Source organism: Rhizobium sp. SG2393, from assembly GCF_042610495.1.
In the GTDB taxonomy this organism is placed as follows: domain Bacteria; phylum Pseudomonadota; class Alphaproteobacteria; order Rhizobiales; family Rhizobiaceae; genus RU20A.
The window spans coordinates 1-55,527 of the sequence record NZ_JBHGAP010000006.1 but is presented as its reverse complement, the minus strand read 5'-3'; the positions used below and the strand labels follow the sequence as shown (position 1 = coordinate 55,527).

Genomic DNA, 55,527 nt, shown 5'->3' with positions numbered 1-55,527 from the left:
CGAAATGAAGCCGGCCCACATCCAGATGGGCTTGCCGAGCCAGTCGGCGAACAGGAAGGCAAAATCCATTGTCCCCAATTCCTTCGCCGGCGATGCTGTCGACAAAGGTCCGACATCGCAAGAGCGCCGGCGGCTCATGCCAGAGGGGCCCGGACCACGGGTTGGTCGAGAGATGGGGCAGGGACTTTCGCCGTTCAATGAGGGGACGCTAAAAATGCGTGTGCTTGCGGATCACAAGATCGCGAGATCGCGTGATCAGCGGCTGGGGCCGCAAGGCGTCGAAATTCTGACAAAAGTGCAGCGCAACAAGAACGGATGAGAGTGCAAGCGCTGATCATCGCCGTTCTTCTGAGCCTGATCGCCTGGGTCGGGGCGTTCGATGTCGCGCGCCTCGGCTACAGGGACGCCGAGCGCGACCATCTCATCCCCAACCTGCATGTGCGCGAACGGTTGTCCCTTCTCTGACACCGCTTCCGGCGCCGGTCGCCGATAGCAGGGCTTGCCGCTGTCTTAGAGGTCGCCGCCAAGCGCGCGGCCGGTTGCAAGCCTGCTGTGGCCGCTGGCGATATCCTCGATCAGTCCGGCAAAACGCTGCGCCGCGATCTCGATGGCGCCGGAATTGTCGATCAGCGTGAAGCCCGGTCCCATCGCCTGTTGCTCGCGTGGTCGGCGGGCGAGCCGGGCGGCGATCTCCTCCTCGCTTTCGCGGCCGCGGGCCGCCAGCCGGCGGGCCAGGATCTCCGGCGCGGCAGTGATGAGCACGCCATGGATCATGCCAAACGCGCTGCGGAAATCGTCGATCGCATGGCGGCTGCCATTGACGATGACGGTGCGGCCCGCCGCGACATCGTCCAGCGCCGCGCGCGGCACGCCGTAGTCCAGCCCGTGCGCATGCCAGGCGACGGCAAAGGTGCCGGCCGCCTGCATCTGCCGGAAGGTTGCGGTATCGACAGCGTGGTGGGCCTCGCCGCCGGCATCGGCGGGGCGGGTGATGCAGCGTCGGAGGAAGACCACGTCGTCGCGCTCGCCGAGGAGGGCGCGGGCCGCACCCATCACGCTGTCCTTGCCCGCACCGCTCGGGCCGACGACGACCACGAGCCCGCCCTTTCTGGTCGCGCCCGAAATCATCAGGCGACCCGCCGGCCTTCGCGCCAGACGGAGCGCACGACGGGCACGCCGGACGGACGGCGCACGCGCACCAGGTCTGCCCTCAGCCCCTCGGCAATGCGGCCGCGATCATCAAGACCGACGGCACGCGCCGGCGTGGCGCTGACCATCGCAAGCGCCTGCGGCAGGCTGATCGCCTCGATCTCGTCGGCAAGCAGGAAGGGCGCGTGGATGAGGCTGAAGGGCACGTAGTCGGAGGAGAGCACGTCGAGCACGCCGGCCGCGGCCAGATCCTTGGCGGCGATGTTGCCGGAGTGGGACTTGCCGCGCACGATGTTCGGCGCACCCATCAGCACGCTCAGCCCCGCCTCGTGCGAGGCACGCGCCGCCTCCAGCGAGGTCGGGAATTCGGCGAGCCGCACGCCATGCGCCAGCGATTCCTCGACATGCGCCAGCGTCGCATCGTCATGGCTGGCAATGGCGATGCCGCGTTCGAGGCAGGCCTTCGACAGGGCTTCGCGGTGCGGCAGCGAATACTGCGCCGACAGCGCCAGCTGGCGATCCACATAGATCGCGAAGGCCTCGTCGGAGAGGCCGCGCTTGGTCTTGTAGTAGAAGACGTACTGATCCATCGTCTGGAACTGCCGCTGTCCCGGCGCATGGTCCATCAGCGAAACGAGGCGCACCTGCGGATCGTTGCGGAAATCCTCGAAATGCTCCAGCACATTGGTCGTCGAGACCTCGCAGCGCAGGTGGATGAGGTGGTCGGCGCGCAGCCGGTCCTCTTTCCTGGCTTCCAGCAGCGCATCCGCCATGGCGCGCATCTCGCCCTTCTCGAAGCCGTCATCGGCATCCGAGCCGAGCCGCAGGCAATCGAAGACCGTGGTGATGCCGGATGTCACGATCTGCGCATCATGGGCCTGGATCGCCGCCGTCTTCAGCCAGCGCACGCCGGGGCGCGGCGAATAGTGGGATTCGAGATGGTCGGTGTGCAGCTCCACGAGACCGGCGATGACGTAGTCGCCTTCCATGTCCTCGCCGGTTGCGCTGGCGCCCGGATCGATCGCCGCGATCCGGCCGTCACGGATGACGAGCGAGCCATCGACGATCTCGTCCTCCAGCACGATGCGGGCATTCTTCAGCACGAGTTCGTTGGGCAGGTCAGGGGTCATGTCAGGCGGTCTTTCTTTCAGCGGCAAGCGTTTCATGGGCGTGGACGCGGAACGGCGCACCGCGCTCGGGTTCGGCAAAGAGGGTGATGGTCTCGACCGGGATCGGCCGGTCGAGATGCGGCGCGAAGAGCGCGTGAAGGTGCGCCTCCACCGCGTCCCGCTCGCCTTCCGCCACCTTGCCAGTCAGCGTCATGTGGAAGCGGAAGTCGGAAAAGACATAAGGATAGCCCCATCCCGTCAGATGGTCGCGCTGGCTCTCCGTCAGCGTCTCCGGCCTGCGCCGGGCCATGTCGGCCGCCGACAGCGGCGCACGGAAGGCTTCGAAACGGCGCACGCAGGCCGCCGCGAAGGCTTCGAGTTCCGGGGCCGGCCCCTCCGGCACGAGCGCGAAGAAGGGGCCGAGACGGCCGACCGTGAGGCGCGGAATGGTGAAGGCCGGGGTCTCGCTGGCGAAATCCCGGAGCGCGGTGAGCAGTCCTGCCTCGTCCGTGCCCGCCGCCAGCGAAAACGGCGCCTTCAGCGTGCCGTGAAAGCCGTAGCGGACCGGATCGGCCACGAGGGCGGCATGGTCGGCCGCGCCGTAACCCGCCGGCAGCGGCCCTGCGGGCACAACCATCTCGCCGGAAAAGGCATCCCGGCCGAGCCAGCGCGCGGCGGTCCGGGTCAGCGGATCGGCGGCGGATGGCGTGAAATAAAGGGCAAAACGCACGGTTCACGATTCCTGGAGAAGCGGCGCATCAGGACGGCGCCGGGCCGGACTAGGCCTGCTTCGTGACAGTAGCGTGAATTGCGCATGACCGTGGCGTGAAAATGACGTGCGCCAGTACGGCCTCGCAAAAGGCCGGGGATATCAGTGTCCGCGGCTGCCGATCAGGCGGGAGCGCAGGGCGTTGGAGACGGTGTCGAAGAGGAAGACGACGCCGAGGATCAGCACCACCATATAGGCGACATTCTCCCAGTCGGAATTGGTGCGCATGGCTTCCCAAAGCTTGAGCCCGATGCCGCCGGCGCCGACCGCGCCGATGATGGTGGCCGAGCGCGTGTTGGATTCCCAGAAGTAGAGCGCCTGGCTTGCGAAGACCGGCAGCACCTGCGGCAGGATGCCGAAGCGCTTGACGGTGATCTCCGGTGCGCCGACCGATTTGACCCCCTCGCGCTGCTTGTCGTCGATGTTCTCCAGCGCTTCGGAATAGAGCTTGCCGAGCGTACCGGTGTCGGTGAAGAAGATCGCCGACATGCCGGCAAGCGGCCCGGGGCCGAAGGCGCGGGTGAAGAACAGCGCCCAGATCAGCATGTCCACCGAGCGCAGGAAGTCGAAGAAACGCTTGGTCGCCTGATTGGCGATGCGGCTGCCGGTGATGTTGCGGGCTGCCACGAAGCAGAGCGGGAAGGCGACGAGCGAGGCAAACAGCGTGCCGATGAAGGCCATGACGATGGTCTGCAGCAGCTTGGTCCAGACGTCGAGGTGCTGCCATTCAGAATTGTAGAGGATGTTGTTCCAGGCAAGCGACAGGTTCGATTGCGCGGGATCGATGCGCGGGGCACTGGTGATCAGCGCAAAGACCTCCGAAGCCGACTTGTCGAAGAAGGGCGACTGGGTGTCGAAGAGGAAGTTCGCCCAGCCGAAGAAGCGGTTGCGGATCGACACGTCATTGCCCGCGACCTCCGCCCAGCCGGTGGGGCCGAAGGCGAGCGTGATCTTCTCGCCCGGCCGCTTCTGCGTCGCCCATTCCGGCAGGGCGCCTTCGGCTTCGACGGCGCCCGTTTCGTGGTTGAGGCGCATGGTCAGCGTCTCGCCGGCATGGTCGGCGGTGACGATGTCGGGCGTGATCTCGATGCGCGTGCTGCCGTTGTAGCGCACCTCGGCGCGGGTCACGACCTCGTCCATCACCGTCTTTGGCGCGGCCCCGGCAGCGGCCGCCTTTTCGCCCAGCGAGGCGCCGGCACCCATGAAGCCCATCGACGGCTTGGCGGTGGTGGAGGCGCCGCCGCCGGACACCGGCGCAGCGACCGTGCGCGTCATCGTCGTCTTCTCCACCGTCAGCCAGTCCGGGTTCGGATGGTCGCCGAGCGGCGAGAAGCGCGGATAGGCGAGCGTCATGGCGCCGTCCCTGGCGATGTCGAATTCCGGGCGTACCTCGTAGGAGACCCAGTCGGCGAGATAGGTGCCGGCAATGCCCCAGTTGGCCCGGCGCAGCGTGTCGCCGACATTGAACATCCACCAGGAGAAGAGGCAGTAGGCGACGACGGTCAGCGCGATGATCAGCGGCCGCCAGGAGCGTTGCGAGGCATGTTCGAGCAGGATTGCGTGGCGCAGCGCCACGGCATCGCGTTCGGCGGCGTTCATCGTCGGGCGGCTGCGGCGGGTCGTCGGCATCGGAGTCGGCATGGGGCGGAACCTCAGGCGGTCAGTTCGAAGGCGCGGTCGCCCACCAGACGGCGGCGCAGCCAGGCGGAAAACTGATCGACGGCGATGATGGTGACGAGCAGCAGGAAGACGATGGCGATCGTCTTGGCCGGATGGTTCTGGCCGATGGACAGCCGCAGCAGCTCCCCGATCCCACCGCCGCCGACCGCACCGATGATGGTGGAGGCGCGGACATTGATCTCGAGGCGCAGCAGGACATAGCTCAGGAAATTCGGCATGACCTGCGGCACGGTGCCGAACCAGACGCGCTCGATCCAGTTGCCGCCGACGGCCGTCAGGCCCTCGTCCGGCTTCATGTCGGCATTCTCCACCACCTCGAAGAACAGCTTGCCGAGCGCGCCGACCGTGTGGATCGACACCGCGATGATGGCCGGAATGGCGCCGATCGACAGGATCGCCAGGAAGAAACCGGCGATCACGACTTCCGGAAAGGCGCGCAGGATCTCCATGACGCGGCGCACGGGAACCCGGATCCAGCTGTTGGGCGTCAGGTTGCGCGCGGCCAGAAAGCAGAGCGGAAAGCCGAAGGCAAAACCGAAGAGCGTGGAGAGGATCGCGATATTGATCGTCTCCAGCATCTTGTGGAAATATTCCGGGATATAGATCGCATCCGTCAGGTAGAGCCGACCTTCCGGATAATTGTACTTGAAGCTGCCGTCATCGTAAGGCGAGGGCAGGTCGAAGAGGGCGCGCACCGGCTCCATCGCGTCACGGGGCGCCATGTCGCCGAGGAAATCGAAGAAATAGGGCAGGCGGTCGAAGAACTTGCCGGCATTGGTCTCGTTGGCGAACCACAGCGAGCCGAAGGTGGCCATCAGCAGGATGGCGACACTGAGCAGCGTATAGGAGCGGCGCTTCGCGGCCAGCTCGTTCCAGTGGCGCTCGACAAGCGTGCCGCTGTCGCTGAGCCGGAGATGCGGGCTGTGGGCGGGCATGGTTGCCATCGGTTCCATCCGGTCTGGCCGGCCTTCTCTTCACGTCACGCGGATCACAGGAAACCGCCCCCGCGCGGCCGGCGCATCGGGGGCGGGACTGGTCTCGGGCCTGAAATCAGCCGCCGATGGTGGCCTTGCGGGCTTCGATGATCGGCTTGTAGAAATCGACGTTGACTTCCGTGAAGGCCTTGAAATCGCCGCCCATGGTGGCCTTGAAGCAGGCTTCGTCGGTCTTCGGCAGGTCGAGCATCATTTGCTTGAACTTGGCCTTGGCGTCGGCCGGCAGGTCGTTGCGCACGACGATCGGGCCGTTCGGGATCAGCGGCGACTGCCACAGCTCGACGATGTCGTTCATGTCGAGCAGGCCCTTCTGCACCATCTTGTGCAGGTTGCCGGAGGTGTAGCCGTCCTTCCACTCGCCAACGCCCGAACCGAAGGTCGTGCCGGCATCGAAGGTGCCCTTCAGCACTTCGAGAACGAGGTTCTCATGGCCGCCGCCGAAGCCGGTCGAGCCGACGAATTCCTTGACCGGCATGCCGAAGGCTTCCGGCAGGGTGACGAGCGGAACGAGGTAGCCCGAGGTGGAGTCCGGATCGGCGAAGCCGAGCTTCTTGCCCTTGAGGTCTTCGAGCTTGGTGATGCCGGAATCCTTGCGGGCGATCATGATCGAGTGGTAGCCGGTCGAGCCGTCCTGCTGGACGGTGGTGAGGATCGGCTCGACGGCATCGGCCTTGGCGAGATAGATCTTGGCGAAGCCGGAAGCGCCGAGTTCGGCGTAGTCGAGCGTGCCGCCGAGCAGGCCCTGGATGACGCCGTCATAGTCGGCAGCCGGGAAGAAGGAGACCTTCTCGACGCCGAGCGTTTCCTTCAGGTGGCCTTCCATGCAGGCATAGTTGCGCAGGCGGTCAGCTTCGTTCTCGCCGCCGATGATGCCGACGCGGAATTCCTTCAGGTCTGCGGCCTGAACATGGGCAACGGTTGCCAGAAGCGCCACGGCGCCCAGCAGGATCTTCTTCATCATGGTCTTGGTCTCCCCGTTATCCGGCCCCTGCCGGATGATTGCGGTTGAAGACGGCGCGCGCACGCGGCGCGGTCCGTGCGGCGGGATCAGATCCCCGCCAGTACCAGCGGCTTGAGGCCGACGGATTCGGTGGTCTCGGTGGTCGTGGCTGCGGCGAGCGTGCCGTCGAGGCTGGTGGACGTCAGGCTCTCTTCCAGATCGCCCTCGGTGCCGTAGATGGTGCGCACGGCAGCCGCCGTCAGGTCGCGCGGATTGCCGTCGAAGACGACGCGGCCCTGCGCCATGCCGATGATGCGTTCGCAATAGGCGCGTGCCGTATCGAGCGTATGCAGGTTGGTGATGACGGTGATGCCGTCGCGCTCGTTGATGTCGCGCAGCGCGTCCATGACGATCTTCGCGTTCAGCGGATCGAGCGAGGCGATCGGCTCGTCGGCAAGCAGCATGCGCGGCCGCTGCATCAGGGCGCGGGCAATGGCGACACGCTGCTGCTGGCCGCCCGAAAGCGTGCCGGCCGGCTGCAGCGCCGTCTGTTCGATGCCGAGGCGTTCCAGCGCCGCGATGGCCTCGATGCGCTCCTCGCGGGTGAACATGTTGAGGATCGATGCGATGGTGGAGCGGTGGTTGAGACGGCCGAGCAGGACGTTGGTGAGCACGTCGAGGCGCGGCACGAGGTTGAACTGCTGGAAGATCATCGCGCAGTCGCGGCGCCAGGCGCGAAGCTCCGAGCCCTTCAGCTTCGACACGTCCATATCGCCGAAACGGATCGAGCCGGAGGAGGGATCGACTAGGCGGTTGATCATGCGCAGCAGCGTGGACTTGCCGGCGCCGGAGCGGCCGATGATGCCGACCATCTGCCCTTCCGGAATCTCGAACGTCACATTGTCCACGGCAGCCTTGGTGCCAAATCGGCGCGTGACGTTCTGCAGCTTGAACATAGCCCGGCCCCGTTCTTCTTCTTTAACGCTTCGTTATCGAAGGGCTCTAGCGCCGGTTCATGAAGTGTGAATGTCGGTTTGATGTCGGTTCTGTTACAATGTGACAGTCGCGACGAACCAACGAACCTTACCCGCCATGGCGGGCAAGGAAGGCCTCCGCGTCGAGGGTGCGGAAGTCCGGCAGCGCGTCGCGCAGGCGCTCGTGGCTCCAGTCCCACCAGGCGAGAGCGTCGAAGCGTTCGGCGATCTCGCGGGGGAAACGCTCGCGGATCAGCTTCGCCGCCACGCCCCCGACGATCGTGTAGGGCGCGACATCCTTGCTGACGACGGCGCCGGCCCCGATCACCGCGCCATTGCCGACGGTGACGCCCGGCAGGATGGTGGCGCCGTGGCCGATCCAGACATCGTGGCCGATCACCACGCGATTGTCGCGCCGCCAGGCGAAGAAGTCCGTGTCCGGCTCGGCATCCGGCCAGTAGTCGTTGGCGCGATAGGTGAAGTGGTGCAGCGTCGGGCGCCAGACCGGATGGTTGGTGGCGTTGATGCGCACGGCGGCCGCGATATTGGCGAACTTGCCGATCGTCGCGCACCAGACCGCGCCGTCCTGCATGATGTAGGAGTAGTCGCCCATCTCCGCCTCGCTGATGCGGCAGCGCTCGGCGACCTCCGTGTAGCGGCCGAGCACGGACTGCTCGACGCTGGCGCTCGGGTGGATCAGCGGCTGTTCGGAAAGCTTCGTCATGCGGCGAGTCCTCGTGGCGAGAAGGCTGAAACGTCGAGCACACGGTCGGCGACGATGTCGCGGACCTCCTGGTCATGGAAAATGCCGATCATGGCCGTTCCCGACGCCTTCTTCTCGGCGATCATGTCGGTGACGACGCGGCGGTTGACGGCATCGAGCGACGCCGTCGGCTCGTCGAGCAACAGGATCGGATGGTCGGTGATGAAGCCGCGGGCGATGTTGACGCGCTGCTGCTCGCCACCGGAGAAGGTAGCGGGCGGCAGGTCCCACAGCTGGTGCGGCAGGTTCAGACGCTCCAGCATCTCCATGGCCCGGCCGCGGGCCTCATCGCTTCGGGTGCCGCGCGCCGTCAGCGGCTCGGCGACGACATCGACCGCGGAAACACGGGGCACGACGCGCAGGAACTGGCTGACGTAACCCAGCGTATCGCGGCGCACTTCCAGCACGGCGCGCGGCTCGGCCGTTGCGATATCCACCAGCCGGCCGTGGTGCGAGACAACGATCTGGCCGCTGTCCACCCCATAATTGCCGTAGAGCATCTTGAGGATGGAGCTCTTGCCGACGCCCGAGGGGCCGCCGAGCACGAGGCATTCCCCGGCACGGGCCGAGAAGGTGACACCGCTGACCACCGGCAGCGTCAGGCCGCCGCGCAGGTGCATGGTGAAGGTCTTGGCGACGTCGGAAACGACGAGGGGGGTAACCATGGGGGGTCCTTTCCGGCTCACACCTGGAGGATCGAGGAGACGAGGAGCTGGGTGTAGGGCTCGCGCGGATCGTCGAGCACCCGGTCCGTCAGCCCCTGTTCGATGACGCGGCCATCCTTCATCACCATCATGCGGTGCGAGAGGAGGCGGGCGACCGCAAGGTCGTGGGTGACGATGATGGCCGACAGGCCGAGATCGTTGACGAGGCCGCGCACGAGATCGAGAAGGCGCGCCTGCACGGAGACATCGAGCCCGCCGGTCGGCTCGTCCATGAAGACGAGGCGGGGCGAGGTGACGAGGTTGCGGGCGATCTGCAGGCGCTGGCGCATGCCGCCGGAGAAGGCGCGCGGCTGGTCGTCGATGCGGCTGCGGTCGATTTCCACCCGCTCCAGCCAGCCGGTGGCGGCCTCGCGGATATTGCCGTAGTGGCGGTCGCCGATGGCCATCAGCCGCTCGCCGACATTGGCGCCGGCCGAGACCGCCATGCGCAGGCCGTCGGCCGGGTTCTGGTGCACGAAGCCCCAGTCGGTGCGCATCAGGAAGCGCCGCTCCGCCTCGCCCATCCGTGCGAGATCGCGCAGCTCTCCGTCGCGCATCCGGTATTCGACGACGCCGGTGGTGGGCATCAGTCGCGTGGAGATGCAGGAGAGAAGGGTGGTCTTGCCGGAGCCGGATTCCCCGACGATCGCCAGCACTTCGCCGGGATAGAGGTCGAAGGAAACGTCGCGGCAGCCGATCCGCGCGCCGTAGCATTTGGAGAGGTCGCGGACCTTCAGAAGGGGTGCGTCGCTCATTCAGCGGCCTCCAGGTTGGCCACGCCCAGCTCGCCCACATGGCCGGCCGCTCGGCGGTCTTCGCAGTAATCGGTGTCGGAGCAGACGAACATGCGCCCGCCCCGGTCATCGAGCACCACCTCATCGAGATAGACGTGGTTCGCGCCGCACAGTGCGCAGGGCTTGTCGAATGTCTGGATCTCGAAGGGGTGATCCTCGAAATCGAGGCTGACCACCTCGGTGTGCGGCGGCAGCGCGTAGATGCGCTTCTCGCGGCCGGCGCCGAAGAGCTGCAGGGCTTGCGAACGGTGCATCTTCGGATTGTCGAATTTCGGGATCGGCGAGGGGTCCATGACGTAGCGGCCCTCGATCTTCACCGGATAGGCGTAGGTCGTGGCGATATGGCCGTTCCTCGCAATGTCCTCGTAGAGCTTCACATGCATGAGGCCGTATTCTTCCAGCGCATGCATCTTGCGGGTCTCGGTCTCGCGCGGTTCGAGGAAGCGCAAGGGTTCGGGGATCGGCACCTGGTAGACCAGCGTCTGGCCCTCCGTCAGCGTCTCCTCGGGGATGCGGTGACGGGTCTGGATGACGGTTGCGTCCTTCGTCTTGGTGGTGACGGCGACATTCGCGACCTTCTGGAAGAAGGCGCGGATGGAGACGGCATTGGTCGTGTCGTCCGCACCCTGGTCGATGACCTTCAGCACGTCATCCGGCCCGAGGATCGCGGCCGTCACCTGCACGCCGCCGGTGCCCCAGCCATAGGGCATGGGCATTTCGCGCGAGGCGAATGGCACCTGATAGCCGGGAATGGCAATGGCCTTCAGGATGGCGCGGCGGATCATCCGCTTGGTCTGTTCGTCCAGATAGGCGAAGTTGTAGGTTGCGAGATCACTCATAGAACCATACCTCTGAAAGGCCGGGGAGCGGCGGGCATGAGGGGTGTGTCATGGAATGGATTTTCATCGGCGTTTTCGCAGGCGTCGCGCTGCTGGTCGCGATCTTTCGCAAATCCGGCAGTCCCGGCGATGGTGGCGGCATCTTCGGCAGCGATGGCCATGATGGCGACGGCGGGCACGGCGATGGAGACGGCGGCGGCCACTGAAGGCTGGCAACGGCTCATTCGGCGGCCTCCTTCATGTCGTCGGCGGGGCGGCTCTGCGCCTCGTATTCGCGGCGCATGCGGCGCACGAGGTCGAGTTCGGCCTGGAAGTCCACGTAATGCGGCAGCTTCAGGTGCTCGACAAAGCCGGTCGCCTGCACGTTGTCGCAGTGGGAAATGACGAATTCCTCGTCCTGCGCGGGCGCGGTGCGGTCCTCGCCGAATTCGTCGGCGCGCAGCGCACGATCGACCAGCGCCATGGCCATGGCCTTGCGCTCGCTCTGGCCGAAGACGAGGCCGTAGCCGCGGGTGAACTGCGGCGGGGCGGACGCCGAACCCTTGAACTGGTTGATCATCTGGCATTCCGTCAGCTTGAGGCGGCCGAGCGGTGCGGCAAAGCCGAGTTCAGGCGTGTCGATCTCCACCTCCACGCTGCCGATGCGGATTTCACCGGCGAAGGGATGGGTGCGGGCATAGCCGCGCTGGGTGGAGTAGGCGAGTGCCAGCAGGAAACCCTCGTCGCCGCGGGCGAGTGCCTGCAGCCGCACGTCCCGGCCCATGGGAAACTCCATCGGCGTGCGGGTCAGGTCGCCGGGACCGTCTTCGCCGCCCGCCTCGCCATCGCCCTCGATCAGGCCTTCGCCGGAAAGAATGTCGCTGACGCGCATGGCTGGCTCGTCGCCGGCCGGCCGGCGCGCGCCTTCGGCCACGTCGGCGTCTTCGAGCAGAGCGGGATCGAGCAGGCGGTGGGTGTAGTCGAAGGTGGGGCCAAGCAGCTGGCCGCCCGGCAGATCCTTGTAGGTGGCGGAGATCCGCCGCTCGATCGCCATCTCCCCGGTCTCGACCGGGCGGCTGGCCCCGAAGCGCGGCAGGGTGGTGCGGTAGGCGCGCAGGATGAAGATCGCTTCGATCATGTCGCCGCGCGCCTGCCGGATGGCGAGCGCGGCCAGCGCGGGATCATAGAGCGAGGCTTCCGCCATGACGCGATCGACGGCGAGTGCGAGCTGTTCCACCACCTGGTCATTGGTGATGGCCGGCAGGTCACGGTCGCCGCGCCGGCGGTCGGCAAGCAGGCGGTGGGCATTGGCAATGGCGGCTTCCCCGCCCTTCACGGCCACATACATGGCTATTCCTCCGCGCTCTGAAGGCTGGTGCTGCGGGGCAGGCAGAGAAGGTCGCTGCCGGCGGTCAGGATGAGATCGACGCCGCGCGGGAAAAGCGCGCGGTTGTCGCGCCACAGCGTGGTGAAGATCGGGGGCAGGCCGAACGGCGCGATCGTCTCCGTCGTCTCGATGCCGGGGCCGCGGGCGACGAGTGGCTGGCCGCCCGCCAGCGATGGCAGCTCGACAACGAGCGTGGCGGAGCGGTCGGGATAGTCCTGCGTGCCGAGCGCGAAGCTCGACAGCGGCGGCAGGTTCTGGCCGGCCTCGACGAAGGCGAACTGCGCAGCCGCCTTGTCTTCGACGCTGGATGCGCCCGTGTGGAAGGAGATCCAGGAGGAGACGACCGAGGCGCGGGCGGCCGGTGTCAGCCAGACGGCGGTGTCGGCATCGAGCAGCGTCAGCGCGACCGCGCCCATCGCTTTGCCGAAGGGGGCCGGCGGGTCGACACTGTCGTCCAGCGAGTGGATGCGGCCGGGCCGCGCCATGCCGTCCATCAGCGCGCGGAACACGGCCTGCGACTGGAAGACGGGATCGGAAAAGCCGCCGGCATAGGCGCGCTGGGCGCTTTTTCCGGAAAGGCTTGTGTTCTGGCTCATGGGCATCAGTCGTCTCCCCGGACCATGGTGAAGAAATCGACACGGGTGGCAGCTGTTTCCTCGGCCTGCCGGCGGTCCGCCTCGGCGAGATCCCGTTCCCCCTCGGCGATGAAGGCTTCGATTGCCGCCTGATGGTCACCGCGCTGGAAGAGCGCATCGAGGATGGCGGCGAGGCGCGCGTGCTGGCGATCGGTGCCGAGCAACTGGCCGTGGCCGATCTCGCCGGTGGAGAGGCGAACCGTCGCGCGGCTGACGGTCGCTTCGCCGAGATTGAAGGGCGAGCCGCCGCCACCGATGCGCCCGCGCACCATGACGAGGCCTGTTTCGGGCCCGCGCACCGCGTGAATTTCCACCTCCGGCGCAAGCTGTGCCAGAATGGTTTCCAGTCGCCGGCGCGGCAGGCGGGCGGCGACTGCCATCAGGCGACGCCTTGCGGCAGGCTCCAGAGCGTCCGGGACCGAGCCGGCCTGCGCCGCCCGGTCCGCGAGGTTTTGTTTTGAGGTCATTGCCTTTGCTCCACATGTCTATTAATATAGACAACTGAACATATGGCTAAATGCAAATCGTGACATGCATGTGACGCGATACCGATCCGAGGATGAAATGGCAGGCAGGCGGGCAGGACCACGCGTTGAGGAAAACCGCGCAGACGGCGCCGCGCAGGATGCCGGCGGCGCAGGCGGCGAACATCCCGTCGAGCGGCAGCTCGGCGTTGCCCTCTGGCGACAGATCGCCGACCGTATCCGCGCCGCGATCGCCGATGGCGCCTATGACGGGACTGGCCGTTTGCCGCCCGAATCGGCGCTGGCAAGCGAGTTCGGGGTCAATCGACATACCGTCCGAAGTGCGATTGCCTCCCTGACGGAGGAGGGCATCGTTCGCCCCATGCAGGGGCTGGGCACCCTCATCGAGCGGCAGGAACGCCTGCAATTCCCGATCTCGCGCCGCACCCGCTTCTCCGCCGGCCTTGCCGACCAGACGCGGGATATCGCCACGCGCCTGCTGGCGTCCGACAGGATCGCGGCCGGTGCCGAGATTGCACGCGCGCTGAAGCTCGATGCTGGCGCGGAGGTCATTCGCCTTGACATCGTCTCGGCCGCAGCCGCCCGGCCGGTCTCCACCTCGACGGCCTATTTCCCGGCCGCCCGCTTTCCGGAAATGGCCGCGTGCTTCCGGCGCACAGGCTCGGTGACGCGCGCCTTTGCCGAGCAGGGACTGTCGGACTATGTGCGCCAGTCGACCGACATCATCGCCCGCCACGCCGATGCCGGGGAGCGCAGCCTGTTGTCTCTGTCGCCGGGATCGATCGTGCTGCAAGCGACCGCCATCAATGCCGATCTCGAGGGCCGGCCGGTGCAGTATGCCCGCACCCGCTTTGCCGCCGACCGCGTGCAGCTACACATCGAAACGTAGGACATCCGGTTCTGTCAGGTCCCGCAAAAGGTGCGCATCACGCGCTCATCGGGCTGCGGGGCCAGCGCCAGGTCGGCCTGTTCCGGCTGATCCTCGTAGGGGCGGGAAAGCACCGCGACCAGCCGCTCAAAGAGTCCAAAATCGCGCCGTTCCACGGCGGCGACGATCGCTTCCTCGATGCGGTGATTGCGCGGAATGAAGGCCGGGTTGACGGCCCGCATGGCGGCAAGCCGTTCACCTGCCCCGCGCCGGTCGTCGGCAAGCCGCTGCCGCCAGGGCGCGGCCCAGCCGTCATAGGCGGCGGGATCGGAAAATTCCGCACGAACGGCGGCGTCGGCGGCCGGGTCGATCGCTGCGGCGCAGAGCGCGCGGAAGGTGCGGGTAAAATCGGCCTCGCCCGCTTCCATCGCCGTCAGCAGCGCCTGAACGAGATCGAGGTCGCCGTCGACGCTCGCATCGAAGAGGCCGATCTTCGCCCGCATGCCGGCGAGCCAGGCCGTCTGGAACTGCCCCGCAAAGCCGACGACGATGGCATTGGCCGCCTCGATCGCCTTGTCCGTATCGGCGTCGATCAGCGGCAGCATGGCTTCTGCAAGGCGCGCGAGGTTCCACTGCGCAAGGCCCGGCTGGTTGCGATAGGCGTAGCGTCCCTGCTGGTCGATCGAGGAAAAAACCTTGGTGGCGGAATAGGCGTCGAGGAAGGCGCAGGGGCCGAAATCGATCGTCTCGCCCGATACCGTCATATTGTCCGTGTTCATCACGCCATGGATGAAGCCGACCTGCATCCAGCGGGCGATCAGCCGCGCCTGCCGCTCCACGATGGCTTCGAGCAGGGCGGTGTAAGGAGAAGGCGCGTCCGCGAGATCGGGATAATGGCGGGCAATGACGTGGTCGGCGAGGATGCGCAGTCCCTCCTCGTCGCCGCGCGCCGCCATATACTGAAAGGTGCCGACACGGATGTGGCTCGCTGCCACGCGCGTCACCACCGCACCCGGCAGGACCGTCTCGCGATAGACGACGTCGCCCGTCAGCGCTGCCGCGAGCGCCCGTGTGGCGGGGATGCCGAGCGCATGCATGGCCTCGCTGACGATATATTCGCGCAGCACCGGTCCAAGTGCTGCCCGCCCGTCGCCGCGGCGCGAATAGGGCGTGGGGCCGGAGCCCTTCAACTGGATGTCGCGCAGCTGTCCGGCCCGGTCGCGCACCTCCCCGATCAGCAGCGCCCGCCCGTCGCCGAGCGAGGGAACGAAGTTGCCGAACTGATGGCCGGCATAGGCAATGGCAACGGGGCGCGCATCATGCGGCACCGCGGCACCTGAAAAGAGCGCCGTCAGTTCCACAGGCTCGATATGGGAAAGGTCGAAGCCGAGCTCCGCAGCCAGGGCTTCGTTGACCTTTATCAGCAGGGGCGCTTCGGGCGGGGAGGGCAGGGCCTCGGCGCGGAACCGCTCCGGCAGCCCGGCATAGATCCGCTCGAAGGCGGGAAGGCCTTCGCTATCGAGGACGCCGGAAATCGTGCCGCGTGCCGTGATCATCGCCCTGCTCCTTCACCGCTCGTGCCGGCCGTCATGGTCGTTAGGTCGGATGGCTCCTAGGTAGGCCAGCCGGCAGGCCATTGCCAGCAACAAAGTCGGAACAGGCGCCGGGATCCATTCAACATTCTCGAAACGTTGAAAATTTGCTGTCCCGGTGCAATTGCCGGAATGCAAAGCTCCCTTATGTAGAGATCTGCGCGATTTCGACGTTCCCCTGGATTTCAGGACCATGTGAGCCGGTCGCGCCGTTCCGGCGGCAAAGCCGGCACGGTCGGGCGTGGCCATTTCTGTGTGCGTTGTAGGTTCGGGGTTCGGGAATGATTGAGAAAATGACGCCGAGGCAGGATGCCCGCAACGCAGGCGACCGGCTGATTGCCGGCCACGCCTCCGAGGATCCCTTCGCCGCCGCCTTCAAGGCGACGCGCATGCCCATGCTGATCACCGATCCGCACCAGCCGGACAATCCGATCATCTTCTGCAACCGCGCCTTCTGCGACCTGACCGGCTATTCTCATGACGAACTTGTGGGGCGCAACTGTCGCCTGCTGCAGGGTGAGGGCACGGACATGGGTGCCGTCTCGCGCCTGCGTGACGCCATCGCCGACGGGCGCGACATCTCGATCGACATCCTGAACTACCGCAAGGACGGGTCGGCTTTCTGGAACGCGCTCTTCGTCAGCCCGGTGCGCGATATCGACGGCAAGATCGTCTATTTCTTCGCCTCCCAGCTCGATTTCACCAATATCAAGAGCAAGGAAGCCGAGCTTGCCCGCGCCCGCCACATTGCCGAGGAGGAAGTGGCCGAGCGCACCGCCGATCTGACCGAGGCGCTGCGCGCCAAGACCGCGCTGGTGCATGAAGTCGATCACCGCGTGAAGAACAACCTGCTGACGATCGCGTCGATCCTGAAGCTTCAGGCCCGCATGACGAAGGACGAGATTGTCGAACGGACCCTGATGTCGGTTCTCAACCGCGTGGAAGCGCTGAGCACCGTGCAGCGCAAGCTGCTGAACGACGAGGATGTCGGCCATTTCGACGTCGCCGATTTCGCCAAGACGCTGGTTGTCGATATCGTCAGTGCGCTGCGACGCTCCGACATCATGCTGACGACCGATGTGCATGAGGTCGTCGTCCCCGCCACAAAGGCCTCGCCGCTGGCGCTCATCATCAACGAGCTGGTGGGGGATGCCGTACGCCGCGGTCTCGCCGATGGCGGCGGCGGGATCCATCTCGAAGTGCGCCGCCTCAACGGGCATTTCCTCATCCGCGTCGTCGATACGGTCGAGCCGGTGCCGGTGGACGAGGAAGAGGCCGCCTACAGCCGCACCATGCTCGAAGCCTGCTCGCGCCAGCTTCGCGCCACCATGGAACGCACGGTCATCGGACATCGCACCGAGGTTGCCGTGACGCTGCCGGTCAAAGACTGAAAGGAAGACTGCGTGAAGGTGTTGATCGTCGAGGACGAGGTTCTGCTGGCCATGGAACTGGAAAGCGAGATCGAGGCGGCCGGCCACGAGATCGTGGGCATGGCTGCCGACAGCAAGGAGGCCCTGTCGCTGATCGACGGCGCGGATCCGGAGTTCGCCTTCGTGGACATCCATCTGCTGGACGGTCCGACCGGCATCACGGTGGGCCAGTCGCTCTCACTGCGCGGCATCCCCTACGTCTTCGTATCCGGCAATGTGAAACGCATTCCCGAAGATTTCGCCGGGGCGCTGGGCGCCATCGAAAAACCCTATACGATGAACGGGCTGCAGAACGCGCTCTCCTTCATCGAAGGCTATGTCGGCGGCCGGAAGGCGGAGCTTACGCCGCCGCCAAGTCTGCTTCTCTCGCCGGCCCTGATGTCGGACCCTTCCTTCAGCGGCAAAATAGCTCACACCTCGATGGACCGACCTTGAAACAGACCCTTGAGCGCATCCAGGCCGTCAAGAGTTCCGGGCTCCTCGATGCAAGAGGCCAGGCGGAATTCCAGGATATCGTCGAACTGGTGAAAGCAAGCATCGGCTGCCCGGTGGCGGTCGTGTCTATCCTGGATGCGGACAGGCAGGTCTTCATCGCCCATCTCGGCCTGCCGGGCCAATGGGCGGAGCGGGGCGAAACGCCGCTCACCCACTCCTTCTGCCAGCATGTCGTCAACGATGCAAAGCCGCTGGTCGTCGGCGATGCGACCATCCATGACCTCGTGCGCAACAACCTCGCCATCCCCGATCTCGGCGTGATTTCCTATCTCGGTGTTCCCGTTTCCCTCCCGGATGGCACGGTGATCGGTGCGCTGGCCGCCATCGACGGCCGGCCGCGCGCCTGGACGGAGGCGGAGCTCGAAATCCTGAGCCGGATCGGCCGCGTCGTCTGCAACCAGATCGAGACCTTCGTGTCCGAACGTCGCTGGAGCACGCTGTTCGGCCAGCTCGAAGAGGGCATCATGGTGGGTACGCTGATCCGCGACGCGGACGGGCGTGCGCAGGACTGGTATATCGAGGCGGTCAACGCCTCCTGGGGGCGGCTCGTCGGCAGGCCCGCGGAAGACGCGCCGGGCAAGACCCTCCTGACGCTCTTTCCCAAAACCGAGCCGGAATGGATCTCCGACGTCGCGCTCGCCGTCGATACCGGCGAGGTCCGCCGCTTCACCCGCCGCTTCGCGACGCTCGGCCAGTGGTATGAGGGCTATATCCAGCCGACTGGCAAGGACAGCTTCCTGATTGCCTCCATCGAGGTCACGGAGCGTATGAAGGCGATCGAGGCGCTTGCGGAGAACGAAGCCAAGCTGCGTCTCATCGTCGAGGGCGCCAAGGACTACATCATCGTCACGCTCGACGAGACCGGTCACATCACCAACTGGTTCGGCGGTGCCACCGACACCTTCGGCTGGACGGAAGCCGAGATGCTGGGCAAGACCTTCTGCTCGATCTTCACACCTGAAGATCGCGAGAACGGCGTGCCGGATCGCGAACTGGAAAAGGCCGCCCGCGATGGCGTGGCAAGCGACAGGCGATGGCACCTGGCCTCCGACGGCTCCAAGATCTTCCTCGACGGGACGTTGCGACCGCTGCCGACACTTGGCACGCAGACGATGCCGGGTTTCATCAAGGTGGCGCGCAATGCCACCGCCCAGAAGCTCGCGGAAGACCGGCAGACAGCACTCCTGAACCTCGGCGACAAGATCCGGGAACTCGATACCGTGACGGAGGTCGCCTTCGCGGCAGCCGAAATCCTGGCGCGCAGCCTGTACGGCGCGACGCGTGCTGGCTACGGCATCGTCGACCAGATTGCCGAGACCGTCGAGCTGCTGCCGGAATGGCGGGCTGAGGGCATGTTCACCGTCTCCGGCCTGCATCATTTCCGCACCTACGGTTCCTACATCGAGGATCTGAAGCGCGGCGAGATCGTCATCATCCCTGACGTGGCAAATGACCCGCGCACCTCCGGATCTGCGGAGGTCTTCCACTCGCTCGGCATCTCCGTGCTGGTCAACGTACCGATCATGGAGCATGGCGCCTTCGTCGGCGTCATGTTCGTGCATTACGACAAGCCACATGATTTCACGCTGGAGGAGCGCGACTTCGTGCGCACCGTGGCGGACCGCACCCGTGAGGCAATCTCGCGCATCCGGGCGGAGGAGGAGCAGCAGGTCCTCAATCAGGAAATCAGCCACCGCCTGAAGAACACGCTGGCGATGGTACAGGCGATTGCCACCCAGACGCTGCGCCCGGTGACCGATCGCGCACCGGTCGAAGCTTTCACCAACCGGCTGCATGCGCTGTCGCAGGCCCATCAGGTGCTGCTCAGCCAGGACTGGTCGTCGGCGCGCATCGTCGCCGTTGTTGGTTCAGTCCTTGATCAGATCGCACCGCCGGACCGGCACCGGATCGTCGGTCCCGATATCGAGATCGGCCCGCGCACGGCCTTGTCGCTGGCACTGGTGCTGCACGAACTGGCGACCAATGCGCTGAAGTACGGGGCCTGGTCGAATGCCGGCGGCACGGTCCGGGTCGAGTGGACGACGGAGATCGCCAACGACGACCAGGCACTGATCCTCACATGGCGCGAGGAAGGCGGCCCCCCGGTCGCCGCGCCGACCGCCAAGGGGTTCGGCTCGCGCCTGATCCGCATGGGCCTGACCGGCTCCGGCGGCGTCGCGGTGGATTATCGTCCGGAGGGGCTGGTTGTGGAGATGCGCGGCCTGCTCTCGCAACTGCGGCAGTCCTGATCGTGCGGGATTGCGTCCCCCGCTAAGCGATTGCCTTCGGCAGCGTGACAGTCTGGACAAGGCCACCGCTTGGGGCCGGCGAGAGCGTGATCGCTCCGCCGTAGAGCTGTACGAGTTCGTTCGCGATGCTGAGCCCGAAGCCGTCGCCGGGCACGCTCTCGTCCATTCGGGTTCCCGGCCGAAACACCTCTGCCATCCGGTCCGGCGCAATGCCCGGCCCGTCGTCCGCAATGGTCAGAACAAGCCTGTTCCCTTCCGGCCGGGCGGTAACCGCAACGCGCGAGCGGGTCCACTTGAAGGCATTGTCGATCAGGTTGCCGAGAATTTCCTCGAGATCTTCGGGGGCGCAGGCCACCGCGTCGGGTTCGTCGATGGCCAGATCGACGGCGATCCCGCGCTCGGCATGGATCCGCGACAGAACGAGCACCACATCCTCCACGCGCGGCCGCAGACGCGTGGCGATGCCGCTGCCGGCGGCGGTCTTTCGGGCCCGGGCGAGATGGTGGCGGATGCGCTGGTCGATGCGGCCGACCAGCGTGCGCAGCGTTCCATCCGGGTCGTTGGTGGCCTCAAGGGCGAGCGCGAGGCTCGTCACCGGCGTCTTCAGCCCATGGGCGAGATTGGCAAAATGCAGCCGCGTTTCCGTCAGGCGCTCGGCATTCTGGTCCACCAGCCGGTTGATCTCGCCGGACACGGGACGCAGTTCCTCGACCGGATTTTCCGGCAGCCGCGCGAGCGTGCCGGCTCCGATTGCGGCAATATCGGCCGTCAGTTGCCTGAGCGGACGAAGCCCGTAGCGAACCTGGAGGAGAATGCCGGCAATCAACACCGCGCCGAGCGCCGTCATCGCCGGCACCAGCCAGAAGAGGGCGCGCCGGGCCGGCTCGCGGAGCGCTGCTTCCGGCGCCGAGACGAGGATGGTGAGCGAACGGCCTCCCACGCTCGCCATGGCAGTGCGGATGTGCAGGCTTTCGTTGCGGAAGCTGCCGCGCTCTCCGCGCTGCGGCCCGCCGTCAAACATCTGCCGCCAGTCGAGCGGCGCGGGCGGGCTGTCGATCGTGGCGTTGGCAAGGGATCGCGATGTCAGATGCGTGTTAGCTCCCGACACCTGCCAGTACCAGCCGGATCCGCGCCGGTCGAAAGGCGGACCGTCGAGCACGGCGGACAGGATGACCGAACCGTCAGCATTGGTCGTCAGCGCGCCGCGCAGACCTTCGATCTGGGTATCGAGACGCTGGTCGATCTGGTCGCGTGCCACGCCGGCGACGATCTGGTAGAGAATCAGCGAGGCGACGATGACGCTCGCGGAGACGAAGAGCACCGCGAAACCGGCGAGACGGCGGGCGATCGACAGGCGGCGGAGTGCGGCAAACCGGCTCATGGCGCGGCCGTCAGCATGTAGCCGCGTCCGCGCACGGTCTCGATCAGCTCTGCGCCGATCTTGCGGCGCAGCCGCGCAATGATGACCTCGATCGAATTGGAATCCACCTCCGCATCGCCCTCATAGACCCGCTCGATCAGCTCGCGGCGCTCCACCACGACCTCCTTGCGCAGGATGAGACAGGACAGAACCCGCCATTCCAGCGCCGTCAGCTTGAGCGCCAGGCCATTGAACTCGAAGGTCCCGAGCTGCGCGTCGAAGACCAGCGGCCCGCAGGTGACCTTTGACGCGGCGTGGCCCGTGGCGCGCCGCACCAGTGCCCGCAGCCGCAGCACCAGTTCCTCCACCTTGAAGGGCTTGGTCAGGAAATCATCCGCCCCGGCCTTGAAGCTTTCCACCTTGTCCGGCCAGCCGTCGCGCGCTGTCAGGATCAGCACCGGCAGGCTGCGCCCGGCGGCCCGCCAGGATTTCAGCACGGTCACACCGTCGATCTTCGGAAGGCCGAGGTCGAGCACGGCGACATCATAGAGCTCGGTCAGGCCGGCATGTTCCGCATCCTCGCCATTTGCGGCAATATCCACCACGAAGCTTTCGGCCCTGAGGCTCGCGGCGATCCGTTTGGAAAGATCGGAGTCGTCTTCGACCAGAAGCACGCGCATGTCTTGGTCCAATCCTGCAAGGAAACAAGCCTTTAACTAGGGCGCTCCGGCTTAACTCAAGCTGAACCGCGAGGTTCAGGCTGCTAAGGGCAGGGCAGGCGTACAACAGGATCATCCCAACCAAAGGAGATGACCATGTCACTGTCTGACAACACTGCTTCGAACGAAACCCCGGCCGTTGGCCCCGAGCACGAACACCACAAGCCGCACCCGCACCATCCGCCCCACAAGCGCCGCGGGCGTGCCGCTGCTCTGGGTCTCGCCAGCGTCGCCGTCCTCGTCGTCGGTGCGGCCGCCGGTGCCGGCGCCATGAAGATGTCGGGCCCGCAGATCGAGATGGCGCCGATGACCCCGGTGGCGGTCTCGACCCTCAAGGATACCAACCTCGTGACGGTGAAGGGCAAGGTCGCCGAGATCTTCGGCAACAAGTTCATCCTTCAGGACGAAAGCGGCCGCGCGCTGGTGGAAACCGGCCGGGCCGGCGAGGGCGGCAAGCTCGTCGCGGCCGATGAGCCGGTGAGTGTCCAAGGCCGCTTCGAGAACGGTTTCCTGCACGCCTCGTTCATCGTGCGACAGGACGGCAAGGTCGAGGCGATCGGCCCGGCCGGCGGTCCGCCGCGCCATGGTCCCGGGCATGGACCGGACCGCGGCCCGGATGCCGGTCCCGATGGTGGACCCGAGCGTGGTCCCGGCCATGGCCCCATGGACGACATGCTGCAGCGCCTGAAGCCCTGACCCCGATCGAAACCCGTTGATGCGGTGTCAATCCTCCCGCCCGCCGGACGAACCCGGCGGGCGGTGGTGCGCGTGGTGTTTATCCAGCGACATCTCGCCGCCGGCCGGCATGGGCTGCCTTTTCACGGCTTGCGAAGTGCGTAAAGACGGGGCAGGGTCGCGCCCGGCGGTTGAACCTTCGGGTTCCTCCTGCCAGCCACAAAAGCATGCGGAGGACCCTGTCGATTGCGGGTCCCCAAGGGAGTGACACCATGAGAAAGTTTCTGATCCTCGGCACGGCGCTTGGCCTGCTGATGGGAACGGCGGCGCGCGCCGACGACCTGACCATTGCCGTTGCCGGCCCTCTGACGGGCCCGCTCGCCACGATCGGCGACCAGTTCAAGCAGGGCGCCCAGGCCGCGGCCGACGCCATCAACGCCAAGGGCGGCGTGATGGGCCGCAAGATCGCGCTGCAGTTCGAGGACGACCAGTGCGACCCGAAGCAGGCCGTTTCGATCGCCAACCGTATTGCTGCGGCTGGCATCCAGTTCGTCGACGGGCATGCCTGCTCTGGCTCGAGCATTCCGGCCTCCGCCGTCTACGCCGAAAACGGCACGCTGATGATGACGCCGGCCTCCTCCAATCCGGTGCTGACCGATGCCGCCGCCGCCAATGGCTGGACGAACATCATGCGCCTCTACACCCGCGACGACGCGCAGGGCGCCTTCATCGGCCCGTGGATCGCCAAGGAATATGCCGGCAAGAATGTTGCCGTGCTGCATGACAAGTCTGCCTATGGCCAGGGCATTGCCGACGCCGTGCGCGCCACGATGAATGCCAACGGCCTCAAGGAAATCATGGCCGAAGGCATCAATGCCGGCGAAAAGGACTACAACGCGCTTGTCACCAAGCTGAAGGACGCCAAAGTCGATGTCGTCTATTTCGGCGGCTACCATCCCGAAGCCGGCCTCATCCTGCGCCAGGCAGCCGAACAGGGCTACAAATTCCAGCTGATCATGCCCGATTCCATTGCCTCGCCGGAATTCTGGCAGGTTGCCGGCCCGGCCGGCGAAGGCACGCTCTTCGTCTTCCCGTCCGACCCGCAGGCCAAGCCCGAAGCCAAGGAAGCGGTGGAAAAGATCACCGCTGGCGGCTTCAAGCCGGATGGCTTCACACTGTTCTCCTACGCCGTCGTCCAGGCGATCGCCCAGGGCGTCGAGCGCGCCGGCTCGGACGACCCGACCGCCGTCGCCGCCGCCCTGAAGAACGGCCAGCCCGTCGACACCGTCGTCGGCACGGTCGCCTTCGACGAGAAGGGCGACCTGAAGAACGCCAGCTACGACATCAACCGCTGGAGTAACGGCGCCTACGCCCCGATCGCCAAATAAGCGCCCGGCCGACAACAAGCCCTTGCAAGGAGGAAGGCCCGGTCCTGCGCCAGGCCTTCCCCACCTCATCCGCCCATACGGTTTTCAGACGGCCGGCGACCGGAAGATCCCTCTCCGTCCGGTCTGCGATGCGCCTCAACGGGCGTCCGGCGGCGTGTCGCTGTGGGTGAGAGCCCGTGGCCTGCTTCCTGCAGGTCATCGCAGAGGTCATCCGACCCGGAAACCTTCGGGTCGGAAATCTCGTGGGCAAGGGTGATCAGGCGCGTTCACGGATCGCTGCGGCCGGTGCGGCGTGCAAGGAGGCGCCGGGGAAAAAGTCGAGGCCGACAAGCTGGCCTCTCGGATGTGCGCGGCTCTGGGCTGGCGCGAGAAGGTCCAACACGGAGCTTGCCAGCAGGGTGCCAAGCGCCTGAAGATCCAGTTGGAAGCACGTCAGTTTCGGTGCCATGAAGCGCATGACCGGCATTTCGCGAAAGCCGATTATCGAGAGGTCTCGGCCCGGCTCGATGCCGCATTCGCGAAGAGCTGCATAGGCGCTGGCGGCGGTCACTTCGGAGCAGAGCATGAGCGCCGTGGGCGGATGCGCCATGTCATAAATCCGCCTGCCAAGGCTGAAGCCCCCTTCCTCGCTGGTCGGGATGCGCATCATGAGCGTTTCGTCGACCGGCAGTCCGGCATCCGCCATGGCCGCGAGGTAACCCGCTTCGTAGTGATAGCCGAGGGCCACATTGTTGTCGGGCAGGCAGACCGCGATCCGGCGGTGCCCGCAGCGGACCGCCTCTTCCACCGATCGGCGCGCGACGCCTTCGAAATCCAGGTCGATCCAGGAGTAGTCGCCGGGCGTTTCGCTGCGGCCAAGCGTCAGGAAGGGCAGGCGGGAGTTGGCCAGCATGGCGATGCGGTGATCGACGCGGCGGGTCGCGGTGATGACCAGCGCGTCGACGATGCCGCGCGCGATCACGCGGGACAGGAATTCCACGGGATCGTCGGCGGAATGACAGGGCAGGATGACCAGATCGTAGCCCTTGTCTGCGAGATAGAGGTTCATCGCATCGAGCACGACGTAGAAGAACTCGTCGCCCGACTGGTGGGCGGGATGGCCGGTTTCGATGACGAAGCCGATCGTATTCGTAGCCCCTCGGCGCAGGGCCCGTCCGGATTGGTTGGGCACGTAGCCAAGTTCGGCTGCCGCCTTGAGGACTTTCTCCAGCGTTTCCGGGTGGACGCCCGGCCGATTGTTGAGGGCCCGCGAAACCGTTCCGATGGAGATATTGAGATGATCGGCCAACCGGCGAATATTGACCATTCCGCTTCCTCGTAAACGTTTACAAAACTCTCTTGACACGTCCATGCCGTGCTGGCAACCTTCGTAAACGTTTACAAGGCATCGGCTGACGAGGAAAGGCTGATGTTGGGAGGAGAATGGGCATGTTGACCGCCGTCATGGCGGGGTGCGGAGCTATGTCCGATGGATGGCTCGCTGCACTCCGGGATATCCCTGCTTTGGCCGAGAGCGTCCGGCTTGTCGGCCTGGTGGATCTCGATCCTGCTGTCGCGGCCGGGCGGGCTGAGAAGCATGGGCTTTCCGGCGTCGAAATCGGCGCCGATCTCCCCTCGATGCTGGCGCGGCTGAAACCCGATCTCCTGTTTGATCTCGTCGTGCCGCCGGCCCGCTTCGGCGTGGTGGAGGCGGGGCTTGCCGCCGGTTGCCATGTCCTGTCGGAAAAGCCGATGGCCAATACGCTCGACGAGGCGAAGGTGCTGGTCGATCGTGCGGCTGCCGCCGGCAAGGTCCACGCCGTCATCCAGAACCGCCGCTTTCTGTCAGGCATCCGGCGCGTGAAGGCCATGCTCGAGGCTGGCACGCTCGGTGACATCACCGCCGTCCACGTGGATTTCTTCATCGGCGCGCATTTCGGCGGTTTCCGCGATGCGATGGACCATGTGCTGCTGCTCGACATGGCGATCCATACGTTCGACGCCGCGCGCTATCTCATCGATCGCAAGCCGGTCTCTGTCTACTGCCGCGAAACCAATCCCCGTGGCTCCTGGTACGCCCATGGGGCTGCGGCCGATGCGCTGTTCGATTTCGAGGATGGCGTCACAATGACCTATCGCGGCTCCTGGTGTGCCGAGGGTGCTAACACGGCGTGGGAAAGCACCTGGCGGATCATCGGCACGAAGGGAACGCTGCTGTGGGACGGCAATGAGGGGTTCGAGGCCCATGTGGTGGCGGGCGACGAAGGTTTTTTCAGGCCGCTGACAACCGTTGCCGTCCCGCAGCTCGATTCGCCCCTGATCGAGGGCCACGGCGGCGTCATCGCCGATTTCGTGCAGGCCGTCATCTCCGGCGGAACGCCACTGACGGTTGGCGCCGACAATATCCAGAGCCTCGCCATGGTGGCGGCCGCCATCGAGAGCGCGACCGCGGGCGAGAAGCGGCCCGTCGATCTCCGTTAACAAGGACTCTCCCATGACCAATCCTGCAAAATCGATCCGCATCGGCACCATGGTCGCCGCCCATGGCGGGCAGGCTCCCGAGCGCATCGCCGAGATCGCCGGCCTCGGCTTCGAAAGCTTCGAGCCGTTCTTCTGGCAGACCACCAACGGTCAGGACCTCGCCGAGCTCGGCAAGCGCTGCCTGGACGCCATCGGCGACCGCGACATCACCATCTCCACGCTCGGCATGTTCGGCAATCCGCTGGAAGGCGACACGATGGATGTCGAAACGCTGCGCAGCTGGAAGGATTGCATCGACAACGCCCATCATTTCGGCGCCACCTGCGTGGCGGGCTTCACCGGCCGCATCCGCAACAGGCCCCTGACCGAGAGCCTGCCGCGCTACCGCGAGGTCTGGAGCGAGCTTGCCCGGCGCGCCGCCGACAAGGGCGTGAAGATCGCCTTCGAGAATTGCGCCATGGACGGCAACTGGCAGACGGGCGACTGGAACATCGCCCATAATCCCGATGCCTGGGAACTGATGTTCAACGAGACGCCGGACGACAATCTCGGCCTCGAATGGGAGCCCTGCCACCAGCTCGTCTACCTCATCGATCCGCTGCCGCAGATCCGCAAATGGGCCGGCAAGATCTTCCATGTTCACGGCAAGGATGCGACGGTGCGCTGGGATGTGGTGCGCGAGCATGGGATCTTCGGCAAGCATCCCTTCGTATTCATGCGCACGCCGGGCTTTGGCGACAGCAACTGGACCGACATCATCAGCGAGCTCCGCCTGGGCGGCTACAGCGGTGCGATCGATATCGAGGGCTGGCATGATCCGGTCTATCGCGACGGGCTGGAAATGACCGGGCAGGTGCGTGCCCTGACCTATCTGAAGGAATGCCGGGGCGGCGACTTCGTCAATGTCACCGCGCAATATGAAGGTGGCGATCCGTCGCTGGTCTGAGCCATGTCCGATCGACGCGTCAATACTTCGGCGACGGACAATACAGCAATAACAGAAGCGTACAAAAGTTTAGGCAAGACTTATATAAACAGAATAGAAAGAACGAGGAATCAGGAGCCATCCGGTGACGACGCGTCACCGGCGGTCCTGGAGGGGAGGAGGCCGGGAAACCGGCCGTGCAGTCATGATCAAAGGAGGAGTATCATGAACATTGCAAAGGTAATGGGCGTGCTGACGCTTGTCGCGCTGCCAGCGAATGCCTGGGCCGAAGTGGTCGAACTCAATCTCTGGACCGTCGACCGGCCCGGGGAGTATCACTACAAGATGGCGGAGGAGTTTTCTGCCAAGAACCCCGACATCAAGGTCAATGTCCGCTCGGTTCAGTTTCCGGACATGGTCAACGAGCTTGCCAAGGCCATGGCCACAGGCGAAGCACCCGATGTGACCTATATCGACAATCCGGATGTGGCGCTGTTTGCCTCGCGCAAGCTGTTGCTGGACCTGAAGCCGATGGTCGACAAGAGCAAGGTCATCAAGCTCGACCAGATCTATCCCGGCCCCTTCGCCTCGGTGAGCTTCGACGGCGGGATTTACGGCATTCCGCGCGGTGCCAACACCATCGCGCTCTACTACAATGCCGACATGTTCGAGGCCGCCGGTCTCGATCCGGCCAAGCCGCCGAAGACCTGGGAAGAACTGTACCAGACCGCCAAGATCCTCACCCAACCCGACAAGGGCATCTACGGCCTCGCTTTCTCTGCGGCGGCAACGGAGGAGGGCACTTTCCAGTTCCTGCCATGGCTTCAGATGGGCGGCGGCGACTACAACAAGGTCAACGTCCCGGGCGGCGTGAAGGCGCTCGAGCTCTGGAAGAAGTTCATCGACGAGGGGCTGGCTTCCCGGGACACGCTGATCCGTGGCCAGTGGGATTCCACCGGCACCTTCAACGCGGGCAACGCCGCCATGAACATCTCCGGCCCCTGGGAACTGCCGCGCATGAGCACCGATGCGAAGTTCGACTATCGTGTCGCACTTCTGCCGGTGCCGGAGAAGGGCGCTCCGCGTGCCTCGGCCCTGGGTGAAGGTGACAACGTGATCGTCGCCAATACCAAGCATCCCGACGAAGCCTTCCGCTTCATCGAATACATGTACGAGCAGATGCCGCGGGTGTGGAACGACTTCGGCTACATGCCGGCCTATCCGGTCAAGGTTGAGGATCCGAAGTATCCGCAGGCCTACGAGGTGTTCAAGGAATCCATGACCTTCGCACGCAATCGCGGGCCGAGCCCGGATTGGTCGAAGATCTCCAAGGCGATCCAGACTGCGATCCAGACCACGCTGACCGGCCAATCCTCCCCGGAAGATGCGTTGGCGGCGGCCCAGACGACCATTGACGGCATTCTCGGCAAATAGCCGTCTGTCGATCTCCTTGTGAAGCGGCCGCGGGCAGGCAGCACTCTGCCCGCGGCCGACAGAAGCCGCATGGGTTGCGCTCAATGCCACCATCGGCCTGCATTGTGTGACCGGAGGCCGCAAGGGCCGGGAGGCGAAATGCTCCGTTTCAATCGTATCTTCCGCGACGGAGGCGGCTTCGATAGCGTGCTTGTCGTGCTGGCGCTTGGCTATCTCGTCGCCTTTTCCGCCTTCCCGCTCATCTACAACCTCGTCATTTCCTTCCAGAGCGTCGATCTCTTCACGATCGCGACCTTCAACCGGCCCTTCGCCGGCCTGCAGAACTACCGCGACGTGCTCCACGATCCGCTGTTCTGGCCGATCCTGCGCCATACGGTCCTGTTCGTTACGCTTTCGGTATGCCTGCAGCTGTCGATCGGACTGGCGCTGGCGCTGTTCTTCCAGCAGGATTTTCCCGGCGCCTCCTGGCTGCGCGGCCTCTTCCTGGCGGGCTGGATCATGCCGGGTCTCGTGGTCGGCGCCATCTGGGGCTGGCTGCTGGCCGGTGATTTCGGCGTGGTGAACTGGCTTTTGCAATCGATCGGCCTGACCAGCCAGCGCATCTTCTGGCTCTCCGATCCCGCGATCTCGATCTATGCCGTCATCATTGCCAATGTCTGGCTCGGCGTGCCCTTCAACATGATCCTGCTGTCGGTCGGGCTTGCCGCGATACCGGCGGATGTCTACGAGGCGGCCGAGCTGGATGGCGCGACGCGCGTGCAGCGCTTCTTCACCATCACCCTGCCAATGATGCGCGCCCAGCTCGGGGCAGTCATCTCGCTCGGAATCATCTTCACGCTCCAGCAGTTCGACCTCTTCGCGGCACTGACCCAGGGCGGTCCGTCAAACGCCTCCAATGTCCTGCAATACTGGTCGTGGGAGCTGGCGTTTCGCGAATATCGCATCGGTCACGGCTCGGTCGTGTCGGTGCTGATGATCGTGGTCGTCATCTTTGTCGCCATCGCTTATGTCCGTTCGACGAGGCACGAACATGTTGTCTAGCACCCCCTGGAAACGCTGGCTGCTGCTGGCTGTCGCCATCCTCCTCGTCGCGATCTACCTGTTCCCGCTCTACTGGATGTATGTGACGGCGCTGAAGACCAATACCGAGACCTTCGCCTACCCGCCGACGCTCTGGCCGCATGATGCGGAGCTGAAGGTGATCGAGGTGTGGAACGCGATGGGCATGGCCTCCTTCATCCGCAACTCGCTGGTGATCGCCTGCGGAACCGTCGCACTCGTCGTTCTCTTCGGCACGGGTTGCGCCTATGGCCTGGCGCGTGTGCGCTCGTTGTGGATGGACGTTGCGCTGTTTCTCGTCTTGATGCTGCAGGTCCTGCCGCCGTCGCTGATGATCACGCCGCTCTTCGTCGCCTTCAGCCAGATCGGCCTCCTGTCCTGGCCGCGCACCGGCACCATTCTTGCTACCGCCGCCAACAAGCTGCCGCTTTACATCGTGCTCGTGCGCGCCGCCTTCATCCAGGTGCCGCGCGAGCTGGAGGAGGCGGCCCTGGTCGACGGCAACAGCCGGATCGGCGCCTTCCTGTCGATCTCCGTGCCGCTGGCCCGCAACGGCATCCTCGTCTCGGCGATCCTCATCTTCCTTCAGGCGCTCGGCGAATATGTCTATTCGCGCTCGCTGATCACCGACCGGGCCTATCAGCCCGCCACCGTCGGCCTGCAGTTCTTCGTCGGGCCGAATGCGTCAGACTGGACCGGCATCATGACCTTCGCCGCCATCTACGTCACGCCGATCCTCATCATCTTCGTCCTGCTTCAGCGCCGCATCGTCAGTGGCCTCACCTCCGGAGCGCTCAAATGACCCTGCAGATCGAACTCGCCGGCATCCAGAAATATTACGGCGCCTACCACGCCCTGCGCGGCATCGACATCGCCATTCCCAAGGGCCGGTTCGTCGCGCTGGTCGGTCCTTCCGGCTGTGGCAAGTCCACGCTGCTGCGCACGCTGGCCGGGCTGGAGACGATTACGAGCGGCGCGATCCGCATCGACGGGGAGGACATCACCCGAAAGCCGCCGCGCCTGCGCGACATCGCCATGGTGTTTCAGTCCTATGCCCTCTATCCGCACATGACGGTGGAGCAGAACCTCACCTATTCGCTGCGGCTGAAGCGCGTGGACAAGGCCGAAGCCCGTCGCAAGGCCCAGGAGATCGCCGAGATCACCGGCCTCACGACGTTGCTCGGCCGCTATCCGCGCGAGCTTTCCGGCGGCCAGCGCCAGCGCGTTGCCATGGGCCGCGCCATCATCCGCAATCCCAAGGCCTTCCTCTTCGACGAGCCCCTGTCGAACCTCGATGCGGCGCTTCGCGTCCATATGCGCGCGGAAATCCGCAAGCTGCACAACAGCCTCGGCGCGACATCCGTCTACGTCACCCACGACCAGATCGAGGCGATGACCATGGCCGATCACGTCGTCATCATGCGGGCCGGGGCGATCGAGCAGCAGGGCGCGCCACTCGACCTCTATGATCGACCCGCCAACCGCTTCGTGGCCGGCTTCATCGGCTCGCCCGCCATGAATTTTGTCGACGGTATCGTGGAGGAAGACGGTTGCTCCGTTCGCCTTGCGCTTCCCTACGACCCCGTCATGTCCTTTGCCGGACGCTGGCCTGCCGGCGAAGCCGTCACCGTTGGCCTGCGACCGGAGCATCTGGTGCCGACCGACGCAGCCGCGCTTCCCGGCGCCAACCGGATGCGGCTTCCCGTTTCGCTCGTCGAGCAGACGGGCTCCATGACCTATGTCGTGACGGAGACCGCCCCCATGCTGACGATCGCGGCCACCATGAGCCGCGCCGTCATCAGCACCCGCAGCATCGAGGTCGCGATCCTGCCCGAAAATCTCTATCTCTTCGACAGCAAGACCGGCATCTCTCTCGCGCGCTGACCGGATTTCCGGCCAGCCCCCGCGACGGCCAGGGGGTTGGCTGGAACGGTGTTTGTTCCATAATACATACTATCTCGCAAAATCCTGTAGCTGGGCGGGTTCACAGGACCGGTTCGATCCCCTTTCTGGCTGCATGGTCCGACCCGAAGCGGGTCCGCTGCAGCCACCCGCCCGTCACGCCAGCAGTTGCTCAGCAATCTTCGCGGCTTCTGCCACGTGGGCCTGGCAGGCACTGGCGGCGCCATCGGGGTCGTTGCGGCAGATGGCGTCGTAGATTTCGCGCAGGCGGGCGGGGCCCGAGACGGTGCGGTTGCTGGTCGATAGCGTCATGACGCGCAGGCGCGAGATGCGGCTGTTGAGGCGGCTGACGATGTCCCAGGCGATATTGTGCCCGCTCGTCTGGAAGATGATCTCGTAAAAATCATGGGTGGCGTCGAGGACGGCCGGCGGAGAGCTGTTCTTCGAGGTGCGGTCGAGCTCTTCCAGAACGCCTTTCAGCTTCGTCTTCACCGCTTGATCGGCACGCCGCGCGCAATCGGCTACCGCTGTTGATTCCAGCGCGGCCCGGATCTCGTAGATCTGCCGGGCATCGTCCCAGGAAAGCCGCGCAACCGTTGGCCCCTGCTTGGCGACGTTCTCCACCAGCCCTTCCGATTCCAGGTGACGGATCACCTCGCGGATGACAGAGCGCGAGACGCCGAGCTGGTCACACAGCGTGCGTTCCACCAGCCGTTGGCCGGGCTCGAAAAGGCCCGAAATGATCGCGCGCCGCAGGCGGTCGAGCGCGATTTCGCGGAGCGTCGCGGGCGGCGTTTCGATGCGGAGATCGGCGAGCTTGGGGTCTTGGCTGGACATGCTTCGGTGTAGCCGCAATTTTCCTCACCGGCAAGGCCTTGACACGTCGTATGATGGTATACCAACATGGAAGCAGACGAAAAGACAGGAGGCAGCCTTGGCGCCGGTGATACGCAAAACCCTTCTCCATGTGGAAACCACGCTTATCGAAGGCGGCAAGGCGGCCCCGACGCCGCTGAAGCTGATCGCGGCCATCGCTATCGTGAAGAACCCCTGGGCCGGCCGCGGTTTCGTGGAAGACCTGAAGCCGGAAATCCACGATGCGGCGCCGGTGCTCGGCGCGCTCCTGACGAAGATGATCCTTGATGCAGCCGGCTCCGGCGAGGCGGTCGAGGCCTATGGCAAGGCGGCGGTCGTCGGTCTTGATGGCGAGGTCGAGCATGCCTCGGCGCTCATCCACACGCTGCGTTTCGGCAATCACTACCGCACGGCCGTGGGTGCGAAGTCCTACCTCGCCTTCTGCAACACCCGTGGCGGCGCCAATGCGCCGATCATGATCCCGCTGATGGACAAGAACGACGAGGGTCGCCGCTCGCACTACCTGACCATTCAGTGCGCCATTCCCGATGCGCCGGCCGCCGACGAGATCGTCGTGGCGCTCGGCGCCTCGATCGGCGGGCGCCCGCACCACCGCATCGGCGACCGTTACCAGGACCTCAAGGAGCTCGGCAACGATGCCAGCAACCCCGCAGCGGTTTGAGACGGCCTCGGGCACGGCCTATGCTGTCGCCGGCAGCGGCGCGCCGCTGGTGCTGATCCACGGGGTCGGCATGCGGATCGAAGCCTGGGCGCCGCAGATCGCGGCGCTCTCTGAGCGCTTCGAGGTCATCGCGCTTGATCTGCCCGGCCATGGCGAAAGCCGGCCTTTGCCGAAGGGCGCGACGCTGACGGATTTCGTGGCGCGGATCGCGACCTTTCTCACCGAAATCGGGCGCGGCCCCGTCAGCATCGCCGGCCACTCCATGGGTGCGCTGATCGCAGGCGGCCTGGCCGCCGAGGCGCCCGCACAGGTGAGCCGCGTGGCGCTCCTGAACGGCGTCTACCGGCGCGATCCGGCAGCGCGTGCCGCCGTCGAGGCGCGGGCGGCGGAAATCTCCACCGGCGGTTTTGATCGCGAAGCCCCGCTTGCGCGCTGGTTCGGCGCGGCGGGCGAACACGAGGCTGCCCGCACGCTCTGCCGGCAGCTGCTCGCCACTGTCGATGCTGAGGGTTACGCCACCGCTTACGGCGCCTTTGCCACGGGCGATGCCGTCTATGCCGATCGCTGGCGGGATGTCGCCTGCCCTGCCCTCTTCCTCACCGGCGAGGGTGATCTGAACTCCTCGCCCGCCATGTCGCGGGCCATGGCGGCGGCCGCACAGAACGGGCGGGCGTTGGTCATTGCCGACCATCGCCACATGGTGAACCTGACGGCGCCCGATCTCGTCAATGCCGCCCTCATCGACTGGATGGGCTGGACGGTCTCGCAACGCAAGGAAGCCTGCCATGACGCATGATCCAAGACAGTTGCGCGATGCCTTCGGCGCATTTCTCACCGGCGTCACTGTCGTCACCACCTTCAATGCCGAGGGCCAGCCGATCGGCTTCACGGCCAATTCCTTCACCAGCGTCTCGCTCGACCCCCCTCTCCTTCTCGTCTGCCTCGCCAAGACCTCGCGCAATTATGCCGCCGTCACCGAGGCGGCCGGCTTTGCGGTCAACATTCTCTCCGAAGCGCAGAAGGATGTGTCCAACACCTTTGCCCGCCCGGTCGAGGATCGCTTCGCCGCCGTCGACTGGCAGCGCGGCCCGTTCGGCTCGCCGGTCTTCTCAGGCGTTGCCGCCTGGTTCGACTGCGCCACCCATTCCGTCGTCGATGCCGGCGACCATGCGATCCTGATCGGCCGGGTCGAGGCCTTCGAAAATTCCGGCCTGACGGGCCTTGGCTATGCGCGCGGCGGCTATTTCCTCCCTGCCCTTGCCGACAAGGCGCTGATCTCGGGCCAGGACATGCCGCAGGTTCTGGGCGCGGTCGCCGAGCGCGACGGCGCGGTGCTCTTGACCGAAGCCGCCGATGGCGGCCTTGCTCTGCCGGCGCTGGAGCTTGGCGCCGGCGATGGTGTCGATGCGCTCACCACCCATCTTGCGTCCCTCTCCGGCCTGCCGGTACAGCCCGGCCTTGTCTATTCCATCTACGAGGACACGCGGGCCCGCCGCCAGCATGTCATCTACCGCGCGACGCTTGGCGAGGGCGCAGCCACGGGCGGCGTCTTCTTCCCGGTCGAGGCCCTGCCGCTGGAGCGGATTGCAGATGCCGCGACACGCGATGTGCTGAAGCGCTACGCGGCGGAGAAGAGCCTCGGCAATTTCGGGGTCTATGTCGGAAATCAGGAAAGAGGCCGGGTCCATGCCCAGCCCGTCAGGAGCTAGTCGATGAAGTTCTCGCTCTTCGTTCACATGGAACGGCTCGATGCCGGTCAGACGCACCAGGAACTCTACGAGGAGTTTATCGCGCTCTGCGAGATCGCCGATCGCGGCGGCATGCACGCCATCTGGACCGGCGAGCATCACGGCATGGATTTCACCATTGCGCCGAACCCCTTCATCAACCTCGCCGATCTCGCCCGCCGCACCAAGAATGTGCGCCTCGGCACCGGCACGGTCATCGCGCCTTTCTGGCACCCGATCAAGCTCGCCGGCGAAGCGGCCATGACCGACATCGTCTCCGGCGGCCGGCTCGATATCGGCATTGCCCGCGGTGCCTATGGTTTCGAATATGAACGTCTGCATCCCGGCCTCGACGCCTGGGGCGCGGGCCAGCGCATGCGCGAGCTGATCCCGGCCGTCAAAGGTCTCTGGGCCGGCGACTACGCCCATGACGGCGAGTTCTGGAAATTCCCTGCGACCACGTCGGCACCGAAGCCCGTGCAGGCCCCGCATCCGCCGATCTGGGTGGCGGCGCGCGATCCCAACAGCCATGAATTTGCGGTGGCGAACGGCTGCAACGTGCAGGTGACGCCGCTCTGGAACGGTGACGGCGAGATCGAAAGCCTGATGGGCCGCTTCAACACGGCCTGCGAAAAGGCCCCTGACGTCGAGCGCCCGAAGATCATGCTGCTGCTGCACACCTATGTCGGCTCCGACGCCGACGACGTGGAGCAGGCGGCCCGCGAGGTCAGCGTCTACTACAATTACTTCTTCGCCTGGTTCAAGAACGAGCGGCCGATCCATCAGGGCCTCATCGCGCGCCTCAGCGAGGACGAGATTGCGGCCAACACCAATCTCTCGCCTGCCGTCATGAAGGCCAACATGCCGATCGGCACCTCCGATCAGGTCATCGCGCGCCTCAAGGCCTACGAGGCGCTCGGCTATGACGAATATTCCTTCTGGATCGACACCGGCATGACGTTCGAGCGCAAGAAGGCCTCGCTCGAACGCTTCATCGCCGAGGTCATGCCGGCCTTCCGGTAAGGAGACAAAGATGCAGCGCTTCCAGCAATACATCGACGGTGCCTTCGAGGACGGCAGCGCCCGTTTCGACAGCCTCGACCCCGCGACCGGTTCGGTCTGGGCCGATATGCCGGAGGCGCGCGAGGGTGATGTCGACCGTGCCGTCAAGGCTGCGGAACGCGCGCTTTACGAAGGCCCCTGGGCGACGATGACGGCAACGCAGCGCGGCAAGCTGCTTTACCGCCTGGCGGACCTCGTCGCCGCGCGGGCCCCGGTGCTGGCCGAGCTCGAGACCCGCGACACCGGCAAGATCATCCGCGAGACCTCCGCGCAGATTGCCTATGTCGCGGAATACTATCGCTATTATGCGGGCCTCGCCGACAAGATCGAGGGCAGTACCCTGCCGATCGACAAGCCGGACATGGATGTGTGGCTGCGCCGCGAGCCGGTCGGCGTCGTGGCGGCCATCGTTCCCTGGAACAGCCAGCTCTTCCTCTCTGCCGTCAAGCTCGGCCCGGCGCTCGCCGCCGGCTGCACGCTGGTGGTGAAGGCCTCAGAGGATGGCCCGGCGCCGCTGCTGGAGTTCGCCCGGCTCATCCACGAGGCCGGTTTCCCGGCGGGTGTCGTCAACGTCATCACAGGCTTCGGCCCTTCCTGCGGCGCGGCGCTGACCCGCCATCCGGGTGTGGCCCACATCGCCTTCACCGGCGGTCCGGCTACGGCGGCGACGGTGGTGCGCAATTCGGCCGAAAACCTTGCCAGTACCTCGCTGGAGCTCGGCGGCAAGTCTCCCTTCATCGTCTTTGCCGATGCCGATCTCGAAAGTGCGGCCAATGCGCAGGTCGCCGGCATCTTCGCCGCTACCGGCCAGTCCTGCGTGGCCGGCTCGCGCCTCATCGTCGAGCGCTCCGTGAAGGATCGCTTCCTTGCCATCCTGAAAAGCCGGGCCGAGGCCGTGACGATTGGTTCGCCGCTCGACATGGCAACGGAAGTCGGCCCGCTCTGCACCGAACGCCAGCGCAAGCTGATCGAGAGCGTCGTTTCCGCCTCCGTCGAAGCCGGGGCAAAGCTGGTCGCCGGCGGCAGCCGCCCGAAGGACGAGGGTTTTTACTACGCCCCGACCATCCTCGACTGCGACGGCGTGTCGGCGCCGTCGGTCGAGACGGAGCTCTTCGGCCCCGTGCTCTCCGTCCTCTCCTTCGAGACGGAAGCGGAGGCCGTGCAACTGGCCAATGCCACCCGTTTCGGGCTCGCGGCCGGGGTCTTCACGCAGAACCTCGCGCGTGCACACCGGATGATCCGGAAGATCCGCTCCGGCATCGTCTGGGTCAACACCTATCGCGCCGTATCGCCGATCGCGCCCTTCGGCGGCTTCGGCCAGTCCGGCCATGGGCGCGAAGGCGGGCTTGCCGCCGCGCTCGACTATACCCGCACCAAGACCGTCTGGGTCCGGACATCGGATGATCCGATCCCCGACCCCTTCGTGATGCGGTAATGCCCAGCCCCGACGCCGGGAGAAAAGGGCGCGGGGCACTTGAGACGATCATGCCGAGAACACTCGAACCATCAAAACGTGAAAAAAGGGGAATGACATGAAGAGACTGCTTCTCGCCACCGCGCTGACCGCCATCCTCGCCGCCGCCGGACAGGCTTCCGCCGCCGACATGGTCTTCACCAGCTGGGGCGGCACCACGCAGGATGCCCAGAAGGCGGCCTGGGCCGACAGCTTCGCCGCCACCTCCGGCATCAATGTCGTGCAGGACGGGCCGACCGACTACGGCAAGATCAAGGCCATGGTCGAGGCCGGCAGCGTGACCTGGGACGTTGTCGATGTCGAGGGTGACTATGCCGTACAGGCCGGAAAGGCGGGCCTGCTCGAAAAGCTCGACTTCTCCATCATCGACAAGAGCAAGCTCGATCCGCGCTTCGTGACCGACTATTCCGTCGGCAGCTTCTATTACTCCTTCGTCATCGGCTGCAACAAGGACGCCGCCGGTACCTGCCCGAAAAGCTGGGCCGACCTCTTCGACACCGCGAAGTTCCCCGGCAAGCGCGCCTTCTACAAGTGGTCCGCTCCGGGCGTGATCGAGGCAGCGCTTCTTGCCGACGGCGTGCCGGCCGACAAGCTCTACCCGCTTGACCTCGACCGCGCCTTCAAGAAGCTCGACACGATCAAGGCCGACATCGTCTGGTGGGATGGCGGTGCGGCCTCGCAGCAGCTGCTCGCCTCCGGCGAAGCCCCCTTCGGCTCCTTCTGGAACGGCCGCCTGACGGCGCTGGCCGCCACCGGCGTGACGGTCGAGACCTCCTGGGACCAGAACATCACGGCTGCCGATGCGCTCGTCGTGCCCAAGGGCACGAAGAACAAGGAAGCCGCGATGAAGTTCATCGCCAACGCCACCTCCGCCAAGCCGCAGGCCGAGTTTGCCGCCGTCACCGGCTACGCCCCGATCAACCTCGGCTCGCCGGACCTGATGGATGCGACGGTGCGCAAGACGCTGCCGGACATGCAGGCCGCGTCCCAGGTGAACGCCGACATGGGCTACTGGGCCGAGCACCGCGACGAGATCGGCAAGCGCTGGTACGACTGGCAGGCCAAGTAAGCCGCGCCGAACGACGACATCGCCTGCCGGCGCATTTCAGCCGGCGGGCGTCCTCCAGCAATCAGGGTATTGAAGCATGGCCATGACCGCCACGGCGGCGCCGGGAGCGCGCGTCCAGCGCCGCAGACACGCCGCCTTCGTGTGGGCGCTGCCCGCGCTCGTCCTCATCCTGCTGTTCTTCGTCACGCCCGTTCTCGGCCTTCTGCTGCGCAGCGTGACCGAGCCGACGCTGGGGCTGCAGAACTATGCCGAACTGATCGGTACCGGCACCTATCTGCGCATCTTCGCCAACACCTTTCTCGTCGCCGGCGTGGTGACGGTGTTGTCGGTGGTGATCGGCTATCCCGTCGCCTGGGCGCTTGCCGTTCTGCCGCGGCCCTGGGGCCAGCTGGTCTTCGCCATCATCATCCTGTCCATGTGGACGAACCTTCTCGCCCGCACCTATGCCTGGATGGTGCTGCTGCAGCGCACTGGAGTCATCAACAAGACGCTCCTCGGTCTCGGCGTGATCGACCAGCCCCTGGCGCTCGTCAACAATCTCGTCGGCGTCACCATCGGCATGACCTACATCATGCTGCCCTTCGTCATCCTGCCGCTGGTCGGCGTCATCAGGGCGATCGATCCCGCCATCCTGCGCGCGGGCGCGCTCTGCGGCGCCAACAGCTGGCAATGCTTCACCCGCATCCTGCTGCCGCTGTCGCTGCCGGGTATCGCGGCGGGTGCGCTGATGGTCTTCGTCATGGCGCTTGGCTACTACGTGACCCCTGCCCTTCTCGGTGGCACGGCCAATATGATGCTGGCCGAAATGGTCGCGCAATTCGTCCAGTCGCTCGTCAACTGGGGCATGGGCGGTGCCGCCGCCTTCGTGCTCCTCGTCGTCACGCTCGCGCTCTACGCCGTGCAACTGCGCGTCTTCGGCGCCGGCCGGATCGGTTGAGGAGGACAGACCCATGCTTCTCGATTTCGACCGCCTCGGCCCGTGGAAATGGGTGCTGATCACCATCACCACCCTCGTTTGCCTGTTCCTCATGCTGCCGATCGTCTTCATTGCGGCGCTCTCCTTCGGCTCGTCGCAATGGCTGATCTTTCCGCCGCCGAGCTGGACGACGCGCTGGTATGGCGAGCTGTTCGCCGATCCACGCTGGCTGCAATCGGCCTTCACCAGCCTGAAGATCGCCGCGATCGTCACCGTTCTCTCGGTCGGCATCGGCTTCCTTGCCGCCCTCGCGCTCAACCGCGGCAGCTTTGCAGGGCGAGAGGCGCTGCGGGCGCTGTTCCTGACGCCGATGATCCTGCCCGTGGTGGTGCTCGCCGTCGCGCTCTACGCCTTCTTCCTGCGCATCGGCCTCAACGGCACCACGCTCGGCTTCATCATCGCGCATCTGCTGATCGCGCTGCCCTTCTCGATCATTTCCATCGGCAGCGCCCTCGACGGTTTCGACAAGTCGATCGAGGATGCCGCGATCCTGTGCGGCGCAAGCCCCTGGGAAGCGCGGCTACGCGTCACCGTGCCGGCGATCAGCCATGGCCTGTTCGGCGCCGCCGTCTTCTCCTTCCTTGCCTCCTGGGACGAGGTGGTGCTGGCGATCTTCATGGCGAGCCCGACGCTGCAGACCCTGCCCGTCAAGATCTGGGCGACGCTGCGCCAGGACCTCACCCCGGTCATCGCCGCCGCCTCCACGCTTCTCATCCTTTTCACCATGCTCCTGATGATTATCGCGGCGCTCGTCCGACGCGGCAGCAAACAAGGGACGAAACCATGACCTCCGCCTTCATCGAGATCCGAGACATCAAGAAGCAGTACGGCCCCATCACCGCCGTGAAGGACGTGACGCTCGATATCCGCAAGGGCGAGTTCATGACCTTCCTCGGCCCCTCGGGCTCGGGCAAGTCGACGACGCTCTATATGCTCGCCGGCTTCGAATATCCGACTGCCGGCGACATCAGGCTGAATGGCAAGACGCTGCTCGACACGCCCTCCCACAAGCGCAACATCGGCATGGTGTTCCAGCGCTACACGCTCTTCCCGCATCTGACGGTCGGCGAGAACGTCGCCTTCCCATTGCGCATCCGCCGCCTGCCGAAGGCCGATGTCGAGCGCAAGGTGAAGGAGGCGCTGCGCCTCGTGCGGCTCGAAGGCTTCGAAGATCGAAAGCCGGCGCTGATGTCCGGCGGCCAGCAGCAGCGCGTCGCACTCGCCCGCGCGCTGGTCTACGATCCGCCGGTGCTGCTGATGGACGAGCCGCTGTCGGCGCTCGACAAGAAGCTGCGCGAGGAAATCCAGTTCGAGATCCGCCGCATCCACCAGGAGACCGGCGTGACGATCCTCTACGTCACCCACGACCAGGAGGAGGCGCTGCGCCTTTCCGACCGCATCGCCGTCTTCAGCCAGGGCAGGATCGACCAGATCGGTTCCGGCCAGACCCTCTATGCCGAGCCGGCCACCCGCTTCGTCGCCGGCTTCATCGGCGATTCCAATTTCATCGACACCGAGGTTGTCTCCGTCGAGGGCAGCCATGCGACGCTTGCGCTGCCGGGTGGCGCGACGGTCTCCGGCGTGCCACTCCACAGCAAGGGTCAGGGCAAGACCGCCGCGCTGCTGCTGCGCCCCGAGCGCATCGAGCTGAAGGCGGGCGAGGCAGGTGCCGCTGCTTCCCTCTCCGGCACCATCCGCGACATCACCTTCCTCGGCAACAACACCGACGTGCTGGTGGACATTCCGGCCGGCAAGCAACTCTCCGTCCGCCTTCCCTTCGGCCACCCGATGCTGGGTGGCCTCAGGCCCGCGCTTCCCGTGTCGCTATCCTTCGACCCGGCCACGGTGCACGCGTTTCAGGGGTAAGGGTCTGCCGTCCTCTTTCCCGCTCCTCCCCCACTCCGTCGTCCTCGGGCTTGACCCGAGGACCCATGCGACCCTCTGCGCCTGCGGCCGTGGATCCTCGGGTCAAGCCCGAGGATGACACCGGGTGTGGTTCTGGGTCGTAACGGCCGCCCTCACGACCCCGCAATGGCATGGATACGGTCCAGACCGCCGACGGTCCCGGCCATGTCCTGCCAGACGCCGGTGGCGCCGCGGCGCCAGTCGTCGAGTGCTTCCGGCTGGAGAAGTCGCCCGCCATGGGCGCGGGCCGTTTCCATCGCGCGGGCCTCGTCCTCGGCGATCAGCCGGTTGAAGGTGGCCGCGCCGGCTTGCGAGGCCTCGGCGAGAAGCTGCTGCTCTTCCGGCGTCAGCCCGTTCCAGAAGCCCGCGCCGAAATAGACGACGCCGGAGGCCCAGATGTGGCGGGTTTCGGTCATGCAGGGCACGACTTCATAGAGCTTGAAGCCGGCATAGGCGGATTTGGTGAGGTCCATGGCGTCGGCGACACCGTTCGACAGCGCATTGTAGGTTTCGGTGATGGGGATGCCGACCGGCGTCGTGCCGAAGGCGCTCCAGAGCCGCGTGTGCAGCGGGCTTTGGATGACGCGGATCTTTAGCCCTGCGAGCTGTTCGGGCCGGGTCACCGGCGTTTTCGTCAGCAGGTTGCGGGCGCCGTAGTTGATGAAGGCGGGCGTGATGAACTGCTGGGCGGAAAACCTTTCCTTCAGCTCGGCCCCGACCGGCCCCGTCACCGTCGCCTGCACATGGTCGGCATCGCGGAAGAGGAAGGGCAGGTCGAGGATCTGGGCTTCCGGCACCCAGCCGGACAGCGCAGACACAGTGGCGAGACTGCCCTGGATGGAGCCGAGCCGCACACCTTCTGCCACCTCCTTCTCGCCGCCAAGCGCGCCGCCCTTGACGATGTTGACTGTGAAGCGGCCGGGAAGCCTCGCCTCGAGGGTGGCGGCGATCGCCTGCCAGATCTTCGTCTCCGGCTTGTCGTCTCCGAAGAGGGAGGCCACCGTGATCGTCCTGGCCCTTGCTTCGGCGCGGCCGATGAGGGCGGGGCTGGCGAGTGCGAGCGCCGTGAGGCTGAGGGCGGTGCGGCGGGTGATCGGGGGCATGGGTCAGTCCTTTCAGATAAGAAGGGCGGCACAGGAAATGAGGGCAAGCGCCACCATGAGGGCGGCGAGATAGGGGAGGACGGCGCGGAAGATCGCCCCCGCCGGCACGCCCGTGACGCCGCTGACGACGTAGACGAGGATGCCGAGCGGCGGCGTCAGCCCGTGGATCATCAGGTTGACGACGAGGACGACGCCGAAGGCGACGGGATCGATGCCCGCGGCTATGGCGGCCGGCAGCAGAATGGGTCCGAAGAGCAGGATCGCCGCGCCGATGTCCAGCACGAGGCCGGCGGCAAGCAGCACGAGATTGGCGAGCAGCAGCACGGCGGCGGCCGTTCCGCCGAGCGCCGTGACGAGACCGGTCACCAGCCCTGCCACGTCGTCCACCGCGAGCTGGAAGGCAAAGGGCGCGGCCGTGCCGATCAGCAGGCTCACGGCCGCCGCCTCGCCCGCCGACTGGCGGAAGACACCGGCGATGGCGCGCAGGCCGAGCCCCTGCCCCGCCGCCAGCATCAGCGTGTAGAGCGCGGCAAGCCCGGCCGCTTCCGTCGTCGTCACGATGCCGAAGCGGATGCCCGCGACGACGATGACGCCGAGGCCAAGCGCCGGCAGGGCGGCGCGCAAGGCCGCGCGGCGTTCGCCGACCGACGCCCGCGGCAGGGCGTGGCCTCCCCTGCCCGCGGCCAGATGGATCGCGACCGCCAGGCACAGCGCCATGACGCCGCCGGCCGCAAAGCCCCCGGTCAGCAGCGCACCGACGGAAAGATTGGTGGCGGCGGCAAGGATGAGGAAGGCGATGGAGGGCGGGATGACATTGTCGAGCACGGAGGTCGCGGCGATCAGCGCGCCGGCCTCGGCCGGTCCATGGCCGTGGCGGACCAGCTCCGGCTGGAAGGTCGCGGCCCCGAAGGCGGCGTTGGCGACCGAGGAACCGGAGGCGCCGGAAAACAGGACGCTGGTCAGAAGCGTCGTCTGGGCAAGTCCGGCGCGGCGGTGGCCGACGAGGCTTGCGGCCAGCCGCACCAGCCGGCCCGCCGCGCCGGACGCCGTCAGAAGCCCCCCGGCCAGCAGGAAGAAGGGAATGGCGAGCAGCAGGAATTTCGACAGGCCCGTCACCGTCGTCGAGACGATCGCGGCCTCCGGCAGCGTGCCGCCGAAGGCGATGGCCCCGTGGGCGGCGGCGAGGAAGGCATGCGGCAGGGGTGCGCCGCAGGCAATCCCGAAGGCGGCGGCGAGCGCGAGGAAGAGGCTCGGCGGAAAGCCGCTGTCGATCGCCATGAGGGGGACGGCCACATAGAGGCCGGCCCCGAGCGCGAGCCCGCCGAGGAGCGCGGGCCCCCTGCCCTGCGACAGCCGCGACAGGACGAGGACAACGAGGAGCAGTGCCCCGCCCCCGGCCATCAGGCCGAAGCGCAAGCCCTCCGACAGGCCGAGCGTTGGCGAGATGCCGCCGACGCGGACGGCCACCTCTCCGCCGCCGCAGGCCAGCACGAGCGCGGCCATGACGGTCACGGCATCGGCGAGGACGGCCGCCGGCGCCTGCAGAAGGCCGGGAAGGCGGGCCGTCAGCCCATCGAGCCGCATGGCGAGCGGGCCGGCGAGCGCCAGCGGCGCGGCAAGCGCGATCATCGCCAGTTGCAGCCAGATCGCCAGATCCTCCGCGCCGGCCAGGGACCGGTGCAGGAGATAGCGCAGCGCCGCATTGCCGACGACAAGCGCAAGCAGCACGGCAAGGAGGACTGCCGCAAGCGCAGACAGCGCCCCTTGCAGCCGGGTCAAAAGCCGCGCGGCGGCCGCCGCGCCCTGGCCGCCCTCTTCCGCCGAAATTCCGATGGCCGACACGCCGGACCTCTCCTTGCGACGATCCGGCCATGGCATGAGGGACAACAGGATTGCCGTGGGGTGAACCGGCCATCACAGGCCGCGCCAGGCATCCGCACCGTCCCTCCGCCAGTATGAGCTGGATCAGGTTCATCGGGTTCCTGCGCTGCCTGAATCGGACCTTTCGGTCGCATCCGGTGGCCAGCAGTATCTCAGCCCCTTGTCGGGACGCCCCTGGTGATTGGCCGTGACTTTGGCCGAGCGGCCGGGCTTCGTCAAGCGGTGTCCCGCACAGGCGCCGGGGCGCTCCGTTCAGGCCGCCTTGGCCCGCATGCGCTTGCGAAAGGCCTGCGGGCGGTCGCGGAAGCGGTCGGCAAAGGCCTCGTAGAAGCGGGAGACGGAGCGGAAGCCGGATTCGTAGGCCACCTCCGTCACCGAAAGATCGGAGGAGATCAGCAGCGATTGCGCCGTATCCAGCCGGTGGCGCACGATCGCCTGGTTGATGGTATGGCCGACCGAGCGGCGAAAGAGCGTCATGGCATAGTTGGGGTGCAGGCCCGCGGCAGCCCCCACATGGCTTGCCGAAATATCCTCCAGCGCATGCTCGGCGACGAAGCGCAGCATGGTCTCGACATGCTCGATCCGCTCGCCGTCATGGGCCGAGAGCGAGGCGATCGCCGCGCCGTCCTCGCGCAGGTCCCGCCAGCCCTCCCGCTCGATGCGCAGCACCCGGGCCGTCAGTTCGTTGCGCACGATCTCCGTCAGGTCGCTGTCGGCGGCCAGCAGCTCCTCGCGCCATTGCGAGAAGATATCGCGGTCGTGCGGGCGGATCGTCAGCGCCTCCACCATGGCGCCGCGAAACACCGCATCGCGGAACCGGCTAAGCTGCGCCATGCCGAGAAAGACCGACATCGGCACATAAAGGCAGATGAAGCGCGTTCCCTCGGCCCGGTCGATCACCTGATGCGGGATCATGCCCCAGAACAGGCAGAGCCGGCCCTCGCTCAGCGTCAGCTCGCGGCCGTCGAACCAGTAGGTCATGCGCCCCTCCAGCAGGAAGTTCAGCTCGATCTGGCTGTGCATGTGCGGGCCGGGCATGCGCTGCACGGTCATGCTGGCGCCTGCGCAGAAACGGTGATCGCCGAACACCACCAGCGGATGGCGCGGGTCGAGATCCGGGTGAACCGGGATGGATTCGTCGGCCTGTTCGATCACGTGGATGGAGCTCATCTTAGGATCCCGGAAAAAATTGCTGAAACAGCGGTAGAATTGTACGGCATCGCGGGCGAGGATCAAGTCAAGCCTTTCCGCAGGCCAAGGGAGAAGCATTCGGCCCGGCGGAAGGTGCGGACTATCAGGGTCATCGGGAGGAAAATATGACCGTTTTCAAGCGCTTCGGCGCCCTTGCAGCCGTTTTCATGCTGTCGTCGACCGCCTTTGCCGGCGAGATCACCATCAATTCGGACCATTCCGACCCCGTGCCGAAGAAGGCCATGGAAGAGCTGATCGCAGACTTCCAGAAGGCTCATCCGGATATCACGGTGAAGTGGAACAACTTCGACCACGAGGGCTACAAGTCCGCCATCCGCAACTTCCTGACGGCCGATGCGCCTGACGTCGCGGCCTGGTATGCGGGCAACCGCATGGAACCCTTCGTCAAGGCCGGCCTTTTCGAGGATGTCACGGATGTCTGGACCAAGAACGGCCTCGACGACCAGCTGAAGTCGGCAGCGCCCTCCATGACCATCGATGGCAAGAAGTGGGGCGTGCCCTACACCTATTACCAGTGGGGCATCTACTACCGGAAGGACATTTTCGCGGAGAAGGGCATTCAGCCGCCGAAGACCTGGGCCGAGTTCCTCGCCGCCTGCAAGACGCTGAAGGACGCCGGCATCACGCCCATCACCATCGGCACCAAGGCGCTGTGGCCGACGGGCGGCTGGTTCGACTATCTCGACCTGCGCGTCAACGGCTACGAGTTCCACATGGAGCTGACCTCCGGCAAGGTGCCCTATACCGATCCGCGCGTGAAGGCGGTGTTTGAAAAGTGGGCCGAGTTGGTGAAGCCCGGCTACTTCATCGACAACCACGCCGCCATCGACTGGCAGGACGCCATTCCGCAGATGGTGCAGGGCAAGGCCGCCATGTATCTCATGGGCAACTTCGCGGTCGCGACCATGAAGAGCGGCGGTCTGAAGGACGAGCAGATCGGCTTCCTGCAGTTCCCGGAAATCACCCCCGGCATTCCCTTCTCCGAGGAAGCCCCGACGGATACGTTCCACATTCCGGCCGGTGCGAAGAACAAGGAAGACGCAAAGACCTTCCTCGCCTATCTCGCCTCGCCGGAAGCGCAGGGCAAGATGAATGCGACGCTCGGCCAGCTTCCGGTCAACAACAAGGCCGAAAAGCCCGCCGATCCCTTCCTTCAGGCCGGGTTCCAGATGCTGTCGAACGCCCATGCGCTTGCCCAGTTCTATGACCGGGATGCGCCCGCCGACATGGCCAAGGCCGGCATGGAAGGCTTCCAGGAGTTCATGGTCAAGCCCGACAAGATCGACCAGATCCTGGCCCGGCTCGAGAAGGTGCGCGCCCGCGCCTACAAGTAAGCCCTCCTCCGCGGGCCGGTCCTGCTTGGCGTTCGCCGCAGGCTGGCCCGCACCCTGAGGCCGGCTGCCGGAGAGGACACGCCTCCGGCGGCCGGCTCCCCGTCGCCCCTTGCAAGGACCGAGGACATGACCGCCAACGTCACCCGCGCGCCCGGTTTCTGGAAGCGCAACCAGCAGAGGCTCACGCCCTGGCTCTTCATGGCGCCCGGACTCCTGATGTTCGCCATCTACGTGCTGATCCCCATCTTCGAGTCGATCGCCATCTCCTTCTACGACTGGGACGGGCTGGGCGAGAAGGTCTTCATCGGTCTCGGCAACTATGTCGAGCTGATGGATGACGACACCTTCTACGTCGCGCTGAAGAACAACGTCCTCTGGCTGCTGCTCTACCTCCTGGCCATTCCGGCCGGGCTTGCCGTGGCCCTCTTCCTCAACCAGACGGTCACCGGCATCCGGCTCTACAAGTCGCTGTTCTTCTTTCCCTTCGTGATCAGCCAGGTCGTCGTCGGCCTCATCTTCACCTGGTTCTATGCACCCGATTTCGGCCTGTTCTCGGCGCTCCTGAAGACGCTGACGGGGCAGGAGATCGCCATCCTCGCCGACGAGCGTTACGTCACCTACGGCATCATCCTCGCCGGCCTCTGGCCGCAGACGGCCTATTGCATGATCCTCTACCTGACGGGTCTCAACAACATCAATCCGGAGCAGGTGGAGGCCGCCCGCATGGACGGCGCCAAGGGGCTGAAGCTGCTCTGGTACGTGATCCTGCCGCAGCTCGCGCCCGCCACCTTCATCGCCCTCGTCGTCACCGTCATCGGCTCGCTGCGCTCCTTCGACCTCGTCTCCATCATGACGTCGGGCGGCCCCTACGGCTCCAGCCAGGTGCTCTCCTACTTCATGTACGAGCAGGCACTGTCCGAATACGGCTTCCGCATGGGCTATGGCGCGGCCATCGCCGTGGTGCTGTTCCTCATCATGATGGTCTTCATCTCCGTCTTCATCGTGCGGATGCTTTCGCAGGAAAGGAACGCCTGATGTTCCCGACACCCATCCAGAAGGCTTCGCCGCTGACGCAGAAGGCCTATGTCATCCTGCTGCCGATCGCGCTCGTGCTGTGGCTACTGCCGCTGATCGGGGTTGCCATCACCTCGGTGCGGCCGGCCTCCGATCTCGCCGCCGGCAACTATTTCGGCCTCCCCTCCGGCTTTGCCGGCGTGGAGAACTACACGGCCGTCTTCCGGGATTCGCCGATCGGCCTCTACATCCTCAATTCCTTCAAGGTGACGATCCCGACCGTCATCGGTTCGGTGGCGCTCGCCTCGCTGATGGGCTTTGCGCTGTCGGTCTACAAGTTCCGGGGCAATCTCGTCGTCTTCTTCATGTTCGTGGCGGGCAACTTCATCCCGTTCCAGATCCTGATGGTGCCGGTGCGCGATTTCACGCTGAAGACCGGGCTCTACGACACCACGCTCGGCCTCGTGCTCTTCCACATCGCCTTCCAGACCGGCTTCTGCACCCTCTTCATGCGCAATTTCATCCGCGGCCTGCCCTTCTCGCTCATCGAGGCGGCGCGGGTGGAGGGCGTGTCGGAGTGGAAGATCTTCATCCACGTCGTGCTGCCGCTGATGCGCCCGGCCATCGCCGCGCTGTCCGTGCTCGTCTTCACCTTCGTGTGGAACGATTACTTCTGGGCGACCGTGCTGGTGCAGGGCAGCCACGCCATGCCGGTGACGGCCGGTCTTTATGCGCTCAACGGCCAGTGGGTCGCCGCCTGGCACCTCGTTTCGGCCGGCGCCATCGTCGCGGCCCTGCCCCCGGTCGCCATGTTCTTCCTCATGCAGCGGCATTTCATCGCCGGCCTGACGCTTGGAGCGACCAAAGGATGACATCCCGCCTTCTCACCATCGGCAGCGATGCCTTTTCGCTCAGCCTCTCCCTGCCCGAGACCGGCCTGCCCGAGATCGTCAGCCTCGGCCGCGCGCGCGGCGATGATGACACGCTGATCCGTCTCGACCGCTCAAGCCGCATCAACGGCATGGATGCGGCCGTGCCGAGCGCCGTGCTTTTGCCGACCGGGGGCCTTGGCTTCTTCGGCTGGCCGGCGATCACCGGCCACCGCGACGGGCGCGATTTCACCCTCGCCTTTGCCGGCTGGACGGTTGCGGAGGAGGAGGGCGCCACACGCCTCACCGCAACCGACACCGTTGCGGCGATCCGGCTGGAGATCACGCTGGCCGCCAAGCCCGGCGACGTGATTGCCGTGTCCAGCCGCCTCACCAATCTCGGCGAAGCGCCCTACCAGCTCGATCGCCTCGCCGCCGCCTCCTTCCTCGCCCCCGAAGATCCGGCCACCCTCACCACCTTCACCGGCATGTGGGGCCGCGAGTTCCAGCTTCGGCAGGAGGCCCTCGGCACCGGGCTCTGGCTGCAGGAAAGCCGGCGCGGGCGCACATCGCACGACCGCTACCCCACCCTCTTCCTCTCCGGTGCGCGGGGCGGGATCGCCGTCACGCTCGGCTGGAGCGGCAATCATTTCACCGCCATCGACCGTCTCGATGACGGCCGCCGCCTCGTGCATGTCGGCGAGCTCTTCGAACCCGGCGAAATGCGCCTTTCGCCCGGCGAAAGCTATCAGAGCCCGCTCGCCTATGTCGCGGCCGACAGCGCCAGCCTGCACGCCTTCGTGCGCGCCGACCTGATCGACTGGCCGGGCGGCGCCATGCGGCCGCGGCCGGTGACGCTCAACACCTGGGAAGGCAACTATTTCGACCATGATCTCACGGCCCTGAAGGCGCAGGCGAGTGCTGCCGCCGCGCTCGGCATCGAGCGCTTCGTGCTCGATGACGGCTGGTTCGGCCGGCGCGACGACGACACGACCTCGCTCGGCGACTGGGATGTCGATCCGCGCAAGTACCCCGATGGTCTCGGTCCGCTCATCGACCATGTCGTTTCGCTCGGCATGGAGTTCGGCATCTGGTTCGAGCCGGAGATGGTGAACGCCTCCTCCGACCTCTTCCGCGCCCATCCCGACTGGGCCCTGCAGGTGGCCGGGCGCCCGCTCCTGCCCTCGCGCAACCAGCTCGTGCTCGATCTCGCGCGGCCCGAGGTCTCGGATTATCTCTTCGCCAAGATCGATGCCGTGCTCTCGGCCCATCCGGTCGCCTACATCAAGTGGGACGTGAACCGCGACCTGACGCATGCGGGCGATGCCGGTGGCCGCGCCGCGACCGCCCGTCAGACCCGCGCCGTCTACGCGCTGATGGACCGCATCCGTGCCGCCCATCCCGGGGTGGAGATCGAAAGCTGCGCGTCGGGCGGAGGTCGTATCGATTTCGGCGTGCTCGCCCGCACCCACCGTGTGTGGACCTCCGACTGCACCGATGCGCTGGAGCGGCTGGAAATCCAGCGCGGCGCGAGCCGCCTTCTGCCGCCGGAACTGCTCGGCGCCCATGTCTCGGCCTCGCCGAACCACCAGACGGGCCGCATCCTCAGCCTCGATTTCCGCGCCCTCGTGGCACTCGCCTATCACCTCGGCGTGGAGCTGAACCCGCTGGAGATGAGCGAGGCGGAGCGCTCGATCCTTGGCGCCTACGTCGCCGCCCACAAGCGGCTGCGGCCGCTGCTGCATGCGGCGGGCGCCAATTTCATGCTCGACCCCGTCGATGGCCGCTATGCCTGGGGTGCGGCCGATGCCGGGCGGATCGCGCTCTTCGTGGCGCAGGGCCCGCAGATGGTGGCGGAACAGCCCGCGCCGCTCACGCTCCCCACCCATCTCGCCCACTTTGGCGGCCGCTGGCGCATCGCGCGCATCCTGCCGGAAAGGCCGGAGTTCATCCGCACATCGGCGGCGCAGGACAGGCTGCTCGCCGGCGATGTCACCTTCACCCTCGCAAGCGCCGTCTCCGGCGGCCTGCCGCTGCCCATGCTGCGGCCGGAAAGCGCTCTGCTGATCGAACTGGAACCGGTCTCGGGAGGGCCGAACCATGGCTGATGTCACCCTCAAGGGCGTAACGAAACAGTTCGGCGCCCACTCCGTCATCAAGGGCGTCGATCTCGCGATCGCCGATGGCGAATTCTGCGTCTTCGTCGGCCCCTCCGGCTGCGGAAAATCCACGCTGCTGCGCATGATCGCCGGTCTGGAAGACATCTCCGGCGGCACGCTTGCGATCGGCGGGCGCGACATGACGAATGTCGGCCCCTCCGAGCGGGGCGTCGCCATGGTCTTCCAGTCCTACGCGCTCTATCCGCACATGACGGTGCGCGACAATATCGGCTTCGGCCTGAAGATGACCGGCCATGCCAGGGCCGATATCGACGCGCGCGTCGCGGAAGCCGCCCGCATGCTGCAGCTCGACGCGCTCCTGGAGCGCAAGCCCGGCCAGCTTTCCGGCGGCCAGCGCCAGCGCGTCGCCATCGGCCGCGCCATCGTGCGCAAGCCGGAAGTCTTCCTCTTCGACGAGCCGCTGTCGAACCTCGATGCGGCGCTGCGCGTGCAGATGCGCATCGAGCTGTCGCATCTCCACGCCGATCTCAAGGCGACGATGATCTACGTCACCCACGACCAGGTGGAGGCCATGACCATGGCCGACAAGATCGTGGTGCTCTCGGCCGGCCGGATCGAGCAGGTCGGCTCGCCGCTCGATCTCTATCACCGCCCGGACAATCTCTTCGTCGCCGGCTTCATCGGCTCGCCGAAGATGAATTTCATCAAGACGCGCGCCACCGCTGCCGGTGCCGGCATCTCGGTTACCCTGCCGGGCGGCGGCACGCTGTCGCTGCCCGCCCCTGCCGGCGGCCTGCCGAAGGGCGAGGTCACGCTCGGGGTGCGCCCCGAACATCTCTCCGCCACCGGCGAGGGCGATGCGACGCTGACGGGCACGGTACGCGTGGCCGAACATCTCGGCTCCGAAACCCTCTATTTCGCCGCCCTGCCCGATGGCACGGAACTGTCGGTCAAGGCGGACGGTCTCTCCGGCCTCAAGGTCGGCGACACCATCACCATCGGCATTCCGGCTTCGGCCTGCCACCTCTTCGACGGCGAGGGCAAGGCCGTGCTCAACGGGGACCTGAGACGATAATGCTGGGCGTTTGCTACTATCCCGAACACTGGAGCGAGGCGCGCTGGGAAACGGATGCGCGGCGCATGCGCGAGCTCGGCATTTCCCATGTGCGCATCGGCGAATTCGCCTGGTCGCGGCTGGAGCCGCAGCGCGACCGCTTCGAGTTTGCCTGGCTCGACCGCGCCATGGACGTGCTGCATGCGGCGGGTCTCAAGATCGTGCTGGGAACGCCGACCGCGACGCCGCCGAAATGGCTGGTCGATGCCCATCCCGATATCCTGCCCTATGACGAACAGGGCCGCGTGCGCGGCTTCGGCTCGCGGCGCCACTACACGTTTTCCTCCGAGACCTGGCACCGCGAAAGCGCCCGCATCGTGGAGATCGTCGCCAAGCGTTACGGCGAACATCCCGGCCTTGTCGGCTGGCAGACGGACAATGAATATGGCTGCCACGACACCACGCTCTCCTGGGGGCCGGAGGATCTGAAGGCCTTCAGGCGCTGGCTGCGCCTGCGCTACCAGTCGCCCGACCAGCTGAATGCGGCCTGGGGCACGGTCTTCTGGTCGATGGAACTCGATAGTTTCGAGGATGTCGCCCTGCCGATGCTGACGGTGACGGAGCCGAACCCGGCCACCCGCCTCGATTTCTGGCGCTTCCATTCCGATCAGGTCGCGGCCTACGACCGGATGCAGGTCGAGATCATCCGCCGCCACTCGCCGGACCGCTTCGTCACCCACAATTTCATGGGTTTCGTCACCGATTTCGACCATTTCCAGGTCGGAGACAATCTCGACCTCGCCTCCTGGGACAGCTACCCGATCGGCTTCGTGGAGAAGTTTCCCTTCTGCGAGGCCGAGCGCACCCGCTGGGCCGAGACCTCGCATCCCGATATCGCGCCCTACCACCACGACCTCTACCGCGCCGTCGGGCGCGGCCGCTTCTGGGTGATGGAGCAGCAGCCGGGTCCGGTGAACTGGGCGCCGTGGAACCCGGTGCCGAAGCCCGGCATGGTGCGGCTGTGGACCTGGGAGGCGCTGGCCCACGGCGCCGAGGTCGTCAGCTATTTCCGCTGGCGGCAGGCGCCGTTTGCGCAGGAGCAGATGCATGCCGGCCTGAACTTGGCCGGCCTTGACGAACTCTCCCCCGGCGGCCGCGAGGCCGAGCAGACCGGCCGCGAGATCGCAAGCCTCGCCCCCCTGCCCGCCACCGGCCCGGCCCGCGTCGCGCTCGTCTACGACTACCAGAGCTACTGGGCGACGATGATCCAGCCGCAGGGCAAGGACTTCCGCTTCGAGGAACTCTGCTTCCGCTGGTACGAGGCGCTGCGCCGCCTTGGCCTCGACATCGATTTCGTGCGCCCCGGCGCCGATCTCTCGGCCTACGCTCTCGTCGTGGTGCCCACCATGACGGAGGTGACGCCGGATGCCGAGCGGGTGCTGGCGTCCGCCACCGGCACCGTGCTGATCGGTCCGCGCAGCGGCTCGCGCACCCGCGATTTCGCAATTCCCGACAACCTGCCGCCCGGCCCGCTCGCGGCGCTCACCGGCGTGCGCGTCATCGAGGTCGCGACGCTGCGGCCCGGCCTCTCCGATGCGGTCACGGGGTCGGTATCCGGTGCCGCGGTGCGCTGGCGCGAACATGTCGAGGCGACGGCCGAGACGCTGGCGCGCTTTGCGAACGGCGATCCCGCGCTGGTCCGCTCCGACAACCGCCTCTACCTCGCCTGCTGGCCGGACGAGGCGCTGCTCGGCGCGACCATGGCCCTTGCGGCCGGGGCTGCGGGACTGGCGACGATGCCGGTGCCGGACTTCATTCGCCTGCGCCGGCGCGGCGACCTCACCTTCGCCTTCAATTACGGCACGGAAGACTGGCCGCTGCCGGAAGGGGCGGAGATCGTGCTCGGCGCCTCGCCGCTGAAGCCGCAGGAGATCGCGATCTTCCGCCAGCCGGCTTGAGCCCGGCCGAGGGGGAAGCGTTCGACGGGACTTACCGTGACGCCAGCAATGCCTCGACCTCGCCGAGGGCGGGCATGGCCGGTGCCGTGCCGCGTCGGGTCACCGCGATGCCCGCCGTCGCGCAGCCGTAGCGGGCGGCGTCCGCCGGATCGAGCCCGCGCGCAAGCGCTGCCGCAAAGCCGCCGATGAAGGCATCGCCCGCCCCGGTCGTATCGATCGCCGGTCCCGGCGCGATGGCGGGCACGGCGACGGAGCGTTCGGCACTGTGATAGAGCGCCCCCCGGCTGCCGAGCGTGATCAGCGCCGCCCCCACGCCGCGCGACAGGAAGACGTCCCCTGCCCGCTTCGCATCCTCGATCGTTTCCAGCGGGAAGCCGACGAGGGCTGCCGCCTCCGTCTCGTTCGGGGCGATGAAGTCGCAGAGCGGATAGATGTCCTCCGGAAAGGGTTCGGCCGGCGCCGGATTGAAGAGGGTCGTGACACCCGCAGACCGCGCAATCTCCAGCCCGCGCCGGGCCGCCGCCACCGGCTGCTCCAGCTGTGTCACGAAGACGGCGGCGCCTTCGATCGCGTCGCGCGCCGCCTCCACATCGTCGGGGCCGATCGAAAGGGCGGCGCCGGCATAGACGATGATGGCGTTGTCGCCGCTCCTGTCGTTCACATAGATGAAGGCGGCCCCGGTCGGCTGGTCCTCCAGCACGCGCACGCACGGCGTCACGCCCGCGGTCTTCCAGGTCGATAGCGCAAGCTCGCCAAAGGTATCGCGGCCGAGCCGCGAGATGATGGTGGTCTCGGCACCGGCGCGCGCCGCCGCCACCGACTGGTTGGAGCCCTTGCCACCGGGCCCCACCGCAAAGCCGCTGCCGGAAATGGTCTCGCCGACCACGGGCAGGCGCGGCGCGAGATAGGCCGTGTCGGCCACGAAAATTCCGAGAATGGTAACGCCCTTGCCCATGCTGCTCTCCCCTGCCGGCATTCTTGTCGTTGCGGGAAGATTAAAGCATGTCGCGCAAAAGTGTGCCGCGGTTTTGCGATAACGACATGCGATAAAAAAGCCTGAAAGCGTCAGGAGCGAATCCGAAAGATCGCGACGCGCTTGAAGAGGGACGGCCGGCCGGCCGGGAAAGCGCCATGACGCATTTTCGTCGCCCTCCCCTGCCCTGTTCCACCGGGAACAGCGTGGCCCCGGAGAAGATGCGATTGTCGGGTCACTGGATGAGACGGGCTCATCCCCCACACACAAAGGAACTGGACCCCATGCGCAAGATCGTTCTCTCCGCCGCCATCGCAGCCGTCGCCGCCCTCTCCTTCGCCGCCCCCTCGCAGGCCGGCTACTACTCCTACGACTACCAGCCGGTCTGCCACATCAAGAAGATCAAGACCTACGACTACTACGGCAACCTCGTCATCAAGAAGATCAAGGTCTGCAAGTAAGGGGCACTGTGCAGACGGCAGGGCGCGGGTGGTGACGATC

The 55,527-nt window shown here is 66.1% G+C and carries 54 protein-coding genes and 1 riboswitch (1 of these 55 only partly in view); of the genes, 30 read left to right on the top strand and 24 right to left on the bottom strand.

The features are described 5' to 3' along the window. On the bottom strand, positions 1–69 hold the beginning of the coding sequence (locus ACED18_RS13965; protein WP_377293213.1) for a TerC family protein. It extends 933 nt beyond the left edge of the window; the window shows 69 of its 1,002 coding nt (coding positions 1–69); it begins with the start codon at positions 67–69; its stop codon lies beyond the left edge, outside the window. Between the two features lie 252 nt (positions 70–321). Between ACED18_RS13965 and ACED18_RS13960 the strand changes: the two genes are divergently transcribed. Further along, positions 322–465 carry a hypothetical protein gene (locus ACED18_RS13960; RefSeq protein WP_377293211.1) on the top strand — a complete coding sequence of 48 codons (144 nt, stop codon included), beginning with the start codon at positions 322–324 and terminating at the stop codon, positions 463–465. A 45-nt stretch (positions 466–510) separates the two neighbouring features. Here ACED18_RS13960 and phnN read toward each other — a convergent pair whose 3' ends face one another. From phnN to ACED18_RS13905, 11 genes are all read right to left on the bottom strand, one after another. Then, positions 511–1,128, bottom strand: coding sequence for a phosphonate metabolism protein/1,5-bisphosphokinase (PRPP-forming) PhnN (phnN, locus tag ACED18_RS13955; RefSeq protein WP_377293209.1), 618 nt, complete (start codon positions 1,126–1,128; stop codon positions 511–513). Next, positions 1,128–2,279 carry an alpha-D-ribose 1-methylphosphonate 5-triphosphate diphosphatase gene (locus tag ACED18_RS13950; protein ID WP_377293207.1) on the bottom strand — a complete coding sequence of 384 codons (1,152 nt, stop codon included), beginning with the start codon at positions 2,277–2,279 and terminating at the stop codon, positions 1,128–1,130. The genes phnN and ACED18_RS13950 overlap by 1 nt, the downstream gene beginning before the upstream one ends. 1 nt (position 2,280) lies before the next feature. Continuing rightward, positions 2,281–2,988, bottom strand: a complete 708-nt coding sequence (locus tag ACED18_RS13945; RefSeq protein ID WP_377293205.1) for a DUF1045 domain-containing protein — start codon at positions 2,986–2,988, stop codon at positions 2,281–2,283. A gap of 141 nt (positions 2,989–3,129) precedes the next feature. After that, a complete protein-coding gene (gene phnE / locus ACED18_RS13940) occupies positions 3,130–4,668 on the bottom strand; it encodes a phosphonate ABC transporter, permease protein PhnE (RefSeq protein WP_377293203.1) in 1,539 nt (512 codons plus the stop codon). A gap of 11 nt (positions 4,669–4,679) precedes the next feature. Then, a complete protein-coding gene (gene phnE / locus ACED18_RS13935; protein WP_377293487.1) occupies positions 4,680–5,642 on the bottom strand; it encodes a phosphonate ABC transporter, permease protein PhnE in 963 nt (320 codons plus the stop codon). 115 nt (positions 5,643–5,757) lie between these two features. Next, entirely contained in the window at positions 5,758–6,663 is a 906-nt protein-coding gene (gene phnD, locus ACED18_RS13930; protein WP_377293201.1) for a phosphonate ABC transporter substrate-binding protein, read from the bottom strand. A gap of 86 nt (positions 6,664–6,749) precedes the next feature. Next, positions 6,750–7,598 carry a phosphonate ABC transporter ATP-binding protein gene (gene phnC / locus ACED18_RS13925; protein ID WP_377293199.1) on the bottom strand — a complete coding sequence of 283 codons (849 nt, stop codon included), beginning with the start codon at positions 7,596–7,598 and terminating at the stop codon, positions 6,750–6,752. A gap of 127 nt (positions 7,599–7,725) precedes the next feature. Further along, positions 7,726–8,340: a DapH/DapD/GlmU-related protein gene (locus tag ACED18_RS13920; protein WP_377293197.1), complete on the bottom strand. Its 615-nt coding sequence runs from the start codon at positions 8,338–8,340 to the stop codon at positions 7,726–7,728. Further along, entirely contained in the window at positions 8,337–9,044 is a 708-nt protein-coding gene (gene phnL, locus ACED18_RS13915; RefSeq protein WP_377293195.1) for a phosphonate C-P lyase system protein PhnL, read from the bottom strand. Before phnL ends, ACED18_RS13920 begins: the two co-directional genes overlap by 4 nt. 17 nt (positions 9,045–9,061) lie before the next feature. After that, positions 9,062–9,838 (bottom strand): phosphonate C-P lyase system protein PhnK, encoded by a 777-nt coding sequence (gene phnK, locus ACED18_RS13910; protein WP_377293193.1) that lies wholly within the window; start codon positions 9,836–9,838, stop codon positions 9,062–9,064. Next, positions 9,835–10,716 carry an alpha-D-ribose 1-methylphosphonate 5-phosphate C-P-lyase PhnJ gene (locus ACED18_RS13905; protein ID WP_377293191.1) on the bottom strand — a complete coding sequence of 294 codons (882 nt, stop codon included), beginning with the start codon at positions 10,714–10,716 and terminating at the stop codon, positions 9,835–9,837. The genes phnK and ACED18_RS13905 overlap by 4 nt, the downstream gene beginning before the upstream one ends. Positions 10,717–10,766: 50 nt before the next feature. Here ACED18_RS13905 and ACED18_RS13900 point away from each other — a divergent pair, with 50 nt between their 5' ends. Beyond that, complete coding sequence (locus tag ACED18_RS13900) at positions 10,767–10,922, top strand: hypothetical protein (protein ID WP_377293189.1); 156 nt, start codon at positions 10,767–10,769, stop codon at positions 10,920–10,922. Between the two features lie 14 nt (positions 10,923–10,936). Here the strand turns inward: ACED18_RS13900 and ACED18_RS13895 are convergent, their stop codons facing one another. The 3 genes from ACED18_RS13895 to phnG are packed head-to-tail and all read right to left on the bottom strand — an operon-like array spanning position 10,937 to position 13,097. Further along, a complete protein-coding gene (locus ACED18_RS13895) occupies positions 10,937–12,043 on the bottom strand; it encodes a carbon-phosphorus lyase complex subunit PhnI (RefSeq protein ID WP_377293187.1) in 1,107 nt (368 codons plus the stop codon). A 2-nt stretch (positions 12,044–12,045) separates the two neighbouring features. Next, the gene (gene phnH / locus ACED18_RS13890) at positions 12,046–12,684 is read right to left on the bottom strand and encodes a phosphonate C-P lyase system protein PhnH (RefSeq protein ID WP_377293186.1); all 639 of its coding nucleotides are present in this window, start codon (positions 12,682–12,684) and stop codon (positions 12,046–12,048) included. Continuing rightward, the gene (phnG, locus tag ACED18_RS13885) at positions 12,684–13,097 is read right to left on the bottom strand and encodes a phosphonate C-P lyase system protein PhnG (RefSeq protein WP_377293485.1); all 414 of its coding nucleotides are present in this window, start codon (positions 13,095–13,097) and stop codon (positions 12,684–12,686) included. The genes phnH and phnG overlap by 1 nt, the downstream gene beginning before the upstream one ends. A 184-nt stretch (positions 13,098–13,281) precedes the next feature. On the opposite strand from phnG, the gene phnF reads away from it, so the two are divergent. Then, positions 13,282–14,091 (top strand): phosphonate metabolism transcriptional regulator PhnF, encoded by an 810-nt coding sequence (gene phnF / locus ACED18_RS13880; protein ID WP_377293184.1) that lies wholly within the window; start codon positions 13,282–13,284, stop codon positions 14,089–14,091. A 14-nt stretch (positions 14,092–14,105) separates the two neighbouring features. Here the strand turns inward: phnF and ACED18_RS13875 are convergent, their stop codons facing one another. Next, positions 14,106–15,626, bottom strand: a complete 1,521-nt coding sequence (locus ACED18_RS13875; RefSeq protein ID WP_377293182.1) for a YdiU family protein — start codon at positions 15,624–15,626, stop codon at positions 14,106–14,108. 329 nt (positions 15,627–15,955) lie between these two features. Between ACED18_RS13875 and ACED18_RS13870 the strand changes: the two genes are divergently transcribed. The 3 genes from ACED18_RS13870 to ACED18_RS13860 are packed head-to-tail and all read left to right on the top strand — an operon-like array spanning position 15,956 to position 19,836. After that, a complete protein-coding gene (locus tag ACED18_RS13870) occupies positions 15,956–17,053 on the top strand; it encodes a PAS domain-containing protein (protein ID WP_377293180.1) in 1,098 nt (365 codons plus the stop codon). Positions 17,054–17,065: 12 nt separating this feature from the next. Beyond that, positions 17,066–17,527 carry a response regulator gene (locus ACED18_RS13865; RefSeq protein WP_377293178.1) on the top strand — a complete coding sequence of 154 codons (462 nt, stop codon included), beginning with the start codon at positions 17,066–17,068 and terminating at the stop codon, positions 17,525–17,527. Then, positions 17,524–19,836: a GAF domain-containing protein gene (locus tag ACED18_RS13860; protein WP_377293176.1), complete on the top strand. Its 2,313-nt coding sequence runs from the start codon at positions 17,524–17,526 to the stop codon at positions 19,834–19,836. Before ACED18_RS13865 ends, ACED18_RS13860 begins: the two co-directional genes overlap by 4 nt. Positions 19,837–19,858: 22 nt before the next feature. On the opposite strand, the gene ACED18_RS13855 is transcribed toward ACED18_RS13860, so the two are convergent. Then, positions 19,859–21,217 (bottom strand): sensor histidine kinase, encoded by a 1,359-nt coding sequence (locus tag ACED18_RS13855; protein WP_377293174.1) that lies wholly within the window; start codon positions 21,215–21,217, stop codon positions 19,859–19,861. Continuing rightward, positions 21,214–21,876, bottom strand: coding sequence for a response regulator transcription factor (locus tag ACED18_RS13850; protein WP_377293172.1), 663 nt, complete (start codon positions 21,874–21,876; stop codon positions 21,214–21,216). The genes ACED18_RS13855 and ACED18_RS13850 overlap by 4 nt, the downstream gene beginning before the upstream one ends. 135 nt (positions 21,877–22,011) lie before the next feature. On the opposite strand from ACED18_RS13850, the gene ACED18_RS13845 reads away from it, so the two are divergent. Together ACED18_RS13845 and ACED18_RS13840 are read left to right on the top strand one after the other, a co-directional pair. After that, the gene (locus tag ACED18_RS13845; RefSeq protein WP_377293170.1) at positions 22,012–22,611 is read left to right on the top strand and encodes a hypothetical protein; all 600 of its coding nucleotides are present in this window, start codon (positions 22,012–22,014) and stop codon (positions 22,609–22,611) included. A gap of 251 nt (positions 22,612–22,862) precedes the next feature. Next, positions 22,863–23,978, top strand: coding sequence for an ABC transporter substrate-binding protein (locus tag ACED18_RS13840; RefSeq protein WP_377293168.1), 1,116 nt, complete (start codon positions 22,863–22,865; stop codon positions 23,976–23,978). A gap of 256 nt (positions 23,979–24,234) precedes the next feature. Here the strand turns inward: ACED18_RS13840 and ACED18_RS13835 are convergent, their stop codons facing one another. Continuing rightward, positions 24,235–25,284: a LacI family DNA-binding transcriptional regulator gene (locus ACED18_RS13835; RefSeq protein ID WP_377293166.1), complete on the bottom strand. Its 1,050-nt coding sequence runs from the start codon at positions 25,282–25,284 to the stop codon at positions 24,235–24,237. 116 nt (positions 25,285–25,400) lie between these two features. On the opposite strand from ACED18_RS13835, the gene ACED18_RS13830 reads away from it, so the two are divergent. The 6 genes from ACED18_RS13830 (at position 25,401) to ACED18_RS13805 (ending at position 31,740) form a co-directional block, all read left to right on the top strand. Then, complete coding sequence (locus ACED18_RS13830) at positions 25,401–26,438, top strand: Gfo/Idh/MocA family protein (RefSeq protein ID WP_377293164.1); 1,038 nt, start codon at positions 25,401–25,403, stop codon at positions 26,436–26,438. A 13-nt stretch (positions 26,439–26,451) separates the two neighbouring features. Then, complete coding sequence (locus ACED18_RS13825; protein ID WP_377293162.1) at positions 26,452–27,384, top strand: sugar phosphate isomerase/epimerase family protein; 933 nt, start codon at positions 26,452–26,454, stop codon at positions 27,382–27,384. Positions 27,385–27,588: 204 nt separating this feature from the next. Next, positions 27,589–28,797 carry an ABC transporter substrate-binding protein gene (locus tag ACED18_RS13820; protein WP_377293160.1) on the top strand — a complete coding sequence of 403 codons (1,209 nt, stop codon included), beginning with the start codon at positions 27,589–27,591 and terminating at the stop codon, positions 28,795–28,797. A 138-nt stretch (positions 28,798–28,935) separates the two neighbouring features. Continuing rightward, positions 28,936–29,838 (top strand): carbohydrate ABC transporter permease, encoded by a 903-nt coding sequence (locus tag ACED18_RS13815; protein WP_377293158.1) that lies wholly within the window; start codon positions 28,936–28,938, stop codon positions 29,836–29,838. Then, positions 29,828–30,658 (top strand): carbohydrate ABC transporter permease, encoded by an 831-nt coding sequence (locus ACED18_RS13810; protein ID WP_377293156.1) that lies wholly within the window; start codon positions 29,828–29,830, stop codon positions 30,656–30,658. Before ACED18_RS13815 ends, ACED18_RS13810 begins: the two co-directional genes overlap by 11 nt. Then, positions 30,655–31,740: an ABC transporter ATP-binding protein gene (locus tag ACED18_RS13805; RefSeq protein ID WP_377293154.1), complete on the top strand. Its 1,086-nt coding sequence runs from the start codon at positions 30,655–30,657 to the stop codon at positions 31,738–31,740. The genes ACED18_RS13810 and ACED18_RS13805 overlap by 4 nt, the downstream gene beginning before the upstream one ends. A 174-nt stretch (positions 31,741–31,914) precedes the next feature. Here ACED18_RS13805 and ACED18_RS13800 read toward each other — a convergent pair whose 3' ends face one another. Then, a complete protein-coding gene (locus tag ACED18_RS13800; protein WP_377293152.1) occupies positions 31,915–32,595 on the bottom strand; it encodes a GntR family transcriptional regulator in 681 nt (226 codons plus the stop codon). A 97-nt stretch (positions 32,596–32,692) separates the two neighbouring features. Here ACED18_RS13800 and ACED18_RS13795 point away from each other — a divergent pair, with 97 nt between their 5' ends. The 9 genes from ACED18_RS13795 to ACED18_RS13755 all read left to right on the top strand — a co-directional run bounded on the left by ACED18_RS13795 (position 32,693) and on the right by ACED18_RS13755 (position 41,469). After that, positions 32,693–33,295: an amino acid synthesis family protein gene (locus ACED18_RS13795; protein WP_377293150.1), complete on the top strand. Its 603-nt coding sequence runs from the start codon at positions 32,693–32,695 to the stop codon at positions 33,293–33,295. Continuing rightward, positions 33,270–34,091: an alpha/beta fold hydrolase gene (locus tag ACED18_RS13790; protein WP_377293148.1), complete on the top strand. Its 822-nt coding sequence runs from the start codon at positions 33,270–33,272 to the stop codon at positions 34,089–34,091. The genes ACED18_RS13795 and ACED18_RS13790 overlap by 26 nt, the downstream gene beginning before the upstream one ends. Beyond that, a complete protein-coding gene (locus ACED18_RS13785) occupies positions 34,081–35,004 on the top strand; it encodes a flavin reductase family protein (protein ID WP_377293146.1) in 924 nt (307 codons plus the stop codon). Before ACED18_RS13790 ends, ACED18_RS13785 begins: the two co-directional genes overlap by 11 nt. A 3-nt stretch (positions 35,005–35,007) precedes the next feature. Beyond that, complete coding sequence (locus ACED18_RS13780; RefSeq protein ID WP_377293144.1) at positions 35,008–36,045, top strand: LLM class flavin-dependent oxidoreductase; 1,038 nt, start codon at positions 35,008–35,010, stop codon at positions 36,043–36,045. A gap of 10 nt (positions 36,046–36,055) precedes the next feature. Further along, complete coding sequence (locus ACED18_RS13775; protein ID WP_377293142.1) at positions 36,056–37,519, top strand: aldehyde dehydrogenase; 1,464 nt, start codon at positions 36,056–36,058, stop codon at positions 37,517–37,519. A 97-nt stretch (positions 37,520–37,616) separates the two neighbouring features. Then, positions 37,617–38,627 carry an ABC transporter substrate-binding protein gene (locus ACED18_RS13770; RefSeq protein WP_377293140.1) on the top strand — a complete coding sequence of 337 codons (1,011 nt, stop codon included), beginning with the start codon at positions 37,617–37,619 and terminating at the stop codon, positions 38,625–38,627. 82 nt (positions 38,628–38,709) lie between these two features. Next, positions 38,710–39,564 carry an ABC transporter permease gene (locus ACED18_RS13765; RefSeq protein WP_377293483.1) on the top strand — a complete coding sequence of 285 codons (855 nt, stop codon included), beginning with the start codon at positions 38,710–38,712 and terminating at the stop codon, positions 39,562–39,564. Between the two features lie 13 nt (positions 39,565–39,577). After that, positions 39,578–40,390 (top strand): ABC transporter permease, encoded by an 813-nt coding sequence (locus tag ACED18_RS13760; RefSeq protein ID WP_377293138.1) that lies wholly within the window; start codon positions 39,578–39,580, stop codon positions 40,388–40,390. After that, positions 40,387–41,469 carry an ABC transporter ATP-binding protein gene (locus ACED18_RS13755; protein ID WP_377293136.1) on the top strand — a complete coding sequence of 361 codons (1,083 nt, stop codon included), beginning with the start codon at positions 40,387–40,389 and terminating at the stop codon, positions 41,467–41,469. The genes ACED18_RS13760 and ACED18_RS13755 overlap by 4 nt, the downstream gene beginning before the upstream one ends. Positions 41,470–41,621: 152 nt before the next feature. Here the strand turns inward: ACED18_RS13755 and ACED18_RS13750 are convergent, their stop codons facing one another. The 3 genes from ACED18_RS13750 to ACED18_RS13740 form a co-directional block, all read right to left on the bottom strand. Beyond that, a complete protein-coding gene (locus ACED18_RS13750; protein WP_377293134.1) occupies positions 41,622–42,611 on the bottom strand; it encodes a TRAP transporter substrate-binding protein in 990 nt (329 codons plus the stop codon). 12 nt (positions 42,612–42,623) lie between these two features. Continuing rightward, a complete protein-coding gene (locus ACED18_RS13745) occupies positions 42,624–44,444 on the bottom strand; it encodes a TRAP transporter large permease (protein ID WP_377293481.1) in 1,821 nt (606 codons plus the stop codon). A gap of 91 nt (positions 44,445–44,535) precedes the next feature. Next, a riboswitch (TPP riboswitch) is annotated at positions 44,536–44,678 on the bottom strand. Positions 44,679–44,744: 66 nt separating this feature from the next. Then, entirely contained in the window at positions 44,745–45,662 is a 918-nt protein-coding gene (locus ACED18_RS13740; RefSeq protein WP_377293132.1) for a helix-turn-helix domain-containing protein, read from the bottom strand. Positions 45,663–45,808: 146 nt separating this feature from the next. Here ACED18_RS13740 and ACED18_RS13735 point away from each other — a divergent pair, with 146 nt between their 5' ends. From ACED18_RS13735 to ACED18_RS13710, 6 genes are all read left to right on the top strand, one after another. Further along, positions 45,809–47,038, top strand: a complete 1,230-nt coding sequence (locus tag ACED18_RS13735; RefSeq protein ID WP_377293130.1) for an ABC transporter substrate-binding protein — start codon at positions 45,809–45,811, stop codon at positions 47,036–47,038. A 126-nt stretch (positions 47,039–47,164) separates the two neighbouring features. Beyond that, positions 47,165–48,073, top strand: a complete 909-nt coding sequence (locus ACED18_RS13730; protein ID WP_377293128.1) for a carbohydrate ABC transporter permease — start codon at positions 47,165–47,167, stop codon at positions 48,071–48,073. Continuing rightward, positions 48,073–48,924: a carbohydrate ABC transporter permease gene (locus ACED18_RS13725; protein ID WP_377293126.1), complete on the top strand. Its 852-nt coding sequence runs from the start codon at positions 48,073–48,075 to the stop codon at positions 48,922–48,924. The genes ACED18_RS13730 and ACED18_RS13725 overlap by 1 nt, the downstream gene beginning before the upstream one ends. Beyond that, entirely contained in the window at positions 48,921–51,029 is a 2,109-nt protein-coding gene (locus ACED18_RS13720; RefSeq protein WP_377293124.1) for an alpha-galactosidase, read from the top strand. Before ACED18_RS13725 ends, ACED18_RS13720 begins: the two co-directional genes overlap by 4 nt. Further along, positions 51,022–52,116 (top strand): ABC transporter ATP-binding protein, encoded by a 1,095-nt coding sequence (locus ACED18_RS13715; RefSeq protein WP_377293122.1) that lies wholly within the window; start codon positions 51,022–51,024, stop codon positions 52,114–52,116. Before ACED18_RS13720 ends, ACED18_RS13715 begins: the two co-directional genes overlap by 8 nt. Next, complete coding sequence (locus tag ACED18_RS13710; protein WP_377293120.1) at positions 52,116–54,053, top strand: beta-galactosidase; 1,938 nt, start codon at positions 52,116–52,118, stop codon at positions 54,051–54,053. Before ACED18_RS13715 ends, ACED18_RS13710 begins: the two co-directional genes overlap by 1 nt. Before the next feature lie 31 nt (positions 54,054–54,084). Here ACED18_RS13710 and ACED18_RS13705 read toward each other — a convergent pair whose 3' ends face one another. Continuing rightward, positions 54,085–55,008, bottom strand: a complete 924-nt coding sequence (locus tag ACED18_RS13705) for a ribokinase (RefSeq protein ID WP_377293118.1) — start codon at positions 55,006–55,008, stop codon at positions 54,085–54,087. 302 nt (positions 55,009–55,310) lie between these two features. On the opposite strand from ACED18_RS13705, the gene ACED18_RS13700 reads away from it, so the two are divergent. After that, complete coding sequence (locus tag ACED18_RS13700; RefSeq protein WP_377293116.1) at positions 55,311–55,487, top strand: hypothetical protein; 177 nt, start codon at positions 55,311–55,313, stop codon at positions 55,485–55,487. Positions 55,488–55,527 lie beyond the last annotated feature (40 nt).

What these genes read in the sequence shown, in the direction of transcription:
- phnN (WP_377293209.1), bottom strand. Translation starts at nt 1,128, where the DNA reads ATGATTTCGGGCGCGACCAGAAAGGGCGGGCTCGTGGTCGTCGTCGGC.
- ACED18_RS13950 (WP_377293207.1), bottom strand. Translation starts at nt 2,279, where the DNA reads ATGACCCCTGACCTGCCCAACGAACTCGTGCTGAAGAATGCCCGCATC.
- phnE (WP_377293203.1), bottom strand. Translation starts at nt 4,668, where the DNA reads ATGCCGACTCCGATGCCGACGACCCGCCGCAGCCGCCCGACGATGAAC.
- phnE (WP_377293487.1), bottom strand. Translation starts at nt 5,642, where the DNA reads ATGCCCGCCCACAGCCCGCATCTCCGGCTCAGCGACAGCGGCACGCTT.
- phnD (WP_377293201.1), bottom strand. Translation starts at nt 6,663, where the DNA reads ATGATGAAGAAGATCCTGCTGGGCGCCGTGGCGCTTCTGGCAACCGTT.
- phnC (WP_377293199.1), bottom strand. Translation starts at nt 7,598, where the DNA reads ATGTTCAAGCTGCAGAACGTCACGCGCCGATTTGGCACCAAGGCTGCC.
- ACED18_RS13920 (WP_377293197.1), bottom strand. Translation starts at nt 8,340, where the DNA reads ATGACGAAGCTTTCCGAACAGCCGCTGATCCACCCGAGCGCCAGCGTC.
- phnL (WP_377293195.1), bottom strand. Translation starts at nt 9,044, where the DNA reads ATGGTTACCCCCCTCGTCGTTTCCGACGTCGCCAAGACCTTCACCATG.
- phnK (WP_377293193.1), bottom strand. Translation starts at nt 9,838, where the DNA reads ATGAGCGACGCACCCCTTCTGAAGGTCCGCGACCTCTCCAAATGCTAC.
- ACED18_RS13905 (WP_377293191.1), bottom strand. Translation starts at nt 10,716, where the DNA reads ATGAGTGATCTCGCAACCTACAACTTCGCCTATCTGGACGAACAGACC.
- ACED18_RS13900 (WP_377293189.1), top strand. Translation starts at nt 10,767, where the DNA reads ATGGAATGGATTTTCATCGGCGTTTTCGCAGGCGTCGCGCTGCTGGTC.
- ACED18_RS13895 (WP_377293187.1), bottom strand. Translation starts at nt 12,043, where the DNA reads ATGTATGTGGCCGTGAAGGGCGGGGAAGCCGCCATTGCCAATGCCCAC.
- phnH (WP_377293186.1), bottom strand. Translation starts at nt 12,684, where the DNA reads ATGCCCATGAGCCAGAACACAAGCCTTTCCGGAAAAAGCGCCCAGCGC.
- phnG (WP_377293485.1), bottom strand. Translation starts at nt 13,097, where the DNA reads ATGGCAGTCGCCGCCCGCCTGCCGCGCCGGCGACTGGAAACCATTCTG.
- phnF (WP_377293184.1), top strand. Translation starts at nt 13,282, where the DNA reads ATGGCAGGCAGGCGGGCAGGACCACGCGTTGAGGAAAACCGCGCAGAC.
- ACED18_RS13875 (WP_377293182.1), bottom strand. Translation starts at nt 15,626, where the DNA reads ATGATCACGGCACGCGGCACGATTTCCGGCGTCCTCGATAGCGAAGGC.
- ACED18_RS13870 (WP_377293180.1), top strand. Translation starts at nt 15,956, where the DNA reads ATGACGCCGAGGCAGGATGCCCGCAACGCAGGCGACCGGCTGATTGCC.
- ACED18_RS13855 (WP_377293174.1), bottom strand. Translation starts at nt 21,217, where the DNA reads ATGAGCCGGTTTGCCGCACTCCGCCGCCTGTCGATCGCCCGCCGTCTC.
- ACED18_RS13850 (WP_377293172.1), bottom strand. Translation starts at nt 21,876, where the DNA reads ATGCGCGTGCTTCTGGTCGAAGACGACTCCGATCTTTCCAAACGGATC.
- ACED18_RS13845 (WP_377293170.1), top strand. Translation starts at nt 22,012, where the DNA reads ATGTCACTGTCTGACAACACTGCTTCGAACGAAACCCCGGCCGTTGGC.
- ACED18_RS13840 (WP_377293168.1), top strand. Translation starts at nt 22,863, where the DNA reads ATGAGAAAGTTTCTGATCCTCGGCACGGCGCTTGGCCTGCTGATGGGA.
- ACED18_RS13835 (WP_377293166.1), bottom strand. Translation starts at nt 25,284, where the DNA reads ATGGTCAATATTCGCCGGTTGGCCGATCATCTCAATATCTCCATCGGA.
- ACED18_RS13830 (WP_377293164.1), top strand. Translation starts at nt 25,401, where the DNA reads ATGGGCATGTTGACCGCCGTCATGGCGGGGTGCGGAGCTATGTCCGAT.
- ACED18_RS13825 (WP_377293162.1), top strand. Translation starts at nt 26,452, where the DNA reads ATGACCAATCCTGCAAAATCGATCCGCATCGGCACCATGGTCGCCGCC.
- ACED18_RS13820 (WP_377293160.1), top strand. Translation starts at nt 27,589, where the DNA reads ATGAACATTGCAAAGGTAATGGGCGTGCTGACGCTTGTCGCGCTGCCA.
- ACED18_RS13815 (WP_377293158.1), top strand. Translation starts at nt 28,936, where the DNA reads ATGCTCCGTTTCAATCGTATCTTCCGCGACGGAGGCGGCTTCGATAGC.
- ACED18_RS13810 (WP_377293156.1), top strand. Translation starts at nt 29,828, where the DNA reads ATGTTGTCTAGCACCCCCTGGAAACGCTGGCTGCTGCTGGCTGTCGCC.
- ACED18_RS13805 (WP_377293154.1), top strand. Translation starts at nt 30,655, where the DNA reads ATGACCCTGCAGATCGAACTCGCCGGCATCCAGAAATATTACGGCGCC.
- ACED18_RS13800 (WP_377293152.1), bottom strand. Translation starts at nt 32,595, where the DNA reads ATGTCCAGCCAAGACCCCAAGCTCGCCGATCTCCGCATCGAAACGCCG.
- ACED18_RS13790 (WP_377293148.1), top strand. Translation starts at nt 33,270, where the DNA reads ATGCCAGCAACCCCGCAGCGGTTTGAGACGGCCTCGGGCACGGCCTAT.
- ACED18_RS13785 (WP_377293146.1), top strand. Translation starts at nt 34,081, where the DNA reads ATGACGCATGATCCAAGACAGTTGCGCGATGCCTTCGGCGCATTTCTC.
- ACED18_RS13780 (WP_377293144.1), top strand. Translation starts at nt 35,008, where the DNA reads ATGAAGTTCTCGCTCTTCGTTCACATGGAACGGCTCGATGCCGGTCAG.
- ACED18_RS13775 (WP_377293142.1), top strand. Translation starts at nt 36,056, where the DNA reads ATGCAGCGCTTCCAGCAATACATCGACGGTGCCTTCGAGGACGGCAGC.
- ACED18_RS13770 (WP_377293140.1), top strand. Translation starts at nt 37,617, where the DNA reads ATGAAGAGACTGCTTCTCGCCACCGCGCTGACCGCCATCCTCGCCGCC.
- ACED18_RS13765 (WP_377293483.1), top strand. Translation starts at nt 38,710, where the DNA reads ATGACCGCCACGGCGGCGCCGGGAGCGCGCGTCCAGCGCCGCAGACAC.
- ACED18_RS13760 (WP_377293138.1), top strand. Translation starts at nt 39,578, where the DNA reads ATGCTTCTCGATTTCGACCGCCTCGGCCCGTGGAAATGGGTGCTGATC.
- ACED18_RS13755 (WP_377293136.1), top strand. Translation starts at nt 40,387, where the DNA reads ATGACCTCCGCCTTCATCGAGATCCGAGACATCAAGAAGCAGTACGGC.
- ACED18_RS13750 (WP_377293134.1), bottom strand. Translation starts at nt 42,611, where the DNA reads ATGCCCCCGATCACCCGCCGCACCGCCCTCAGCCTCACGGCGCTCGCA.
- ACED18_RS13740 (WP_377293132.1), bottom strand. Translation starts at nt 45,662, where the DNA reads ATGAGCTCCATCCACGTGATCGAACAGGCCGACGAATCCATCCCGGTT.
- ACED18_RS13735 (WP_377293130.1), top strand. Translation starts at nt 45,809, where the DNA reads ATGACCGTTTTCAAGCGCTTCGGCGCCCTTGCAGCCGTTTTCATGCTG.
- ACED18_RS13730 (WP_377293128.1), top strand. Translation starts at nt 47,165, where the DNA reads ATGACCGCCAACGTCACCCGCGCGCCCGGTTTCTGGAAGCGCAACCAG.
- ACED18_RS13725 (WP_377293126.1), top strand. Translation starts at nt 48,073, where the DNA reads ATGTTCCCGACACCCATCCAGAAGGCTTCGCCGCTGACGCAGAAGGCC.
- ACED18_RS13720 (WP_377293124.1), top strand. Translation starts at nt 48,921, where the DNA reads ATGACATCCCGCCTTCTCACCATCGGCAGCGATGCCTTTTCGCTCAGC.
- ACED18_RS13715 (WP_377293122.1), top strand. Translation starts at nt 51,022, where the DNA reads ATGGCTGATGTCACCCTCAAGGGCGTAACGAAACAGTTCGGCGCCCAC.
- ACED18_RS13710 (WP_377293120.1), top strand. Translation starts at nt 52,116, where the DNA reads ATGCTGGGCGTTTGCTACTATCCCGAACACTGGAGCGAGGCGCGCTGG.
- ACED18_RS13705 (WP_377293118.1), bottom strand. Translation starts at nt 55,008, where the DNA reads ATGGGCAAGGGCGTTACCATTCTCGGAATTTTCGTGGCCGACACGGCC.
- ACED18_RS13700 (WP_377293116.1), top strand. Translation starts at nt 55,311, where the DNA reads ATGCGCAAGATCGTTCTCTCCGCCGCCATCGCAGCCGTCGCCGCCCTC.